The sequence below is a fragment of the Desulfatitalea tepidiphila genome (assembly GCF_001293685.1).
Taxonomy (GTDB): domain Bacteria; phylum Desulfobacterota; class Desulfobacteria; order Desulfobacterales; family Desulfosarcinaceae; genus Desulfatitalea; species Desulfatitalea tepidiphila.
The window spans coordinates 978,584-1,036,254 of record NZ_BCAG01000001.1 but is presented as its reverse complement, the minus strand read 5'-3'; the positions used below and the strand labels follow the sequence as shown (position 1 = coordinate 1,036,254).

Below are 57,671 nucleotides of genomic sequence, written 5' to 3'. Positions count from 1 at the left end.
GTCAGCGCGTCCTTGACCCGCAGTTCGAAGGCGCGGTCGGCCTCTGTCTGGGCCAGACGCTCCTGGCTGAGGCCATAGCGCGACAGCGGCGGCAAACCCGCCTTCTTGGCGAGATAGTCCCGGGCCTGGCGGTGGCTGTCCGGCATCGGACCGGATTGCCCGGCGGTGACAGAGCCCGTCTGAATGAACTCCACGAGCTGCAGCACGTCACCGCCAACCCCGCAGCCGAAGCAGTACCAGCCCTGCTTGTCGAGCATCACATGCAACGACAGGCGCGACTGGCTCTGATGGTTGGGACAGTCGCACATCAGGCGCTGGCCGGTCTCCTGGGTGATCCGTCTCGGCAGGAGTTCCCGGGCCACCTCACCGATGTCCATCTCGGTGACGAGCCGGTAATACTCCCTGACGTTATCCGTTCCGCCCATACTCATTCGGCCTCCGCGACACGGGCGAAGTCGTCTTCCGCGTGCTGGGCGGCGTCCAGGAACAGGGGCATGAAGGTCCGGCGGTCATCCACCTGGCACCGCTTGGCGCAGTTCTGGATGCCCCAATGGTCGCCCAGGACAATGGCTGTGCGCCGGGCGCGGGTCACCCCGGTGTAGAGCAGATTGCGGTGGTGCATGAAGGAATGCGCCTTGTGGACCACCACCACGGCGCAGGGGAACTCGGAACCCTGGGTTTTGTGAATGGTGAGCGCATAGGCGAGCTGCAGATCCTGCAGGTCGGGCGAACCCTTTTCCAGCTCCACCGGCATGCCGTCGAAATCGATGACCAGAGTGCCGTTCGCGAGAACATCGACCACATAGCCGATGGCACCGTTCATCACGTTCAGGTCGTAATTGTTCCGGGTCTGGATGACCTTGTCGTGCTTGAGAAACGGGGCGCGGCGTCCCATGGCGACCGGCGGCACCTCGGTGTTCCAGAGTTTGCGCTGGATGAGCCGCTGCAGTTCCTCGTTCAATTCCTTGGTGCCGAGCGGCCCCTTGTGGGTCGGCGTCAGCACCTGCACGTCCTTGATGATGTCGAAACCCAGGGCGTCAAGCCGCTCCTGAAACAGCTCCAGCAGGAACGAGCGTGCAGCCATCGGGTCGGTGAACTGATCCACCAGATACCAATCCCGACATCCGCCCACCGACGCCTCGCTGGTCTTGCGCACCTCGCCCTTGAGAACGGAGGTGCAGTTCTCTTTGAGGACGCCAGCCTGGCGCACGACCTTGTCGAGGATGACCGTGGGAATGGCACGTGTCTGAATCAGATCGCGCAGGATGTTTCCGGGTCCCACCGGCGGAAGTTGGTTGTGATCGCCGACCAGCAGCACCGTGGTCCGCGACAAATCGACCGCCTCGAACAGGTGCCAGGCCAGCGGCACGTCGACCATCGAACACTCGTCGACCACCAAGACGTCGGCATCGATGGGATTCTCCTTGCTGCGCGAGAAACCCTTGCCGTCATAGCCGAGCAGGCGGTGAATGGTGGTGCCGCTGCGACCGCTGACTTCCTCCAGGCGCTTGGCGGCCTTACCGGTCGGCGCGGCGAGCACGACCTCCAGATCGCTCTCCTCGCAGATGGTGTTGATGACCGAGATGGTGTAGCTCTTGCCCGAACCGGCTCCACCCGAGATCAGGCTGATGCTGTGATTGAGTGCCGAGCGCACTGCGTCGAGCTGCTTCTCGTTCAGCGTCGCCGCGCAGCGCCGAATCAGAGCATCGAGTTTCTTGACGGACTGAAAATGAGGGTTGGGTGTTTCGGCCTGGCCGAACAGCGCGGCCAGCTCCCGCTCCATGCGGACGATCTCCGGCAGAGCGACCACGAAACGCCCGCCGTGGGAATCGCAGGAAAGCGCCTGTTCTTCGATGAGCGCGTCGAGGGCGCTCTCGATACGAACCCGGCTATCCAGGGCATCCATGACCAGCAGTAGATTGGCCTGGTCGACCAGATCCTCGTATTCGATCCAGCAGTGGCCATTGTCCAGGGCTTCACGGACGCAGAAATTCAACCCGGCCCGGATACGAGGGGTATGGTCCTTGGGGGTTCCCAGCTTGCGGGCAATCTTGTCGACCTTCTTGAAGCCGAATCCCCGGATCTCCCGAATGAGGATGTACGGGTCTTCCTTCAGGATATCGAGGCAGTTGCCGCCGAGTCTTTCGACCAGGGTGGTGACCTGATGATGGGTCAGGCCGAATGCCGACAGCCAGGCCATGATGGTGTTGACGCTACGGTTCTTCAACCATTCGTCACGCAGCCGCTTGGCCGCGTCCAGCGGCAGTCGGGCCTTGAGCGCAATGCGCTCGGGGTCGTTCAGAAGGGTTTCTTCAAAGGCGTCTCCGAAACTCTCGACGATCAATCTGGCCTTGGCCGGACCAATGCCCTTGATCTCCGGATGGTTGGCCAGATAGTGGATCAGCCCCTCCGGATCGAGTTCGAGGTCGTGCTCCATCCCGTCGACCTTGAACTGACGGCCGTATTTGGGATGGGTGGCCCACGACCCGAGCAGGACCACAGGCTGATTTTCCCGGGCGAACAAATTGCCCGCGAACTGGACTTCCTCACCGGTCGGGGTGAGCAGTCGGCCTGCGGAGAACTTGGGTCCGGCATAGTAAACGCGCTCTATTCTTCCCCGGAGTCGCGCCGGGTTACTCTCATTTCTTTTTGGCATCTCGCGATCCTCCGGTGAAAACGTGTCAGGTACTCCTCGACAAAACGGCAGGCGGCCTGCCGGTCCGAGCAGAAGTAGACGGGGACACCGAAGTCGACGACGATGGAGGCGACCGTTCCAATCAGCGCATGCGGGTGGGCATCGCTGCGGTAGCGGCCATCGACCAGATCGCGAAAGTTGCACTCGACAACCACGCAGGCGGATTCGTAGGCGGAGAGCTTTTCCAGCTCGCGGTGAAACCGCTTTCGCCCCCGGATGACGGTGGAGACGAAATCCGTCAGAGATTTGCGCTCCACCGCCACCCGTTCCTCAAGGCCGACCAGTGAGTAATCACCGGCGGGCAGCGCCTTGCGAACCGCCGAAACCTTGTCACTATCGAAGCTGTAGGGCTCCTGTTCGCGGGTGTCGACGACAACGGTGATCCGGTCCATCATCAGAACGGGATCATGTCGTCCATCGCCGCGCCGGGAGCCCCGGCATCGTCGGCCATGACAATGCGACGGTTGAAGTAGATGTTCTCGTTTTCACCGCGAGTGCGCTTGGTCACCTCCAGCTTGATGTTGAGAAGCTGCTCGAGGTGGCCCGGCAGGTCGGAGAGCTTCTGGAGCTGCAGCCCGCAGGTGTAGAGGTCCTGCTTGAGCCACTTGATGTTCTCGTTGCTGGCCATGACGTTGTTGCGCCAGAGCAGACGACCCTTGTGGGTCGGCGCGAGAATGCGCAGGGTCCACTTGAGCATGGGGTTGCCCGAGGTCTGGGCGCGGGTCAGTTCGACCCGGTCGACGTTGACCTGGTACTTGCCGTCGGGGACGGCCTCGAACTCGCGTTCCTCGACTTCGGCGGTTTCAAAGGCGTCGTCGAACTGCGCCAGGTCGAGGTTGCTGCTGGATTGGTTTTCGTAGTGTTCCATGGTCGGATCTCCTTACTGTTGGGGTTTCGCCGCCGCACTCGCGGTCGGCTCCGGCTTCGGCCGGGCGGCACTCGCCGCAGCTCCGGCTGCCGTGTTGTTGAACGCTTTCATGAAGCTCGAAAAATCGAGGGGGATGACTTCGGGGAGTCGGCCGGTGCGGTCACCGGCGTCGTAGTTGGGACTGGGCTTGGTGCGCATCACGCGCTGCCAGACCGGCTTGCCGTCCTCGCCGGTTTTCATGTCCAGGTCGCAGAACAGAATCAGGTCCACCAGACCGGTGACCAGCTTCCGCGCCTTTTCCGGCAGCGTCGGCACGATGCGGGTGTGTTTGCCGGTCCGGGTCTCGATGTCCCGTTCCTGGGAGTGGGAGATCAGGATCAACCCATAGGGCAGGAAGGCGAGCTTGTTGATGACGCGCTGGAACTCGTTGTTGATCAGCGCGTAGCCCTTGCCGTAGCCCAGGTCGGACTCGTGCTCGATCTTGAATTTCTTGCAGACGTAGTCCGAGCACATCTTGTAGGCGTTATCCACCGTGTCGACGACGATGGTCTTGAACTCGTGCTTGCCCTCGGCGATTTCCGCGCAGGCCTGCAGAAGATCGTCCCAGCAGGTGATCGGGGTCTGAAACACCTCCAGGGCGTTCAGGCCCGGCTCGGTCGCCAGGAACAGTGCATCATCGGCCTTGGAGCACCAGGTGCTCTTGCCGATCTTGCTCGGGCCGTACACCAGAGCGGTGAGGTCCGAGAGCGTGTGTTTGGGTTTGCTTTTGGTCTTGGGAAGCATGGCTTCGTCTCCTTATGGTTGGGATTTCAAAACACCGGAGCGGCGTCTTCACCGGCTCCGTCCCGCAGCTCTTCGTGCGGGGCGATCCGTTGGAAATGGTTTTCGATGACGTTGGGGTTGCCGCCCGAGCGGCAGAGCTGGAAGTAGGCGCAGGGCCTTCCGTACTGGAAGCAGTAGCTGGTGTTGCGGTAGAAGGTGTCGCGCCGACGGGCGTCGAGCATGGCCTTGGAGAGTTCCCACAGCTCCGCCCGCAGTTCCTCGAACTGGTCGCGGGAGATGTAGAGCACCTCGCGGTGGAACATGCCCGGCTCGAGGTATTTCTCCTGGAGCCGCTGCTGAAAGGTGTCGTCGTCCTCGGGCAGCTTGCGCTTGGCGCTGCTCTTGCCGGTTTTCGACTTGGCGATCAGCTCCGCCCGGCGGGCCTCGAATTCGACTTCGGTCTCACCCTTGCCCTGGCGCAGCTTGGCCTTGACCAGGACGTTGTAGATGATGCCGCTGACCGTGATGCCGTGGGTCTGCTCCAGGTACCAGGCGTAGAGGATGATCTGGAAGTCGGTCCACAGCCGTTCCAGGTAACTGGCGTCGATCTGTGAAGCGGTTTTGTGTTCCAGCAGGAAATACTGACCATCTTGACGGACGATGCCGTCCACCTTTCCGGCGAGAATGAAACTGCGCGAGGTCGCGCCTGTCGCCGGGTTGACGATGGGACCTTCGAAGGTCTTTTCGAGCGCGACGACCTCGAATTCTTCGGCCGGGTAGTGTTCCGCATAGGCGCTCATCATGGCTCGGGCGAGATGCCAGTCGGCCTGTTGATGATCGTCCTGCGCCCGGTTCGGATATGTCCGGTCGATGTGGTCGAGGACCTTGGCCAGATCCCGCTCGCCGTGCCAGCACTCCAGGCAGTCGTGAATGACCGAGCCGAAGGCCAGATTGGGGTCGCGCTCGAGCGGCACCAGCTCGTCGATGTAGCGCCACTTGCAGGCCATGCGGCAGTTGCGGAACAGACGCCACATGGAATAGGTGGTGGTCATCAGCTCGCTCATACCGCCACCCCCGCTTCGGCGGCGGGCGCTGCGCGATGCTTGGAGGCACAGGCGCAACCCGACGGCTGGGTACGTTCGATCAGGACCGAGCGTTCGCCGTATTCCTTGGTGGCGAAGCCGGTGAAAATGCGGGCGAGGTCGCTGCCGACATCGGTGGAGGCGTCGATCACGCAGGTGCGTCGGGCCTTGTCCAGATTGAACCGGCTCTCCATCCGCACACGGGAACGGCCATGCAGGCTTTCGACGGCCAGCATCGCCAGCATGAAAGTGTCTTCCAGTTCCTGGGCCGGGACCGACTCGTCAAAACGGTACTTGTAAGTGTCGTGAGTCATGGTTGAACTCCTCTTTTGTTCAGGTTCTGATTTCCGAGGCCCCGGATAGCCGCACCATGCGGCACGGTGCTTACTTACCGGAGGCGGAGCCGATGCGTCGGAGATCACAGGTAGTCCTCGAGCCCGGCCTCGCGGAACGCGTCCCGGAGCTTGCTCAGCCGGTCGTAGAGGGTGGTTCTGGGAATGCCCATCTCCCGGGCGACTTCGGCCATGGTGCTGTCGTGCAGGCGCACGCACAGATCCCGGAGCTCTTCCGGCAGCGAGGCGATGGCCTGGCCGAGATCCATGCGGATCTCATGGGCGAGGCGCTCCCTTGTCTCGCGGGTGCCGCCTCCCAGAGAACCTTCGCTGTCCAGGAACTCGATCCGCTCGGTGGTGTCGCCTTCGCCGTTGTCGAGGGGTTCGTTGAGTGAGGTTTGGCAGAGCCGCCAGTCCCGGCATTGGGCGAACCGGGCCTCCAGGATGGTGGAGATGTGACGTTCGACGATCCGGGCCATGAAGGTGGTCTTCTTGGCCTTGGCGGGATTGAAATGCCGCATCCGCTGCAGCAGATCGATCATCAGTTCCTGTTCGAGGTCGGGTCTGTCGTCCTCGGTGAATCCGGCCTTGCCTACGAGTTGACGTGCTTTGTGCCGAATGAGGTCGGCGGCATACTTGTCGATGCCGTCGTAAGAATTTTGTGAAACCATCGGGGCCTCCTCGGAGCGAGGAGGAGGTCCGCGTGGGTGTCGGCACGGGCCAGATCACAGGACAAAGCTGTCGCGTGGGCGAAGGGGTCGCAGGTACGCCGCCAATTGCCGTATTCGGCTCGGCGACACCCACAACAGCCTCCGCCATGCGTCCAGCTTGTTGTCCAGTGTCTAAGGGTTCAGGTCGTTACGTGTTCAGGCTGCCCGTTCCTCGATGCGCAGCAGGAACGGGAGACCGTGTTTGATCTCGAGCAGGCAGACTTTTCCGCTGCCCATCTGCGCGAGGTGCTCCAGCAGCGCCACGACCTCTTGCTTGAGGATGAAGTCATCTTGGTCGCGCTCGGGCCGGGGACCGCTTTGTCCGCCCAGCTTGATCTCGCGCTCGATGACTGTGTCAGGGGTGAGTTCCGGCTCGCCGTCGCGGACCGGAATGTTGGTGATGCGGCCGAAGTTGATGTCCTGCATCAGCTCGATGAGTCGCCGCTTCGGTGGGGTGAGATGTGCTTTACTTGTCTGGTTCATGCCGAACCTCCTTCATTTCTGGACCGACCGGGAGACAGGTCCGGCATGAATTTCCCGGGTGGCGGTCGTGAGCTCTTTGTGTTCACCAGACCTGTCACCCTGCTTTGGCGAATTTTCGTTGCGACCCCGAAAAACGCCCTGGCTCAAGGAGGAGGAAAGCCCGTAAGGCTCTGATTGGTGGTGGGTTTACAGAGGAAAAATTTTTTAACTTTTTTTGCCCGGCCCCAGTGAAATTTCACCGGGCGGGCCTCCAAGACGCAAAAAGCCCCGATCCAGAATCCTGAATCGGGGCTTTAATTTCGCTTGGATATTAAGGGTGGTCAGTAGACCTCGGCACCTTCCGGGAAGATGCGGAACTTGCATCGGTAGGTTTTTGTATCCTTGACCCATTCGATGGGATCATCATCGAGCCGGAAGAATTCACGCAGATGCTTCGACAACTCTTGCTTTTGTTTCTTTAGTTTGTCCGAGGCGTATCGGCTGTGCCAGTCGATCTCGCCACTGGAGTTGGCAAACCCCTCAAGCAATTTCCATTGCTCGGTTGGATTGCCATTCTTCCTGCTCGCCATTCCCATTTGCGTATAGGTGTATCGACCGCTCTGGTCTCCCGCCCATATTGTGACGGTATGGCCATCGCGGAACTGAATCTTGATTTGTGGCCATGTGGTGCCCGGCGGTGTCATGAAAAACACTGTGCCGCCTGAATCCGGCCCAGGCACCTGATCGATAAGGGGAGCGAATATCTCAGTCTTGTCCCGACAGGTCAGGAGTCGTGGCGCATCACCCAGGTACAGATCTTCGTTCAGCGCGACGAAAAGGCTGTCTTTCTGCGCCAGCAGTGTTTCAACTGCAGGACTCAGATGAAGGCGCGTGGGCGCTATTACAACAAAGGGTTTGGGGGTCGAAAGGCATAATGATCGGACGACCTCTACCAGCGTGTCCTTGCTGTCCTGCATTGTCAGCACAACAGGGAAGTCCATCCCGGCCGTGGGTATGAAATCGCCCAGTCTCCATGTGTGGGGCAGGCCATCGAGTTTTGCCTCTCGGTGTTCAATTCCCATGGCCGTGCAGATAGCGCCATTGATGGCTGACTGCTTGAGCCGGTAGATCAGCGTCTGCCGTGGAGAGAGTTGGATGGCCGCGTGTTCTTTTTCGATGCAGACGGCTCGGATGTCGGTCTTCGCATGGGTGATCACACTACGTGGGCATCCCAGGCCACATTCCGTCGGGCAATCCACAGCGGTCGCGTGATTCTTGGTCAGTTGAAGAAAATTGTCCCGAAACAATGGATACCGGTCCCAACCGGAGAGCGCCTTATCCCAATCGAACAGCGCCGCCGACTTTCCAGGCAATGTCTCCAGGTATGCCCAGAAGGGGTCACTCATCCGAGGCCCCTCCGGCTCCGACAATAAAGCCCCTGAGTCCGAGCCAGCGCTCGATAACCTCGGCATCACCATCCCGCTTGAATTGCGCTCGGTTACCTGAACTCAAGGTGACCGACCTGGGCGTCTTGGAACCGTCGAATTTGATCTGGAAGCTCGCCTTGACGATCTTGCCTCCAGCGGGAAGGGTCTTATCCCGATCTCGGAGAGAAGCGAACATGTCCTCGGATCGCCGGATTTCTATATCCTTGTGTGCGCCACCCCAAAAAAACTGAACCTCTTTCAGTCTGACGTATTCAATGCCTTCCACGTCGTCACAAAGAAGCGCTTCTTCCCCGATCTGCCGTAGTGGCTCGAGGTCGAATCGGCTACGCTCGCTAAAGAACTCTTCGTTGCCGAACAGATGCAGCCCGAATTTCTTCCGGTAGAGCTCCTTCTCGCCCTTGGTTTCGGCGTTCATGCGGATCTCCCCAATGACGGGGTTGTAGGCAAGCACGTCGAATTTTTCAGGGCGGAAGTACTGACTGGTGGACTCACCGGCCTCAATGACCGCCTCACGAGCATAGGGCTTCCCGTGGCGCACGAGGAACCATGTGTGGCCTTCTTTCGGATAAACGAACACCTTGGAATACTTGCCCCGACGCTTCTTAGAAAACCATTCGTCAAGATCGGCTTCAAGGGCCGCGAGGGTTTCCTCCGATGGCAGCACGAAATCTGGCAGCGGGTTTTTCTTGGTCTTGAAATACTCGAAGGACCTGACGTTCATGAAGAACTGTTCGGCGTGTACCTTCTCGATGATTTCCCGATCAGCCATCCAGACCTGTATAGCCAAGTCTGCCGGTGCGGCGTTCTCCCCTATTTCCACGTCGATGTCCGTTCCAGCGATCTCATCCTGAATGGAGTCGAATCCTTCAGGAGTCGAAACTTCATTTACATAGAACAAGGCCTCTGCAAGGTCGTCTGGAGTTGAGCCGTCCGGGGTCAGCAAAATGTGACTGAGCGCGTTGTAGTCCAGGCCATTTTCCTGCTGGACTGGTGGCAACTCTACGCCGCGAGCTGAAAAATAGGCGGCATGAGGCTCCAGAAAGGCAATGAGATGCTTCCTGTCGATTCGCCGGAGCATTTCCGGCTTCGAAAAGCGGCGTAGGTTGAAAGTTGCCATTAGTTACTCCTCTCGTTTTGTCGTTACTTTTCCATATCTGTCTCGATCAATTCCGTTTCCACCCAACGACCTTGCCCAACACGCGAAGGTCATCCTCCGGCCTGATTCGGATCTTCCGTACCTCCGGGTTCTCGGGCACCAATTCGATGAGCTCGTCTTTGATTCTCAACCGCTTAACGGTCGCTTCGTCGTTGAACAGCGCCACAACGATGTCACCGTCCTCGGCGATGGGCTGCTGCCGCACAATGATCAAATCGCCATCGTTGATACCGGCACCGACCATGCTGTCCCCCACCGCACGGAGTGCGAAGTGCTGTCCGGAACGAACGACGTCCGACTCGACCAGCACCTGGCCTGTGATGTTCTCTTCGGCCAGGATGGGGCGGCCAGCGGCCACCATACCCACAACAGGAACTGAAACCAGAGAGGCAGCCATCTCACTGGGGCGGCGGGCAACAGCTATGCCTCGCGACTTTCCGTCCTCTCGCTTCAGGTATCCCTTGCGCACCAGTTGATTGATTCGGTCGTGGGCGCTGGCCGGGCTGATTTCAAAGATCTCACTCAGTTCTTTCACCGTTGGAGGAAAACCCTTGGCATCGACGAAACGACATATCTCTTCGAGCGTTTTTCGCTGCAACGGCGTTATCTCATCCGTTTTCGCTTTGCCCATGGAGTCTCCATTTCTGTTGAAAGACAAAAAGGCGCAATGCGCCAACAAACCCTAATAATATAAACCTGATGCACATCAGGTCAAGAAATAATCTCACACCTGATTTCCGACACTTCCATGAGCCCCTCGGTAGGTAATGCCTGAAGAAAGCCGGTTTGAAACCGGACGAACAGTTAGAAACCAGATAACCGACCAGAGGCGGAGCTGAGGCGGTTGTGGGTGCCATCGAACGCGCATCCCGACCGCCGCCGTTTTCTGGCATCCACGCCATCCAGCCCCCCGGTCCAACCGGAGGTGTTCGATGTTGGATGTACAGGAAATGAATGATGTGCCGGGGACGGATGACCTTGGCGAAAACGGCAAACCCGGCCGCCTGTCAGGTGAGGCGAGGCTCCAGTCAGCCGCCTCCATTCTGGCCACGGCGGTCCTACGCCGAAAGGCAAAAAACGCATGTGTGGGCAATGAGTTAGAGGTTTTCGAAGATTCTTCCCCTGTGCTCGGAGAAGGACTTGATTCATTGCCGGAACAGAGCATTCATTCATGACAACTCGTCCGGAAACCAAAATAAGGAGTTGAAAATGAATGAGTTACACAACGCCGCCACGGGCGGCAAGAATCAGGACCGAACCCGAAACTCGGTCCTTCGGCAGATGGCTCTGCTGCAATCCATGTCCCTGGAGCAGCTCCGGGAAAAATGGCTCGATCTCTACGGAGAAGAGCCGCCCCAGTACAAAAAGCAATTCCTCATCAAGCGGCTGGCTTATCGCATCCAGGAGCTTTTCTACGGCGGGCTGTCCGAGCAGGCCAAGGTCCATCTTCAGCAGGCCGCCAAGGAGGACCCGGTCGCCACTGTCAATCGACGCATCCCAGAAGAGCGGAAATCGAACGAGGCCATCCTGCCCGGGACCAGACTGGTGCGGGTATGGAACGACCGGCGCTATGAGGTGATCGTCCTTGCCGATGGCTACGAGTTTGAAGGCCGCACCTTCCGGTCGCTCAGCGCGGTGGCCAGAGAGATCACCGGGACGCGCTGGAACGGGAAAGTCTTTTTCGGACTGAAGAAGGTTTACGGCAGAAAAGCCGAGGGAGGTTCGGATGCTTGATAACAGCAATGTCGCGCCGGGCAAAAACAAGACCCTGCGCTGCGCCATTTACACCCGCAAGAGTCATGAGGAAGGGCTCGAACAGGAGTTCAACTCGTTGGATGCGCAACGGGAGTCGGCGGAACACTATATCGAAGCTCAGAGGATGCGGGGCTGGACGGCTCTGCCGGATCGCTATGACGATGGTGGTTTCTCGGGCGGGAACATGGAGCGTCCGGGGCTGCGCCGCCTGCTGGCAGACATCGACGCCGGGAAGATCGATGTGATCGTCGTCTACAAGGTCGACCGGCTGTCCCGCTCGCTGCTGGACTTCATGAAGATGATCGACCTCTTCAACGAGAAGGGTGTCAGCTTCGTCTCGGTCACCCAGCACTTCAGCACCACCGATCCCACCGGCCGGATGTTTCTCGGCATCCTGATCACATTCGCCCAGTACGAGCGGGAAGTCATCGCCGAGCGCATCCGGGACAAGGTGGCGGCAGCAAAGCGCCGGGGGAAATACTGCGGCGGCGTACCCATCCTCGGATACGACGTCGACCGGGAGAACAAGAAACTGATGGTCAACCCGGATGAAGCCAGGACGGTGCAGTACATCTTCCGCCGCTTCATCCAGATCGGCTCGGCCAAGAAGCTAGGCCAGGAATTGAACGAACAGGGATACCACACCAAGGCCTGGACCACCAAGAAAGGCAAGGTTCGCGAGGGCTCCGAATGGAACACCGCCCATATCTACCGGCTTCTCAACAATCGGATCTATATCGGTGAGATCGCCCACAAGGACCGCAGCTACCCCGGCGAGCACGAAGGAATCATCGACCGGACAACCTGGGACAAGGTGCAGGCCATCCTGGAGGACAACAAGCCGGTCAAGGTTTCCATGGCCAGAACCAAAATGGTTGCCCCGCTGAAGGGCGTTATCCGCTGCGGCCACTGCGGATGCGCGATGGGACCGACCTACGCCCGCAAGAACGGCCGCCACTACACCTATTACATCTGCCAGAAGGACAGCAAGCGGACCGTGAGCCGGTGTCCGCTCAAACGGATTCCCGCCGGGGACATCGAGCAGGCCGTGATTGAGCAGTTGAGCGCGGTGTTTCGCACGCCGACGCTGGTGGCCAAAACCTTCTTCGCGGCCCGGGACATCGAGCAGGCGGAGCGGGAGCGGCTGTTCAAGCAGAAAGCCCAGCTCGAGATGGAGCTGTCGCAGGCGAGGGAGCAGGCACTCGAACTGATGAAACCCGGCAGCGATCAGCCGGGCAAGGCCGAGATGCTCACGACCGTCAACCGCCAGGCGGTCGAGCTCTCGAAACAACTGACGCACGTGAGCGAGCGATGCAGAGCCTACCGGGGGAACAGCATCACGGAGCAGGATGTCTCGGAGGCCTTCCAGAATGTCGAGGGCTTCTGGGAAGACCTTTTCCCGGTGGAGCGAAACAGGCTCATCCGCCTCCTGGTGGATAAGGTGGAGATCCGGGAGACCGGAATCGATATGGAGCTGCGCACCAACGGGCTGACAACACTCATCGCCGAGCTGGCTGGTCTGGCATGCGAAGTCACCGAACGGAGGGTAAGCCGATGAAAATGAAGCCGACCATTACCGTAGCCGACAACGGCAACCTGCAGATCCACATCCCGATGCTGATCCGGCGCATGCGCGGCCGCAAGACGGTCATCGCTCCCCAGGCCCTGGATGGAGATATCCCCGGAGCGCAGGAACCGGTGCAGTCCGCCGTCCTTCAGGCGCTGGGAAGGGCCTTTTCCTGGGCCGACATCCTCGAATCCGGCCAGATCAAGTCCATCAGCGAGCTTGCCCGTACCCTCGACGTCGATGGCTCGTATGTGGCCCGCATCCTCAAACTGACGACCCTGGCCCCCGACATCGTGGAAGCCCTGATCAACGGCGAGGAACCCAACGGGCTCTCGCTGGCCAAACTGACCCAGACCTTCCCGGAGGACTGGGCCGAGCAGCGCCGCCAGTTCGGCTTTGCCACCGACTGACGACCGGACCGGAGACCGCCCCAGAGAGCCGACCATCAGCGTCGGCTTTTCTTCTTTAGGGGGCAGGAAACCGGAGTTGACCGCGCTTCTTTTCATGGCCGAGGCGGGCGATTTCGAAAAAAACGTCCGGTTGCGACATCGAACGATGACATAAGACAACCGCCCAAAATGGCAACCAGCCGCAAACCCATATCAATCAAGGATGTAGCTTTCCGGACGAGCTTCGGACTTGGTCCGGAGAAAACAGAGAATCAGGGGCCAAACAGAGAAAAAAAGGCGGGAGGATGGGGAAAATCGATGGTGCGGAGAGGTGCTTTGGAAAGATGTGAAACGGGCGCAAACCCTTTAGAAACAAGGGGAAAAAGAAAACCCGTCACCCCGGAGAATAACCCCAGAGAGACGGGTTTGTCTTTTCTAAATGGTGGAGGTGGCGCGAGTCTAACCCGAGTCCTGATTAATAATATCCCATTCAAACGTAGCACCCATTTTCGCATAGTGGTAGAGACCCTTCAAAGGAATGTTGGCCATATTCGCCATTGTTCATCCAATTGCGGCCGTCGAGGAATGATATAAACATTCAGCACCCCGGCCTCTGTCTGGACCATACCATATATTGTGGTTGCTTTAGATAATGGATTGAGAATTCCCGGGAACCTTAAGGCTATCGAATCCTGTTGTTAAATACCAGTACCTGCAGAATTGCCCAAGTTGTGATTATAAACGGCTATACGTAACAATCAACGTACCCTAAATCCGAGTGATTACCAAACGGTACAGCTATAAATCTTGGCGACAGGTTACTACCATGAATTTCAGGTATGTTCGAGCCTATGATGCGAGAATAATAATCCAACAGCCGAAATCGCCCTAAACACCTTAACACCTAAATAATCGAATCAAATCTTCATAAATAAAACAATGCAATAGCCCACTTATTAGGTGTTAACCCTCCAGCTAAACACCTCAAAACACCCTAAACACCTAATTGGTTGTCGTTTCTGTCAACATTCTGCGAATTGCCTGAGGATTCCAAACGTTTGCAATCCCTGTTGAGCAGATATTTTTATGGTTGCCAAGTACAATCAACAATAAAAAATCATTGGGTGTGGCGGATGCCGTCTGTTTTGATAAACTCGATGGTATTTGCAATGAGCTGGATCGATGTGCGGGTGGCGCCTTCATCGGTTTCCCATTTATTCTGGTCCAGGATGCCGACTACAGTGATGCGGGCGCCTTTATGCAAAAGCAGGTGATCTTGATCCAGCCGGTCTTTTTCTTGGATGACCGGAAGGCCAGGTTAAATGTGGCTACCGGGTCGCCCTCGCTGGAATAGAAAATCTCGGGGTCGGCGCCCAGGTTGCCGGTTAAAATGCAGGAATTGAGCATGGATTTGCCTCCTTGGTTGGGTTGATGGATTTAGGTGGGATGGGTTTGGTGGTCTATTGGGGATTAATATATATAGATGGGGAAGCGGTACGGGATCCACATTAGGAACCGGTAGGGAGATGGCAGTCCAAGGAGAAGACCCAAGAAAACCAGCAAGGCGATCCAGGTCACGATGGATGCCTTGATCATGAAGGCTCTTTCGAGTGGGCCTTGGGCGTTCCTGATGCTACAATAGGTGCCGAAAGCGCCCCCTGCAAAACCGAGTACGGAGAACGAGGCTTTGCTTGACCATTCAGGCACTTCCGAGTATGTTGCTGCTATCATCTCCTTTAAGTAGTGGATAGGACTGGGGATACAGAATCATGCTATCGAGCGTATGCCTTTGTCCTGAAAATGACGGTGCTGGGATGCCAGATGAATAATGAGGTGCTCAAGTTTTATATAGGACATCGAATCAGCCTTCCTGGACATTTTGATGACTTGGTAACCTTGGAGGGTGCTCGATCTCTCGGTGCTGATGATTCAGCGGGATATGAGTGTCGGGTGCGTCTTACTGACGGATCGTTGGAAGAGGCTGTTATCTCCGCCGAAGAGGTTGTAGCCGTGCTTGCAAGGGGGCTTGGCGAAGCGAAAACAGAAAAGCCCGTGGACGCCGAGAAACTTCGGCTTCTGGTTGAATCCGCCCGAGTGCGATTGGCCTATGCGCACGATCAGCAGTTTGCTGTAAGCCTTTCTGGAATACGAACCCTGCCGCACCAGATCGAAGCAGTCTACAAGGCAATGCTCCCTCAGCCCAGGTTGCGCTTCCTTCTGGCAGATGATCCGGGAGCCGGCAAGACGATCATGGCAGGTCTCCTGGTAAAGGAACTGAAGCTTCGGGAGGCAATTGAGCGAATTCTTATATTATGCCCCGCCCCACTCACCATACAATGGCAAGACGAGATGCTCCGCTGGTTCGGTGAGCCTTTCGACATTATCTTTGCGGCTGTGGACCAGCAGCAATTGACCAATCCATGGCAGAGATCTTCACAAATTATCGCTTCCATTGACTATGCCAAGCAGGAAGACGTTCGTGAGCGTGTCTGGCAACAGAGATGGGACTTGGTCATCATCGACGAGGCCCACAAGTGTTCGGCCCGGACAGCATCAGGTGGACAGAATCGCGAATCCAAGGTTACGACAACAAAGCGCTACGACCTGGCATCGCGTCTCACCTCCCAGGCCGATCATGTCCTCTTGCTGACCGCCACCCCTCATCACGGGGATGAAGATAAGTTCGCTCATTTCCTCCGGCTTATTGATCCTGACCTGTTCCCGGAACCGCACCGTCTCGGTAAACAGGCCGCCGCAATCCGCAAAGACGTTTTCCGTCTCGGAAAAGATTCCCCATGGTCTCTCCGGCGGCTTAAAGAAGACCTCAAGGACGCCAATGGGAAACGGCTCTTCCCTGACCGTCACACCAACACAGTCACATTCTGTCTGAACAGTGACGAGTACGCCCTTTACAAGAGTGTCACTGCTTACATCAACGAATTCATCCCGCAACAGACAGGCCAGCGGCGTTCGTCCGCGGCATTGACCCGAACCGTCCTGCAGCGCCGATTGGTAAGCTCTACCTGCGCCATTCACGAATCGATCAAGCGGCGGCAAAAAAAACAGGAAGATCTACTGGAGGAGCTCGAGGGGCTTACTCCGGCCCAGCGCGCCAAGCGGCTTGCCGTTCTGCAGGGCCGCCTGCCTGATGCCGAGCAGGAAGAAGACGATCTCGACGATACGGTCCGCGATCAGTTGGTAGATGAATATACGGCTGCGCTGGAACTCGAGCAGTTACGCTCCGAAATCTCCTCCCTAAAGGAACTGGTGGAGCAAGCCCGACGGGTTCGCGAAAACGCAAACGATTCCAAGCTGGCCGCATTAAGACAGTGCCTCGGCGAGGCGCAGTTTCTTGAACTGAAGGACGGCCGGGGAAAGCTCCTTATTTTTACCGAGCATCGGGATACCCTGGGATACGTCCGCGATTACCTTGAAAGATGGGGGTTTAGTACATGCGAAATCCACGGCGGCATGAACCCTCATGAGCGCAAACGCGCGCAGGAGGTTTTCAGGACCGGGGCACAGGTGTGTATCGCAACGGAAGCCGCCGGCGAAGGTATCAATCTCCAATTTTGCCACCTAATGATCAACTATGACATGCCCTGGAACCCGACTCGGCTGGAACAACGACTGGGCCGTATCCACCGCATCGGCCAAGACCGGGATGTTTATGCTTTCAACTTCGTGGCTACGGAATCCGAGGATGGCCAGCCTATCGTTGAAGGCCGGATTCTTCATCGCCTACTGGAAAAGCTCGATCAGATGAACGAGGCACTTGAAGGCCGCGTGTTCGATGTGATCGGTGAGGTGCTGTCTCTGAACGACGTGAACCTCCCGGACATGCTCCGAGATGCGGCCTACGATCCCAGACGTCTCGATGAGTACCTCGACCAGATTGACCGGATTGATCCGGCCAAGCTCAAGGAATACGAGGAAGCCACGGGCATTGCGCTTGCGCGCAGCCACGTTGATTTTTCTGCATTTCAACACCGCAACCTTGAGGTCGAAGAGCGTCGGCTTATGCCTCGATATGTTGAAGCGCAGTTCGTTGCCGCAGCGAAGGAGGTTGGCCTCCGGGTCGAACCAAGGGCCGACGGGCTGTGGCGCGTCGAACACGTTCTTGCGAATCTGCGCTCGGAAAGGCTCCGCTCTGTACAGAGGATCGGCAAACCGGAATCGAGCTATCGCAAGATCACCTTCCACAAGCACCATCTCGAACAAGACGCCCATCTGGACGCAGTGTTGATGGGACCGGGGCATCCTCTTTACGCAGCGGTGGACGAGAAACTTAATGAGCGGTTGACAGGGTTGATCGGAGGCATCGGGTTCTTAGTTGATCCCCTATGCAGTGCGACCTATAGTATCCACCTTTTCGAGATATCCATCCGTGGCAAGGATTCAAAGGGAAACGATGTGCCGCTTTATGGCGAGCTTGTGGCCGTTCGCGAAGAACAAGGGCATTATGAGGTGATACCGAGCGACATCCTTCTTAACTTGGCAGCGCATCCGCATCCACCGCAGGAAATCGATCCTAAACCCACGCAGGGGGCTACCGATTTCCTGAAACGGACCTATCAGCTCGAATGCCGCGCCCGTTGTCAGAGTGAGCGGCAGCATTTCGCACGGGTATGCCGGGAATACCTGGAAAAATCTTTTAAGGCCCGGATCGACCGGGCTCAAGAGCGGGCCATGCTGCTTGCCGCCGAGGTCTTCTCGAAACCGGAATACAAGTTGCCTGCGGATGAGGCCAGGAAGTATGTGGATGAACTCCAGCGCGCACGACAGGAGCGTCTCGACGGCTTAAAACGACTTGAGATTGCCAGGACCGGGCCGGTCAAACATGTTGGAACAGCCTTTGTCATCCCCCCTGATGCCGATATCCAGGCCCAGCTTGCCGACCTGGCCGATGAACTTGATCCAAATGTTCGCCGGCAGAGCGAGATCGCCGCAGAGAACAAGGTGATTGAGGCTTTGATCGCCGAGGGCTTTTCCAAGGAGTGCATCGAACGCGTTGGCCATCTGAAGTTGGGTTTCGACATTCGCGCGCACAGAATCGCTGACGAAGCCACCGGTGAAGTGTTCGTCAAGAGAATCGAGGTCAAGGGACGTCTACGAGGGCAACCAGTTAGACTAACCACCAACGAGTGGTATAAGGCCCAACAGTTGGCCGGGACTTACTGGTTGTATGTGGTTTGGAACCCATTGGGCGATTCCACTGAGCTTGTGCGTATCCATAATCCTGCTGCCAAGCTCGACCACGCCAAAAAAGAGATCGTGGCGGCAAGGTTCTATGAAATTTCTGCAGAGGCAATTGATCTATCAGGTAATGAGGAATGAATATGAGCTATTCCGATAAAGAGCTTGAAACCTTTCTTGACGATATAGAATCCGATCTTGCCGAGCGAAAGGAGTCATGGAAAGGAGACGCCCCAGACAAAGGGCGGCAGGCGGTGTGCGCTTTCGCTAACGATTTGCCCGATCATCAAAAAGCCGGGATTTTATTTGTAGGGGCTAAAGATGATGGAACCCCATCGGCATTGCCAATAACCGACGAACTGCTCCTTGCGCTCTCCGATATGAAGACCGATGGCAATATCCTTCCACTGCCTTCCATTATTGTGGAAAAGCGCATCCTAAAGGGTGTTGAGATGGCGGTGGTCAAGGTGCAACCATCCGATACGCCTCCGGTCCGTTATAAAGGAAGGATATGGGTCAGGACCGGTCCCCGCGGCGCAATCGCAACCCCGCAAGAAGAACGGATTCTAAACGAGAAACGTCGTTATAGAGATCTCCCATTCGATGTCCAACCCTTACCGACCTGCGATTTGTCCGCGCTCAGCCGTCTTTTGTTTGAACAGACTTACCTGCCGAACGCCTTTGCTGCTGACGTCATTGCATCCAACGAACGATCCTATGAGCAGAAGCTGGCTTCATGTCGCATGATAGCTTCGGTTGGCGATCCGGCGCCAACAATATTGGGAATCTTGACAATCGGAGTAACTCCAAGAGACTGGATACCCGGTGCATATATTCAGTTCCTGCGAATTGAAGGTACGGATTTGAGCGATCCCATTCAAGATGAAGCCCTCATCGACGGCGATTTGGCACAAGTACTGCGAAGAATCGACGAAAAGATGGATTCCCATAACCGCATACATGTCGATATCACTTCAGAGGATCGAGAATCCAGGATGATGCCCTATCCTCGGGCAGCATTACAGCAATTGATCCGCAATGCCGTCATGCACCGGGTGTATGAAAATACCAATACACCGGTGCGTGCCACATGGTTTGACGACCGTATCGAGATCAGCAATCCCGGCGGTCCCTTCGGCATTGTAAACCGAGAAAATTTTGGTCGGCCAGGCATCACGGATTACCGCAATCCAAACCTGGCCGATGCTATGAAAGTTTTGGGATTTGTACAGCGGTTCGGCATTGGCATTCAGACAGCCAGAGCAGAATTGAAAAAGAACGGCAACCCGGATCTTGAATTCCAAATCGAACCGATGACCGTGCTGGCCACGGTCAGGAGGCGACCATGAGTGTTCCAGTCCTCACGTTTTTCAACAACAAGGGCGGAGTTGGCAAAACCTCGCTCGTCTATCATCTGGGCTGGATGTTTTCCGAGCTTGGCCATACGGTTGTTGCCGTTGATCTTGATGCCCAAGCCAATCTGACCGCAGCGTTTCTCGATGAAGATGAACTCGAAAGCATATGGGAGGAGGAAGGAAAAAAGCCCTCAACGATTTATCAGGCCATCAAACCACTTACCCAGGTAGGGGATATCATCAAGCCAAGTATAGAAAAAATAACGCAAGGGCTGTATTTGATCCCCGGAGATGTGGCTTTGGCATCATTTGAAGATCTGTTATCCGAATCTTGGCCGAAGAGTATGGGCGACCCCAATTTGTATCGCTACTTTCGCATTCTGACAGCGTTTTGGCAAGTTGCACAAATGGCGGCCCAACAAGTGAGTGCCGATATTGTCCTTGTGGATGTCGGCCCCAATCTTGGTGCAATCAATCGTTCGGCTCTTATTGGTTCCGATTTTGTTGCCATTCCATTGGGCGCTGACCTTTTTTCTCTTCAGGGTTTGAAGAATTTAGGCCCGACACTTCGCTCATGGCGAGAGGGTTGGAAAAAGCGCGTAGATAATTGGCAATCACCCCAATTTGAAATTCCTGAAGGACGAATGAAACCATTGGGCTACATCGTTCAGCAACACAGCGTTCGACTCAGCCGTCCGGTCAAAGCCTATGATAAATGGGTCAATCGGATGCCGAGGGTCTATCACGAAGCCGTGCTTCAACAATCTACTTCCGCCACGAAACCGTCACAGGATGAAGAATGTCTGGCCACATTGAAACATTATCGAAGTTTGATACCCATGGGGCAAGAGGCACGTAAACCGATCTTTCATCTTACCTCTGCCGACGGTGCAATCGGTAGCCACGCCCAGGCAGCTCATGAGGCATACGGCGATTTCAAAGCTCTTGCTGAAAAACTGATGGAACGGATGAAAAAAATGAGCATCCGCCGGAGAAATGCATGACCAACGACCGTAGATTGATTGAAGACTTCCTGCCGATAAAGGCCATCAGCGCCGAAGCGTCGAGGGAGAAATCCATTCGCAAGGGGCACATCTCGACTCTCCACCTTTGGTGGGCAAGACGACCGTTGGTGGCTTGCCGGGCTGCAGTATATGGCGCGTTGGTGCCGGCATTGAAGTTCGTTCCGGAAAACGGGCCAGACAACAAGAAGCAGAGCCTTGGCCGGGCCAGTGCGTCCAAGTTTATTCAACGCCTATGCCGCTATCCGTCAGACTCTAAAAAGCAGCAAAAAGCAGACATAGAACGTGCAATAAGGGAAGCCCAGAAACACATTCTCGAAGCCCACGCCGAGCGGTTGACCAAAGAGACCGGCAAGAAAGTCACAGTCGAGGATATCGAAGAAGGCCGGGCCCCACGTCCCAAGGTGCTGGACATGTTCGCAGGCGGCGGCGCCATCCCCTTGGAAGCCCTGCGTCTCGGCTGCGAGGCCTACGCTCTCGATCTCAACCCGGTGGCGCACATCATTGAGCTTTGTACCCTGGTCTATCCACAGAAATACGGAAAACCCGACCCGAATACCCATGGCATGACTGGCCCAAAAAACACGAAGGGTGAAACTACCTGGGGCGGATTGGCCAATGAGGTCCGTTACTGGGGTGAGTGGGTACTCAAGAAGGTCAAGGTCCAAATCGGCGACCTTTACCCGCTCATACCCGATCCCTACTACAAAGTGAACAAACCTGCTATACAGCCCGAAATGTGGCAGTCATCTCAAAAGGAAACAGTCCCGCCGGGCTACCTTGTGCCAGTTGCCTATATCTGGACGCGGACTGTTCGCTGCAAAAACCCTTTGTGCGGGGCTGCTGTTCCGCTGGTAAGGCAGACTTGGCTGTGCAAGAAAAGTGGCGGAAAAAGAAGTGACCCCAAGTACGTAGCCGTGAAAATCTGCGTTGATCCCAAAAACAAGGACAGTCGTTTCGAGGTTGTTGAAGCAAGGTCTGAGGCCGGGTTGGGATTCAACCCTTCAGCAGGTTCAAAGAGAGGTGACGCAACCTGTTCGCTTTGTGGGACTGTTGCTGACAGCGACTATGTGAAGGCCGAAGGTTGTGCAAAGCGGTATGGGCACCGTCTCATGGCCGTCGTCGCTACCAGCACAAGATCTGCCGGAAAGAAATATCTCCCAACGTCAGACGCTCCCAATCAAGCCTTGGATGAAAGCAGCCTCGATAAGCGTGCAGAAGAAGCTGCTGCGGCATACGGGGTGACCATACCCAACGAACCTCTTGAACCGAATCCCCGATCTTTCGATGTTCAGCATTACGGCTTCACTCACTGGCGCGACATCCTTACACCACGTCAGCTTCTTGCGATGACTTGTTTCGCCGGGCAAATCCGAAAAGCCTATGACGAATTGGTCAAAGCGATGGGGGACCCTGATGTTGCTAAGGCTATGGCAACCTGCCTCAGCATGGCGCTCGGTCGGCTGGCAGACTATTGTACTTCTTTCTGTACTTGGCAGCCTGAATTCGTAGCTCACACATTCGACAGCCCTGGCCTGCCTATGATTATGGATTTCGCCGAAGCCAATCCCATTGTCGACACCTCTGGAAGTTGGCCAAGCGCTATTGATTATGTTGCTGCGGCACTCGAGGAATTCACCGTGGCTGGTTACCCCGGTATCATTGCACGTGGCTCAGCTCTGAAATCGCCTTGGCAACAGAACACTTTTGACGCAATTATCACTGACCCGCCCTATTACGACAGCCGGTCCTACTCCAACTTGGCGGACCATTTCTTTGTATGGCACAAACGATCCCTTGGACACATCCACTCGGAACATTTCGCTTCTGAACTGACGCCGAAAAAGAACGAAGCCATTGCGGCGAAGTACCGGCACCAAGGATCGAAAGACACCGCCGACCGAGCATACGAAAAGATGATGGAGGAAGCATTTATCGAATGCAACCGTGTCCTTCGTCCTGGTATGCCGCTGATTTGCGTGTACGCTCACAAGACAACTGCAGGTTGGTCTACACTGATCAATGCCTTGATGAAAGCTGGGTTTTTGGTTGTGGAGGCTTGGCCGGTCGATATGGAACGAAAAGTGCGTCAGAATGCGCAAAAAACAGCGGCGCTTGCGTCCAGCATCTTTTTGGTTGCCCGCAAACGTGAAGGTGCATTAACCGGGTCATATGAGGACGAAATACGCTCCGAACTTGACAAAATCGTCCGTGAGCGCGTGGATTCACTCTGGAAAATGGGCATCACAGGAGCGGATCTGGTCATTGCTGCCGTGGGTGCAGGTCTTCGCGCCTTCACCCGGTTTTCAAAGGTGGAGTACGCAAACGGCGAGGAGGTCCCGGCCGAGAAGTTTCTGGCCGAGGTGGAAGGAGTCGTGCTGGAGACACTTCTCGAGAAGATCTTCGGGGTCCCCGGAAGCGGGGTAGCCGGAGTGGACGGGCCAAGCCGGTTTTACGTGCTCTGGCGGTACACATATAAAGCAGCCGAGATAGACGCGGGCGAGGCTATTGTCTTTACCTATGGCCAGAACGTTGAGCTGGACGGCCCGAACGGTCTCGCATCAGGTAGCCGCGTGCTGGTCGAAAAGAAGAAAGGTAAATACCGGTTGCGCGATTTCACCGAACGTGGTGATGACGAAAAGCTGGGGATGCCAAAGGATGACGGTAAGTCCGCCACTCTGATCGACACCCTGCACCGCATCCTCTGGCTGCTGGAAAACGAGCCCCGCAAGCTGAATGATTTCCTCGGCGAGGCGAGGCCGGACAGGGAGCGATTGCGTCTGGTAGCCCAAACCCTGGCTGGAACGGCGTTGGCCGGCAGGAAGGACGACGGACCGGAACACACACTGGCGACTACCCCGGCGGAAGTGGCTGCGCTAAAGAAACTCGTTGCCAACTGGCGGCAATTGGTTGAGGCCGGCCTTTCTAATGTAGATCCGAAATCTAAACAACTGAGAATGCCATTTTCGGAGGCCAAAAAGTGAACACACACGCACTTCGTCCTTGGACCGACTTGGTCAAACTTCATCCAGACGTAGAAGCAGGTGCGCTGACCGAGGCAGTGTTCGCCATTGATCTCGGAGCCATTGCTGCCGGTGATCCCAACGTGCCCGTGGTCAACCGCGATCCCGGGGCCTTTTTTCAGGCAACCTACCTGACCTCGGATCTGCGAAAGCTCCTTGAAGAAGTGCTGGCGTCCCTTTCCGGCAAATCTGGATACAATCGGGTTCTGAAGCTACGGGTACCCTTCGGCGGAGGAAAGTCTCACACGTTGGCGTCGCTTTTCCATGCCGCACGAAACCGAGAAGCGCTGGACGGAATGCCGGAGGCTAAGGAATTCACCCGACCCGGCAATGTGGCCGTGGCCGTTTTCGACGGCGAGAAATTCGACGCCCGTAATGGCAAGACGCTGGATGACGGACGGACCATTCAAACCATGTGGGGTTGGATTGCCTGGCAAATCGATCCTGAAAATGCCTATCCCATCGTTGCCAATCACGACAAGGACCGCGTGGCCCCAGGAGGGGATGTAATTCGTGATCTGCTTACCAAGGGGTCAAAAGGTCGTCCGGTTCTGATCCTCCTTGATGAGGTACTCAAATACATGGAGCGGTCCGCTGCGGTCAGTGTCCTGGATTCCACCCTGCAGCGCCAGGCAAAAGATTTCTTTCAGAACCTGACCGTCGAGGTGGCCGGCAGTGAGAAGGCGGCGCTCGTCTATTCCCTTACCTGGAGTGCCAGGGAGGCCCTGGGCAATGTCGGGTTGCTTGCCGAGATCGACAAGCTCGCTTCAAGGGTGGACCAGCTCAGAGAACCAGTCTCGGGGGACGAGGTCCTGCCAATTCTTCAGCGGCGTCTTCTTGGCGAAGCTCCCGACGCTTCCTCTGCCACCGAGGTATCCATGGCATATCAGGACGTTATAACCGGCATGCAACGTGCCTATGCCGAAACGCCGTCGGAGCGTCGGCAGGCTGATGAGGAAGGCCAGCTGTTGAGGAATCGGATGCGGGGGGCGTATCCATTCCATCCAGCGCTCATCGATATCATGAGGGAACGCTGGACGGCTGTGGATGCCTTTCAGCGGACACGGGGTGCCCTCCGTTTTCTCGCCTCATGCATGCATTCCCTGAAGAAGAACGGCGGGGCCAAGGCGCTTCTTGGGCCCGGAGACGTGCCTGTGAAGGACGTGAATGTCAGGGTGAAGATGCTCAAAGAGCTTGGGGTCCAGAACGACTACGACCCTGTCATCACGGCAGATATCGATGGGCCGAACGCGCGGGCGAAACGCATTGATGAAAGGATGGCGCGTGAGACGCCTGCGCTTGCCAGCGTGAAACCCGCCACGCGCATTGCCACGTCCATCCTTCTATACTCGTTTGGTGGATTGCGACGCGAGGGCTCGGGCAGCGAGGAGACGCTGCCACCTGGCGTAACGGAGAACGAACTGCTTGCGGCAAGCGTCGGTCCCGAGCTGGACAACATCACGGCCACCGCCGTCTTGTCCGAGCTTCGCAACACATGCTTGTACCTCCATTATGACGGGGTCCGGTACTGCTTTAAGAAGGACCCGAATGTCACCAAGCTGATCGAGGACGCGGAACAGACCGTTGCCCGTGAGGATTCCCAGGCGCGCGGCCACGGCCCGGTCCGAAGTCAAATCATGGAAATGCTGGACGCCCAGCTGGCCGGCCATCACACGACCATCGTCTGGCCAGCTAAGAGCCAGGACATCCCCGACGAGGACCCCCGTTTTCTCGTTGCCTACCTGCCCCTTGAGTTCGCCGCCGAGGGCAAGTCGGAGCAGGAACGCCAGGCCAAGGAGTACCTGACCAAATACGGAGATCGTCCCCGACGATTCCGGAACGGGCTGGGACTCGCCATTCCGCAAAAAAAACAGATCGAAGCCTTACGGCGCGCCGTCCGGTATCTTTTGGCCATCGACCGTGTTGAAGGCAAGAAGCAGCAACTTCGGCTTACCAAGGACCAGCTTGAACAGCTTCGGGAACGGAAGCGTACGGAGCAGTCTGCCGTTGAGTCGTGCTTCCGGGAGCTTTACACAGCCGTCTGGTTGCCTCGGGTTCAGGGTGGCGAATTGGAGATCGAAAAAGTGGAACGAGGTGGACGGCCGCTTCAGGCGACCGGCGTCCACGAGCGCATTATGGAACTGCTTACCAGTATTGGGACGCCGCGCATTCACGGAAAGGTAAACCCGCAGAAAATCGTCGAGCGAGTGCGGCTTGGCAAATCCTTAGTCGAGGGAGAACTGCTGCTCATGGGCATCAAGGCATCCGATGTCCTCGAGTCGTTTTTCCGGGATATTGTGCCTCCCAGGTTGGAGTCCGGATTGGTCCTGCGCAAGGGGATCGCTCGCGGGGTATTGGAAAACGTCTTCGCCTACGCAATGGGAGGCAACCTTGTTCTCGGTTCTGACGGAAAATACAAGGTGAACCGCGACAAGGTGATCATCGGTTGCTCTATTGCTGATGACGAGATCGATTTCGATTCTGGCTTCATCATGATGCCGGAGGCAGTCCCAGAGGTCCCGGCAGCACAACCCTTCGGAGCGTTTCCGGTCGATACAGGCACAGTTCTTCCCACACCAAGTGTGGATGAAGACCCAACCAGCACCGGTATTGGAAGCACTACGGGACCATTAACTACAGGTGCGGAGTCTGCCGGTCGAAGGAAAACGATCGCCATGACATTCGAAGCCACCAGGGAACAGGTCTTCAAAGCGTTCCCGGCTATTGCGAACCTCGCCGACAAGTCCGACGGCGCCAAGGTGCGAATCCGCATCGAGGGTTCATCTGCTGACGGTTTCGATCCATCTTGGCTGCGTAATGCTGTGGACGAGCCTCTTGATGAGGCCGATATTTTATGGACCGAAGAATAGTAGAAGGGAGGGACAACAAACGAATCCCGCGTTGAGCCCTCGTTTTCCTGAGTGAGTAGCGTTTTTTTGAACGATCTCCCGAAACCCATACCTTACCCTTGGCCCGCCGTTTTGTCGAAAAAATCGGGAGCCAGCTCGGTGTTTTTGGCACTGGAGGGGAATTCTGGTGGCAGGGCACCGGCACATACCAGGCGCTTACCTTAATATAGGCAGGGTCGGCCGGTACATATCCGACTCCGGGATGATGGTGATGAACTGGGCACCACCCCTGTGACTGTGCTGTTTCAACACAGTCATTTTTTGTGCGTGCTTACAGTGCCTTGCAATGGCATCACGGGAATTCAAATACCCCAGCACGTCACACACGTCCTTGGCGAGGAGCACTTTGGGTGCAACTCACTCTGTGGGCCTTTGAACAAGGGGGTGGTGAGTTTTTTCTTGAGTAAGTCGCTGGTTAGGATCTATGGTGACGATAGTGATCCTTCCTCATGCTCAGGGTGAGCATACCATGATACGACTTGATTCATCGCAGGTCGCGGAAGCCAAGCGGCAACTTGAGAGCCGGCGAAGCATTCTGGTGAGGCTGGCAAATGATCCGTCCGTGGAGATGGATGATCTTGATCGCACAGAAATCATAAAGTATCTGGCCAACGGCCTGCGGCCAGAGCAGCCCAGCGACATCCCCTCACTCATGAGATCCTTCATTAAAAGCTGCTACACTTACTCGGTCCTGCGAAAGTATGGCACTCGGGTCCTCGGCCAAATCCCTACACCAGGTACTATTGGCCTGCTCCTTGAGATGGTGTTTGCCGAGAGCTCATTTCTGGATGATGAGACGTGGTATCCCAAAAACTTGTACGCCGTTGCCATGAACATCCAGCGACAAATGCAGTTCGATTTGACGTCCAACCAACCTATGCCCCGCATGCTACGAGTGATGTTGGACGGCTCAAAAGAGATGGCAAAGCGCCTTGCGAGTGGGCTGCAGCCTTTCTATGAATTAATCGAGCAGGTATCGGCCTCCAGCCCTGAGGCAATGTGGAAATTTGTCGTTAACTTTGCCAAGCCCATCTACAATGTGGGTCCGGCGTTGATCTGCGATTTCATAAAGGAGATCGGATTCGTCCGCTTCGTCAAGGTCGATCACCATTTTCTTGGGCAGTTCAAGGGGCTGTTCGGAGGGTATGAGGACTGCAGGCACCTGAGCAACAAGAGGCATTTCCTGCTATCGCAGTGGCTGGCAGATGCCGTCGAGATCGAACCGTACTACCTCGACAGGATTCTATACGAGTGGGGCAGGTACGGTTTTCAGTTATCAAATTACGGCCGTTCATCCCGCCAACAACTCGCACTCACATGTCAACCGGCGGCCGATCTTTTCCTCGATTAGATCCTGTGCCTCCATGTCGTCGTAGCCCCAACTACGACAATATTGCTCGAGATACTGAAATGGCCGCCAGTTTGGATTTCGAGAGTTGTGTTCCTGACCGCATGAATATCGGATCTCTTTCAATACGCAATTTTCGTCCATCACCTTATATGATTGGAGATTTTCCCGAAGTAGCTGGAAATATCCCTCTATAAAACGCTTGTAAATTTCTGGCTGGTCAAGCTCGATGTACGTTTGGCTGGGCAACTTGAATGTGTTACGCATACATAAGGTCCTCCTTGGAAAAACGCAGCAACTGCGTATTATGTGTATTTTGTTCTCGAGACTAAAATTTGGAACAGTGAGACGCGCGCCTAAAATCTGCAGATCACAGAACGGAACCGGGATGTTTTTTATATCTGAGGGGTTTTGGTGTGACACCGGCCGACCAACCGCAAAGATCGGCCAGTGCCCTGTGCCCGCCATAAACCTCATTGTATCCATTAATTAGGGCCTGCTGAATAACGATTTTTACTCCATCATATCCGGCGCCATAAAGGAACGATTGAAACGGGGACCCCTCGAGATGTTAAGTTCTACACATCCAGAAACTAAATAAATTATGGCAGGTTTTTTCTTTAGACGTTTATCAAAATACAAAGGAAATGGAGGCAGTTTAAAATGGATGCTGATCCTACATATGGTATACCCATATCTGATATTAAACGGGACAAAAATAAAATTCTTTCATTTCATGCCAGTAGAGAACCAGCAAGACAACTCATGAAGTCTAAAGAAAGAATTGATGCTCTTAATATGATTACTAACTTAATTGATAAGTGGAAGGTCCAACCTAATGAAATATATAAATGTATCCCTATAGACGAGAGTTGGTCTATTGAGATGGAACAACCTTATGGACCTGACATTTCTGAAGCAGCATTGGAATATTCTATTTTAATTCATGATATATTTGGTTTTGATTATAAATGCAAAGGATGTGTTGTAAGGGCTACTTGTTGTAGATTCAGTAATTTTGATAGGTTTGAAAATAGTGGTGAATGTGATGGAATATCTCAACTTTTAAATGCTGCTATAATCAAAGATATTGAAGACTATTATTTAACTTAAGGAGTTAAGTTTTGGTGTGAAACTGGCCGATCAAACATTAAGATCGGCCAGTGTCCCATTGTATCCATCAATTCCTATCCAGCACCTCTTCCAGTAACTCGACCGTATACCAGCTGTGACCGCAACCACCATCTTCCTCCAGATGAATGATTTTTCGTCTCTTTCCTGGAACTCCATTGATGACTACCTGTGAATAGTTTTGAAGCGCCTTGGTCAATACGACTGCTCGGCACTGTGGACAATATTTCATACCCATAACCTGTTTCTCCTTTAAAATGGATGCCCCCCATCACAGAATGCATCCCAATATGAATTAGAACGTTATCAACCCATCGAAATTAAAAGCTCTACAAAATTTTCTGGGCAAACCCTCACCCAAAAATTCATCAAAATCATCGCTTTTCTGATTCTTTAGCGATTCATCTGTCATTTTTAATACCTGATCGTGCGATTTAATGCTTAACACCTTAACAGCTTCCCCCTGCTTGATCGGAATATCATCACCACAAAACGGGATTTCGATATGGCTTTCAATCCCAGCTGACGCCTGATCATCATCATGACCGGCGTCTAACTGCAGATCATATGCAGCATAAAACTCACCGCCTCGATTCCATCTTGGATCGCCGGTTAGCTGATATGGGGATGGCAAACTCTTATTTCCAGTGACACACAAATATGCTTTCCCCGAACGTTTTGCTTTTTCCAGCATGTTTTCATCTTCAAACATTTCACCGAGCTCATCGCACCAGCGCAACACACCTTTATCAACTTGCTGTCTGGTCCACTGGGATATTGCGGCAACCGACACTCCAGTTTTTTCAGACAGCGCCCGAGGCGTGATCATGCCCTCGCTTTCAATGATACGAATCCTGCCGTCGGTATGACGCTTTACCTCCCCGAGACTTTCTGCAAATGATTCTTCGAGCAGCTGATACACAATGGCATAGTCCAAATAGTCGGCAATAAACCGTCCCTGCTCGTCTCTGTGGCGTTGTTTCTGATAAAGCAATGTCATGGTCCTGATCCCGGACATCACCCGCTTAAACGACCGTCTTGCCGATAGGGGCAATGATCCATTTCGACTGACAAATGATGCGATATCGGATGCAAAAGGGATCACCACGTCCGCCGAAACCAAACTGTCATGAAAGTGCTGGTATGCCCGCAGGATCTTATCGTCCACTCTGGTCTGGGTCCCGCTTACCGTCTGTGCTGTTTTCTCGATGATGTCTCTGGTCTGCATGGTCGATGTGTTGGGATGGACGGTGATCATGCGATCATCGAGCTGATCTTCAAGTTTTCCCCTGATGGTGGTGGTCACCAAAGATGTTGGTCCGGCAATCTGTTTGATCACGGCAACCGGTCTTTTGTTCTTGTATCCCGTGGTTTGATATTTCAAGCATCCTTCCGATACGAGTGTGCGAATGGCATAGGCAAGTTCATTGTCTTTGCGACCATTGGACTCCAGTGTGAGCGCCTCTGCCAGGATCAACGCCTTATGCTTTAATCCGCCTTCTATCGAATACAGGCTCTTTTCCGAACCGCTTGAAATCAGGTGGTGGGCCCGCTCTGAATACAGCTTCAAGCAACTGAACAGGGGAAATGATTTGCCAGCGCCGTAATGACCGCTGTTTTTTATGGCCAGGGCATCCGATCCCGCACTTCCCAGGGGTAAGACTCTGCTGTCGATCACCAATTGATACAGACCGATGTTCTTTCGTTCATTGATGACGCCCAGTTGGTTGACGATATCGATCTTGTTTTTGAATAACAGGGGATCATTTGCAATTTGATCCGCGGCATCGATGATTTCAGGGTCCTCGGGTGCGCTTTCAATTGCATTTTCATTATCACCGGAACCACTCCCATTGATCTCTTTAATCGCCTCATCGATCAACATGGCCACCGACTTGATGGATGCCGCATGGGTTCGCTTTTTGATCAGTTTGATAAAATGATCTCGCAAACCGGGATTGCACTCGATCAAATGCGGTGCGATATCGTGTTTGATCGATTCTACGGCGGCCGGGAATTGCTCTGGCAATTGATCGATCAGGATATCGAGCTCAGATGTTTCAGGTTGTTGATTATCGTTCATTGGCCAACTCCTTTTCCGCATCGCTCAATTTTTCCTCGATCAACTTGCGAATATACGCTGATACCGTGACTTCCAGATCGTCGGTGATGTCGACCAACCGCTGATAGTTTTCATCCGAGAGCATCACTCCGACATTGCGCGTGTAGATTTTCTTTCTCATGTTACGTCCTCCTGTGAATTTGATTTGTATTCAATTTATATTTTGTTCCGAAAAATTTTAAAGTCGTCCCGAATTTTTTGCCGGTTGGAAACTCAAATCCACAGCAGGTATCTGCACGGGTCACATGCGAGATCAGTTGATGTCCTTATGAAAATTCCGGAAGTTGCCGATACAACTCGAGAACAAACTTCAAAGGCGGGGACGCACCGTCTTGAGGACCCTGCGCAAGGTTCTCGGAAATGCCCATTTCACTGTGGTTGCAAGTCAGGATCAGGTTTTCCCCAACCATAACGACCTGATCCTGACTTGGCATCCTTGGGGAATGTAATCGTTATGGGGGATGCAGCAATGCCAATAAAATCCAAACGCAGTATCATCACCAATCGCCAGTTGAATTTCACACTGTCGCCTGTGGATATGCACAATCCAGCACAGAAACAGATGCCCCACAGTCTGCCAAACTATGCCATCGATGGGACGTGGAACCATCACCAGTCAATTGTTCTGGACATCATTTTACACACGATTTTTAAGGGATATTATTCAAAATACTCAAATATTCCCAAATCCTGGCGGTCAAATGACGCTATCGAAGTAAACCAAAGGTTCAGCGGTAAGATTTTCACTCCAATCGTGATGGCATATCTGAGCAAAAATCCAATCAAAGCATTTTCCATCCAAGAAGGTCATGATGTCGAGAAAATCGAGAGAGATGCGTATGCAAAGCAATCTGATGACGAATATAAAAAACCGACCTTTGAAGAGCATTTTCAGGATTTTTTGAATAGGAATTACAAATATCAGCAATTTTTAGGAAATATGGCCCAAACGGAATCCGCCTTTAACAGCGACATCCAATATTCCTTTAGCAAATTGGATCTTTTTAAAAACTATCCCGTGCTTGAACGTTATAAGGATAAATTCTTTGAGCATGCTCAAAGAATTGCCGAAACGAAATTTAAGATGAACTACATTGTCAAATGTATAACCAAGGCACCCCAATTTAATAAAAAGGGAATAAGGATTGATAAGGGCGAAATGGTGGACGCAGTGTATGTGATGGACCATTTTGAGCAGATTTTTTTCATGGATTTGAAAGATGATCATTTGGTGGTAAACTTTAAATCGCCGCTGGGGAAAATGATCATTCACAACACTTTGGTATTCGATACCGACTGGCCCCCCGATGAAGTGCTTGATTTGGGGAAAAACGCCTATTTCCTTTACAAACGTTTTATATTGAATAAGGTGGCCGGGAAAAACGCCTCTGCTCAAATAAATTTATGGTTCGAAGAGATCAAGACCTTCCTGGATTTGAGCTGGAGCAACAACAGCGGGGTCTATTCTATTATCAAGCTGGCATTTGAAGAGATGAAAAAAAAGGGGTTGATCCAGGATTTCACCTCGACTAAATATGCCAAGCAACGACTCTACAGGGTGATCTTAGAGACGCCCCAAAAAAAGCGCGGGAAAAGCAAAGCTCCGGCGCCGGAAGCAGTTGAAACCACTTGAATTATCAGCGTCATGACAGAAAATAACGCGTAGGATTTATGAAAATTCGCATATAAAATTGAAAATAACGCGTATGATTTTACAAATAACGCGTATGTTTTATTCTGAAAGATATTGATATTGTTGAATTATTTTTTCTATAAATATGTAAATATTTAAAAAGAGTTTGTCAACTCTCTTCTTCCAAAAATCCTTTCCAAGGACTGCCCCCTTCGGGGCGTCCTTTGCAAGGATCGCTGAGGCAGTCGTCTAAGCAATTATTCTCATAATTTCAAAAAAAATTTCAGCAAGATAAATATCCATAAACATCAAAAATCTTGTCCTGGACAAGCATCGATACAAATCCTCACGACATCAAAGGCGAACGTCGAGAAATGTCCTCTATTTCAAATGCAGCTAACAGCATAGCCAATCTCCTCTCATACGTCCTACATTCAACTGCCCACTTCAGGGCCTCCCGACAAATAGCTAATCTACGTATTCCCCACATCCTTGGTCGATGGCAAAAATTCAGACGCGACTTCATTTTTCGGCAAATCCTCCATTTCAGCTGTCAATACATGATAGTCGCTAAGCTCAGTGTTCATGACAGTGTCCATGATCGCGTCAAACTTAGACAGTATGCGGCATCAGTATACTAAGGCGCGGGCGCCCCGTCAGGGCTGGCAGGTGCTTGACAGCTGACCATAGCGGTAGTATTAATACGCGCATGAAGTAAAGGGCGCATTTGCAGCGCCGAGCGACATCAATCAGACACAGGGTCCCGAACCCCGATCATGTTACGGCCGCCGCCATAGTGCACCGGCCAACCCACCCCAATTACCCGCATCACCGATTTAGTTACAGGTCATAACTGACCGAATTTATAAGATGTTACCTCTGGACCCGGGAAGGACAGAGGTCATCATGACAGATTCCATTGACAATCCCGGCGGTCACGATATTTTGACACCCGAGGAGGTCGCCCTATACCTGCGCAAAAGCCCCAGCTGGGTCTATAAGCACTGGCAGGCGTTGGGCGGCAGGAAACTCGGAGGTTCTCTGCTCTTCCCCAGAAAGGAGGACCTCTATGAGCGTTTATTCGGTAAAGGCAAAGGGATGGAGATACGACTTCACCCTGAACGGGACCAGGCACACCAGGGGCTGGTTCAAGACAAAAGGCGCCGCTCGAAAGGCGGAAAACGAACGAAGGGAGGAGATTGTAAATCCGGCGCCGCCGCCGACACAGTCCGAGACAATCCAGATCGACATGGCCTTCTTGGACTTGGTCAATAGGCGGCTGGATCATGTGAGGGCATACAATTCGGAGGAACATTATCGCTGCTACACTTATCTGGCGCGAGGATGGATGAAAAAATGGCGGCACAAAATGTGCTGCGAAATAACCCAGCAAATGATTGAGGAACACCTTTCGCAGCGCCGCCGGATTTCGGCCTTCACAGCAAACAAGGACCTGAGGTATTTGCGAGCAACCATGAATTACGGCATCCGCAAAAAACTGATAGTCAGCGACCCGACAGAGGGCATAGACTTTTTTCCGGTTGAAAAGAGAGTAAAGTTTGTGCCCAACAATGAGGAAATCGATAAGGTGATATCGGCCGCAGACCCTGAAACGCAGGATTACTTATGGACCATTCGAGAAACTATGGCCAGGGTAAGTGAAATTAACCGCCTGCGTTGGGAAGACGTGAATCTGGATGCGCGTTTCGTCATTTTGTATACTCGAAAAAAACAAGGCGGCCACCTGACACCTCGCAAGATCCCTATGACCCAGAAACTTTACGAGGTCTTGAAAAGTCGCTATGACAATCGGGATGCAAGCAAGCCTTGGGTGTTCTGGCATCGCTATTGGAGCCGCAAAAACGGTTGCTTCGTGGAAGGACCATTTGACGATCGTAAAAAACTTATGAAACGACTATGTGAAAAAGCTGGCGTGCGATATTTCAGGTTTCATCCGCTGAGACATGCCGGCGCTTCACTAATGGATGGCAGCAATGTGCCACTCGGCGCCATTCAAAGAATCCTGGGACATGAGAATCGCAAGACCACTGAAATCTATCTGCACAGCATTGGGGATATGGAACGCGATGCCATCGCAGTTTTCGAGCGGGCGAGAAAAAAGTCTCACACGGATTCTCACACAGAAAAAAACAGGGGCAACAGCTAACGCTGTAACCCCTTGATTTTTATGGTGCCGAGGGACAGAATCGAACTGCCGACACGGGGATTTTCAGTCCCCTGCTCTACCGACTGAGCTACCTCGGCACAAACCGTGGTCCACCTTGATGGAAAGCGCCTTTTTAGTAGACCCCTCTATGGATTGTCAAGCACATTTTGTCCTAAGTCGCCGAAAAGGTACTGGGCCAGGACGCTGACGGCCAGGGCTGCGGTTTCGGCCCTCAAGATGCGGGGTCCTAAATGCACGGTCCTAAAGCCATGAATTTCGGCGGCGTCATGCTCAACCGCGTCAAATCCACCCTCAGGGCCGACCATGAGAAAGATACGCATAGGCTTTGCAGGCGTTTTTATGAGAGCAGCCAGATCTTCGCCTCCGGTTTCCCAGAAAAAAAGCCTTAGATCGGAAGATTGGGCCTGTTGGAGGGCTTGTTCGAAAGAAAGCGGGGATTCGATAACAAGGGGTTTGCTTCGGCGGCACTGCTTGACCGCCTCCAACGAAATCTTGTGCCACCGCTCGTAACGGGCACTGCTCCGCCGGGCATCGGGTTGGGCCACGCATCGCCGGGCAATAAAAGGTACCCAACGGGTCACACCCAACTCGGTGAGTCGGCGGACCAACTCGTCCATCTTTTTGTCTTTCAAATAGCCCTGGGCCAGGGTGATTTCCACCGGGGATTCCGTGTGAGGGACGAGGCGTTCCAAGAGTCGAATACGCACCTGATGGTCGCCGAGCGATAGGATTTGTGCCTTGTATTCGTTGCCGGTGCCATCGAAAACCACCAAGGTATCACCCGGCACCAACCGAAGCACAGTGCCAATATGCCGCGCATCCTGCCCCTCGATGACGGGTGGATCGCTGGACATGCTCTCGGGCGGCAAAAAGAAACGACGCATCGGGTGTATCCGGATCTTTTTTTGTGGGCATTCAACGGGCACCTGCCAAAACGGTCTACGGAGGCACCCGTTCAAAGCCGAAATCGTGAAATTTCTAATTGAATGAATATCTTAAGCACCAAACTGCTTGACACCATCTTATCCATATGGTAGTTTTCGAAAGCCAAGTGACCGATAAAAATTAAACTTTTTGCCATTGCCGTCCGATAGCATCACATGGCAAGGATCAAGCAGCGTCGGCGGTACTCTATTTTAGTATCGATCTCTTATTCGGCCTCTTGTTCGGCCGTTTTATCGGACCGACGGTCTTGGGCAAGGCCGGGCTGGCGCGTTTCAACATCAGGCGCGGTCTGTATATCAGAGCCGGGAGATTTATGAAAGATATGAAAGAACCTACTACTAAGCCCGCAGGTTCGGCGGACAAAAAAGGACGTATCGTCGAATTGACGCCTGATATGGAACTGCGGGACGGTAACAAAAACAGAATTATCGATCTGGCGAATATGCGCCCGGTGCCATCGGCCCCTGATGAATCAGTCCGGCCCGAGCCCATATCGAAAACGCCCACGCCAGAAACGCCGGAACCCATGCCCGCCGAAAGTGCCGTAACATCTTCCGGACTTCCGGCAATTGGAAATGCCGCCGGCATCGAAGCCGATATCGACGCTGCCTTTGATGCGATGCAGGCAGAAGAACTTCCCCCTCAGCCACGACCCGAAGCAACAGACGCGCCCGCCTCGGAGGCCTTGGATCTTCAAGCAGAATTGGCCGATCGAAGTGCACCTTTAACCGCATCACCACCGTCCCTGGATGAAGTCGCTGGTTCTGAAAGTGAGTTGGCCGGCATGTCTGAGGAGGTCGGAATCGATCCAAAGGCCACCGCCTTGGAGGCACCGGACGAGCAGATCGACCTGCCCGAAGAGGAGGAAGATGACCTGATCGAGTTGACCGACGCCATCGATATCTCTGAACCGGAAGCGATGCTGGGCGGGTCAACTATCGAGGAACCGGATAACGAAGAAGACCTCATCGAACTGACCGATCTGGTCGAGCCGGCCATGTTGGTTGAAGCAGCATCGAGCGGTGCATCCACAGCTGAGCAATCCCCGGATGACGAGGATATCATCGAGCTCGTCGATATCGTCGACCCACAAACGTTGGCCATGCCGCTTGCCGCTGCAGGGGCCATCTCTCTGTCTTCGGAAGGAGAAGATGACGACATCATCGAGTTGACCGATCGCGTTGACCCGGAGGAATTGGAGGCCGCCGGGACGTCACTCTCGGAGCCTGAAGAAGAGGATATCATCGAGCTGACGGATGTTCAGCCGAGCGATGATGGCGCCTCCGGTTCAACTATACAGGAGGGCGATCAGGTCATTCGCCTGGACCGTGTTCTGGCCCATGTCCGCAGGAACGAGACAAAAATTGAAGAGGAGCTGTCGCAAGAATTGGAGTCCATGTTTGCCGACGGCCCAGACGCATCCGCCGGCCGGGGGGATGACGTGATCGACCTGAATGAAGTCCGTGAGGCAATGGGGGGGGCGACCGAGTTGACCGACAAAGAACTTGAAGACGTCATTGAGAGAATCATCCGCACCAAATACGCCGAAACCATTGAAAGACACATTGCCTCAGTCGTAGAAAAAGTGGTCACTCGCGAAATGGAAAGCCTTAAACGCAGTATGATGGAAGACCAGGGCGAGGACGAGTAGCAGGCCCGTCATCATCAGCCTGCGGCGGCGATGATCACTTGAATCTCCGCTGCTGACCGGCAATTGCGGAGCGCAAAACAATCATCCCGCTCATCAAGTCAAGGGGATTACACGACTAATCCCCTTTTCGTTTACATTTAAACGAGCTGATCCTTGCCGCCGCCGGGGACTTGACCGACGCCAGGCCGGGAACCGATGATGGCAGCGAGCAACATCGATTTTTTTATTCACCCTCCGGCTCCGGCCGGATTGACATAGCGGATCGACCATGGACGAGTTTATCTTTACGGCAGCCGTTTATCGTTTGATCGACGCGGCCCTGGAAGAAGATATCGGCAGCGGAGATATCACCACCAACTTCCTTATCCCCCCGCATGCCATGTCCGAAGCAAGCATCGTAGCCAAGGAAGACCTCGTGGTAGCGGGCTTGGCGGTCGCCAAAACGGTTTTCCAGCGCCTGGATCCAGACGTCGAATTCGTGGCGAATGCCGCAGACGGCCAAGACGTAGAGAAAGGCAGTACCGTCGTGAAATTGATCGGACGCCTGTCCGCCCTGTTGACCGGAGAGCGCACGGCCCTCAACTTCATGCAGCGCCTGTCGGGCATCGCCACAAATGTTCGGGGTTACATGCGGCTGATCGAAAATCATCCGGTACGCCTGGTGGATACCCGCAAAACCACGCCGGGGTGGCGGGTGCTGGAAAAATACGCCGTCCGCATCGGGGGAGCGGCCAACCATCGCATGGGGTTGTATGACGCGGTATTGATCAAAGACAATCACATTGCGGGATGCGGCGGCATCGGCCCGGCGGTGGCGCGCATCCGAAGCCGCGTTTCCCATTTGACCAAGATTGAAGTCGAGGCGGCCACGCTGGCGGAAGTCGACGATGCCATCGCTGCCGGGGCCGACGTGATCATGCTCGACAACATGGATTTGGAGATGATCCGCCAGGCGGTTCGCAAAATCGACAAACAGGCGCTGGTGGAAGTCTCCGGCGGTGTGACACAGAAAGACCTGAAGGCCCTGGCCGCCACCGGCGTGGACTTGATTTCGGTCGGCGCCTTGACCCACTCGGCCCGGGCAGTGGATCTGAGCATGAGGATAAAATAAAATTTAAGTGTTAAGTTTTAAGTGAAGGAAGTCTTTGATTAAACACTTCATCTCCTAAACGTCAGCCGTTGTCCCCATGATTCCGATTCGCGACACCACCCCATCCAAAAACGTCCCCATGGTGAACAACTTGTTGATCGCCGTGAACGTCGTGGTGTTTGTGATTCAATTCATGCAGGGCCCGGCAATCAATCGCTTTATCTTCACCTACGGGCTTGTTCCGGCCCGCTACATGGTCGAAGGATATGCCGAGTATTACCAGATCTCTTTTTTTCAGCAGATTTTTTCCTGGCTCAGCTTCATGTTCCTGCACGGCGGGTTTCTTCACATTCTGGGCAATATGTGGTCTCTCTACATCTTTGGAGACAATGTGGAGGATCATCTGGGACCGGTGCGCTATCTTGCGTTCTACCTACTGTGCGGCGTCGCCTCCGGACTGTCTCACCTGATCCTCAATGCCCAATCCACGGCACCGACCATCGGGGCCAGCGGTGCCATCGCCGGCGTCATGGGGGCCTATTTTCTACTGCACCCCAAGTCCAGGATCCTGACGTTGATTCCCATCATTTTCATTCCCTGGTTTGTAGAGATACCGGCCTTCTTTTTTCTCGGAGTGTGGTTCCTGATGCAGTTTCTCAGTGCCACCGCCAGTGGGGGAACGGCCGGCGGCATCGCCTGGTGGGCCCACATCGGTGGATTCATTTTCGGCATGATCTTCTTAAAGATCTTCGATGTCCTTCCCGGAACCGGGGTGACCTCCCAGATCCGGCGGGTGACGGCAAAAAAGCATACCCATCGCCTGCAGGTGGCGCGCCCCGATGCCGCCGAACCCAGTGCCGACATACATGCCACCATCTCGGTCTCGCCCTATGAAGCTCTGGTGGGGGCTCGTAAACTGGTCAACGTACCGAGCGGCCTGCAGCGCAAAATTTACCGGGTCAACGTGCCACCCGGCATCACCGCCAATCAGATCCTGAGACTCAAGGGGGCTGGCCGCCAGCTCAGGGACGGCGGGCGCGGCGACTTGCTGTTGCGCGTTGTCATACAATAGTCGACGATATTAAAAAAAGCTGCACGTAGCGCGGGTCCAGATCCTCGACCGCCACCGTACCCAATTCATTTTCCACCAGCCGAAAAAGATCTTCCAGGGCCGCCCCCATGCGCCCCGAAATCTCGTGGGCGGCCAATCCGCTCTGCTCCGCCAGCCAATTCAAGAATCGCTCGCGCCTATCTTCTTTGATACGACGCGGCATTTGGCCCGCTTCCCAAAGCCGGGAATAGAAGGCCTTCAATTGAGGCAGGGAAAGAGGCTGCAGCACCCGGGGATCCTTGCTGACCTGCAACTCGTGTCCAGCCCACAGGGTCAGCAGCAAATTCTGATAGGTCATGAACGTATTGGCCTTGATTCGAGGCAGCTCGATGCCCATCAGGGCAATCAGATCGTCGAAGGCGATGATGCGTTCAAGCCGGCCTTCGGTGCGGTGGATATCGGACAGCGTACCGAATTCCCTGTAGAGCACGCCGCTGGCATAATGATCGAAGTAAAGAGGCTTTTTGATCAGCAAGCCGCCCAGCACGCCGAGCCAGGCCTCTCCCCAGAACGAGAGGGGCAGGCCCACGCGACCGAACCAGCTCGCCTGACGCCACCGTTCGGCCTGCCATTTCAGCCGCAGGGCACAGCCGTAACCCACCCGGAAAATGTCCGCCAGCAAATAGGTCAGCACCAGGTTGGCACCGCGATAGGGATCGGCCTTTTCGGAGACATGGTCCACCTGCTCCAAGCCGATACTAATGAATCCAGCCACCTTATCCACGATCTGCGAAAGCACTTCCTTGTCGGTGATCTTCTTCTGATCGGCGGCGATCACCTGGTTGCACAGACCGGCGAACTCCATTTGAAGATGCTGCAAGGCCCCTTCATCCTGGAGGGTGGAAACGATCCGGGCAAAACGATTCTCTTGCGCCCGCCCACCCGCTTTTTCCATGGGCAAGGGATAGGTATCCACCGCGCGGCCTCCCGGCACAGCTGGCTTGGGATCTCTCTGAAAAAGCTGCTCGACGGTGAGCGGCTGATAGACGCCCACGGCCTCCTCAAAGGGCAGAAAGCCTTTCTCGGCCAACCTGACATTACGCAAGCGCAGCAGCTCCTCTTCGGATTCGGCGGCAAGGACCACGCTCGATTCCAGGAGAAATGCCTGATAGATCGGATAGTCGTAAACGGCGATGCGCTTGAGAAGATCCTTTAAAAAGATGTCCCGCACCTCATGCTCGTTGGCGTTGTCCGCGTCCGAATCGGGTCCTGAATCCACAAGGGGGCGCAGGCGGACATAGTGCACGTTGTCCTCTGTGAAGAAGTCATCCCCGATGTCCGAAGCTTCCTGATCGTGTTCTCGCACGAGCACCTGGATATGCCGGTTGAGGTAGTACCGAAACAGGTCGGTCTGCTCACTGACGATCCAATGGGTGAAACGATCGGCGTCGGCCCGCATGAGACGATCTAACCACTGGGTGATTGCCCGGGGATCGATGCGGTCGCGGCTCCAGGTCTCCATGTCGAGCGCATATTCCCACTGGGAGTTGGAGGCCATTCCAAGGATCGGCAAGGCATCATCCGGGCCGATGTTGTGGACCAGGATCAGGAAATCCTCCTCGGCCATGGATTGCACCAGGGTGACAGGATAAGGGTGATCCAAAATGGCTTCCAGTGCATTTTCCGGCGGCAAGGCCAGGATTTCACGGCGCTTGGCGGCCAATTCCAAAGCTTTGTCTCTCTTCATATCAGACATCCTGTCGATTTCTTTGGGGTGATCTTCTTGACGGGGAATTTGAAACTGCGCGCGCCGAATGAGCACAACACATCCGGCAACCCCAATAAAAACCAATATATGACAACACCAAAGAATTTCAAACGCTCGTCGCCGTCTTCTTTCCATTCGAGGACCATGGCGCGAATTTGAGCAGCAGCAAGAGCCCTGGAATGGCGACAAGCGTACAGCACAGAAAAAAGAGGTGCCAACCCATGGACTTGGCCATATATCCGGTGCCCGAGGAGGCGATCACCCGGGGGATCCCCATGAGACTGGTGAGCAGCGCATACTGGGTGGCGGTGAATTTCTTGTTCGTGATGCTGGCCATGAAAGCCGCGTAAGCCGAGGTACCCATGCCGGCGCTTAAATTTTCGAAGGCGATGACTGCGGTCAGGGCCGACACGCTCGGGCCGATCTGTGCCAACACCATGAATCCGGCCGTGGAGACGGCCTGCAGCGCACCGAACACCCACAGGCTTCGATTGATGCCCAGTCGGATCATCAACACGCCGCCGATCAATCCCCCTGCGATAATCGCACCGGCCCCGAATGTCTTCACGATCGTGCCGATCTGGGTCATCGAGAAACCCAGGTCGAGATAAAAGGGGGTGGTCATGGCGCTGGCCATGGTATCGCCGATCTTGTATAGAAGGATGAAGGCCAGCACCCACACGGCCCCTTTGCGGCTGAAGTATTCGACAAACGGATCGACGACCGCCTCCTTGATACTTCGAGGAATGCCGTGGGGCGTCGTGGGTTCGGGTGAAACCAGGGTGGTCAGGATGCCGGGGAGCATGCAGCAGGCCATGATGAGATAGACCATCGAGAACGGCATGAGGTCGGCGAGGATGAAGCCCCCGCCCCCGGCGACCCACATCCCCACCCGGTAGCCGGTGACATAGAGAGAAGACCCCAATCCCAGTTCGGTATCGGCGAGGTCCTCACGCCGGTAGGCATCGATGACGATGTCCTGGGAGGCGCTGAAATAGGTCACCCACAGGGCCGCCAAAGCCACCATCCAGGGATTCCGGGCCGGGTCGACCGCTCCCAGCCCGATGATGGCAAGCATCAAGAACGATTGACTGGCGAGCAACCAGCCTCTTCGTCGTCCGAAATAGGGGACGTTGAACCGGTCGAGGATCGGTGCCCACAAGAACTTCAAGGTATAGGGCAGCCCCACGAGCGCCATCAAGCCGATGACGGTAAGATCGATGCCTTCCTTGGTCATCCAGGCCTGAAGCAGCGACAGGGTGAGCAGCAGCGGCAATCCGCTGCTGAATCCCATGATCGCGGCCGTGAACATGCGGCGGCTGAAGACGACCTTGAGGATGCTGCTTTCGGGCATTTGCTTTTCTTTCTCGAGCCTGTTGCACCATCCGACACCACAATACCCGATGCCGATGATCGCGCAGCTTCTTTATAACGGCAAAACGGGCGCCGAACTTTGTCCGGCGCCCGTTCGCACAATTTTCTCAATTGCCGTCGGCCAGGTGCAATCGTCGATCAGTTTCCAGATGCGGCTTCCAGCTGCGCCGGGGTGACGATGGACCCGTATGTTTCCTTGAGCGCCATTAACCCTTCGCGCTGCACCTTGAGTACTTCGAAAAGCCGCGCCGGCAGGTTGTCTTCTTTACCATAGGCGTCCAACTGCAGATCGATGCGCTTGACGATATTGTCGATGTAAAGTGAAAACTGCTTGTCGTAGAGGTCGCGCGGGTAGTCTTTGTCGATGCGGGCCTTGAAAAGGCGCTTCAAGTCTTCATACTTGGGAATAAAGCCGATGGGCGTCTCGATGGCCTGCACCTCGTCGTGGGCGCGTCTTTCCAGCCAGGAGAGCCACACCTTGACGTCGCGTTTTTCGCCGAGCAACTTTTTGCCTGTGCCCCCGCGGGCTTCGTGGGTCAAAAAGTAGTTCAACCCCGCCATGACCGGTCGCTTGCCTTTGCCGATCTGACCACTGCCGAAGAACTTGAACTGCGCGTCCATGTAGTCGCCCAGGGGGCCGGGAATAAACGGGGCATTGGCCCATGGAGCGCGCTTGACCCCGGTGGCGCCGACTTCCGTGGCCGTGGCCGCCGAAACGATACAGGCGCCGATGACCACGCCCTCATCCGAATTGCGGGCCGTCCAGACCGGCGGCATGGTGTCGCTGTCGCGACCGCTGTAGGTCACGACACGTGTTTCGACGCCCGTCGGGTCCTCGGCCAGGGTGGAATAGTTGCTCAGGGCGCTCGACGCCAGCGTGCACCGCGCATTGGGATGCGAGATGGGGATCTCTTTCCCCTTGGCATCCTTCATCCCTTTTTCCCAGTCGCCCTGGAAATTGCGGCCTTTGAGCGGGGTGGGCTCGCCGTTGCCGACCCATTGGGGCACGCCGTTTTCATCGATGAGCACATTGGACCAGATCACTTCGGTCCCCGGATGACGCAGGCACCGCATCAGCACCGGGTCGCCCTCTTCGTTGACATCTTCCACGATGCCGAAGATGCCGCATTCCGGGTTGACCGAACGAATGGTGCCGTCTTCGGCGATCCACATCTGGGCCAGATCATCGCCGACGAATTCGTCGCCGGCCATGGCCGTGGTCGTCTTGCCGCAACCGCTGGGCGCAGCGCCGGTAATGCCGGTGATGCGACCATTCTGGCCTCGCATGCAGGTGATGAACATATGCTCGGCCAGCTCGTAACCGCGCTTTTCATAGACCGAACGATCGACGGAAAAACGATGGTTGCCCTTTTTCAATAGCAGCGTATTGCCGGCGTAGGTGCAGTTATAGGCATAGGTGGTGCGATAGGCACGATCCATGAAGACCCGGGCATTGGGCAGATCTTCCGGTCGATTGAGCCCCTCGCTGTGGATATTGGTATAAAAGTGCCCGAGCTTGCGGGCTTCCCTTTCAAAATCGTTGTAGGCATTCCGGTAGAGGATTTCGGCGCTGTGGGACACATACGCGGAGCTGGTCATTTCAATGGCCGGATTGGATACCGGCGACCCCACCGGCCCTCTGGAGTAGAACCCCACCACCATGGTTTTGCCGCGCATGATGCCGACCATGCCCTTTCGGACGGTTTCGATGGCCTCGGCGCGCGGCATGCGATTGGCCAGCGAACTCACCGACTCCCCGGGATTGGAGATATAATAGGTTCGATCGATGATTCGTCCCTGCTCCTCCTTGAGGTCATAATGGATGGTGTGGCCCTTCATCGGCAATATATCTTCTTCCCCTTTTTGCAGGGCCATGTCCCGGATGAATTGTTTGTCGGCTTCGGTTCCGGTATTGATGAAGATCTGGTCCGGCTCGCACATCACGGCGGCATTGGCGATTTTCAATATGATCTCTGGATCCTCAAAACCCGCGATGCGTGCATACTGCTCGGCCGACATGCGCTCTTCGAGCAGTGTACGAGCTGCTTCGGCAGTTTTTACTCCACCGATTTCCTTAACAATATCTATGCCTTCGTAGAATTTGAGCATGTACCACTCCTTTACTGAATGTATCGGTCAGAAAAATTTCCAAATCGGCCCAAAAGCCATATACCGCCCCGTTTGCAGATCGAATCAACCTTGCCTGTCGAGTTGGGGCATCTGCTGCCGAAGCCAAACGATCACTTTGTCGAATTCCTCACGCAACTCCCGCAATGCCTTTCCACGATGACTGACATGGCTTTTTTCGGCCATGGTGAGCTGGGCGAAGGTCTTACCCAGCGGCGGATAAAAGAATATGGGATCATATCCAAAGCCATTCTCTCCTGAAGGAGATCGGGCGATCAACCCCTCGCAGCGGCCTTCGTAAGTCAAAGCGGGTCCGGTGGGTACGGCCAAAGAGAGGACGCACTCGAAAGCGGCCCGGCGATCCTCATGATCCAACATTTCAGCAAGCAATTTTTGACACCGATCCATGTCCGTGGCATTTTCACCGCCGTAGCGCGCCGAATAGACGCCGGGCGCGCCATTCAAGGCCGCCACCGTGAGACCGGAGTCATCCGCAAGGGCGGGAAGACCTAAATAGCGAGCGGTTAAGCTGGCCTTTTTGTAAGCATTTTCATCGAAGGTGGCCCCGTCTTCCTCGATGGGTGGGATCGGTCCGAAATCATTCAGGTTTTTTATTCGAACGGGATAGTCTTCCAGAAGGTCAATAATCTCTTTGGTTTTTCCGGCGTTGCGGGTCGCCAAAACGATTTGAACAAGGGGTTGCACAACCACCTCTTCAATGCTGCCTTGGGGGACAAGGCAAATATTTTCAATCAACTACCAGGAAAGATTCAATGCTTGATACGGGCTACCTCTATAGACCATGAACGTAGGCGTGTAAAGTCAAAACCCGTCGGTGCCATCGCTGTTCGGGCCTTTGTAGAGTGGACATGAAGCGGTCGCAAAAATCACCGGCAATGCCTCCGTCAACGTCTCAATGGAGATCGTGAGCCAGGCTTTTCGAACAAAGTCGTTGCCATTGTGTGATCTTGGCAGCGCAACCGATCCGGTCCAAATAGGCCCAGTCCAAGCCAGTGGGGATCGCCCCGGCCCGGTCGCGAGCGCCGCCGATCACTTGATCGAATCCATCGGCAACATGCACGATACCGGTGATCCCCAGCGTGTCGCCTGACTTAGCGCCGGGTTGATGATGGTAGGCGACGGCATCGATGATGGCATCGGGCAGCCCCCATAAACCCAGTAAATAAGCCCCAATGGCGGCATGCGTGGTCCCGAGGAGATGCTTTTCGGCCAATGCCATGCCACAGTCACGCACACGCATCTGTTCGATAATGGCACGAAATTCCTCGGGCAAATTGGACGCAATCAACAACTTACCAATATCATGAAGCAAACCAGCCATGAAAGCGGTATCCACATCCGCCCGTGGCATATCCGCCTCCTGGGCGATGGCTTTGGCCAGGGCAGCCGTTTGAATGGCGTGGTCCCATAGCTGGGCAACCGAAAACCCCTGCAGTGCCAAGTGGTTAAATTTTTCAAAAGCGCTCGACGCCAGCACGATGGATTGGACCAGATCCAACCCCAGCAGACTGACGGCCTTGGCGGGGTGAGCAACCCTTTGGGGCAAGCCGAAGAACGAAGAGTTGACCAGCTTAAGGAGCTTAGCCGTGAGTTCAAGATCCCTGGAAACGATATCGGCGACCTGCTGCACCGAGCTGTTTTCGGCTTTGAGCGCTTCGACCAATTCGACATACAGGGAAGGCAGACTGGGAAGCGCATCGATGCGGGTCACCACCTTTTTCAGCGAGTCCTGCGCCAAAAGATCCCACATCAAAAAGGCCTTGGCAATCGTGGCTTTCAGATCACTGTCGTCGCACGGCTTGGAGAGGAATTGGTGGGCCAGATCGACGGTTTTCAATGTAATGTCGCGGTCTACGTATCCGGAGAGGATGATCCTGACGGTTTGGGGATGACTGTTGCGGACGGTCTCGAGGAAATCCAGGCCGCTCGGACCGCTTGCAAACACCATCTCGGTCACCAGGACATCCACCTCTGCCTGCGCCATGACTTGCAACGCTTCGGCCGGGTCGTTGGCAAAACGCAGCTCCCATTCATCGCTCACATCCCGGAAGCTGCGCTGCAGCGCCTTGCGCACATAGAGCTCCTCGTCGACGAACAGGATGGATTTGGCAGAGAATGGTGTCGGCATTGTCCGATGTGTCCCGGGCGTTCAACTTTTATATTGCATCTAAATTCCAAGTCCTTAAAATGCCGTTGGTTGTTTCTCAAGCATACATCGGCCTTAGCGACCGTTATCTTTAACGAATGTACAAGGGAGAGGGTATTTTGATAGTTGCAGGACTGACAGGCAACATTGCATCGGGGAAATCGACGGTTGCGACGTTTTTACGCCGATCAGGGGCATTGATCATCGACGCCGATCAGATTGCGCATGACGTGGTCGCTCCCGGCCAGCCCGCTTTGGAGGAGATCCGCCGCCATTTCGGCGATGATATGCTGACACCTGAAGGATTGCTCAACCGTGAAAAATTGGGCCGAATGGTTTTTGAGGATCCAGATGCGCGTCGTCGACTCGAGGCCATCGTTCATCCCCGGGTGAGCGCGGAAATCGATCGCCAGATGGCGCGTATTGCCGAGAATCACCCGGACGCTGTCGTGATCATGGATATTCCGTTGTTGTTCGAAACCGGCCGTACCGAAGGCTTGACCGATATCATCGTGGTCTATACCCCCGAACCGATTCAACTCGAACGCCTGACCCGGCGCAACGGGCTGAGTCCTGCAGAAGCCAAGGCGCGCATGGCATCGCAAATGCCCTTGAAAGAAAAGGTCGCCCGGGCCACCATGGTTATCGACAACAGTGGCACCCTGGCCGAAACGGAAAGGCAGACCCTCGCTGTTTATCGCAGGCTAGCCCGCAAGGCACGGCAATGATGCGTTCCTGCCGACAACTTGCTTTGGGACCCGATTTGAACCCACCGCCGCGTCCGAAGCGAACCCCGGCACACCATAGAGTTTCGTTGACACCATAATAAAAATTGGCTAAAGAAAATAATCAGTTCGCTTGAGTCGCCGTTCCGCTCGATCTCGTGAGAGGATCCACGCATGATCGGCTCCTGTGCAGGATATGATTTTGGGTATTGCCGTAAAAAAACCGATTGTCGCTGACAGACAAGAAACAAACGACACCCGCACGCTCTTTATGATGGCCTCTGCCTTGGGTCGAAGAGACAGCTATACCCACGCGCATGCTCAAAGGGTGGCTGCCTATAGCCGGCGCTTGGCTATCAAGGCCAAACTGAGCGTGGATATGTCACGCGACATTACGATGGGCGGTATGCTTCACGATTTGGGCAAGCTGGCCTTGAGCGACACAATCTTCAGCAACAAACAGGCCGCCCTCTCAACGGAAATGATCGGCGAGGTTCGCAGCCACCCCCTGATCGGCGCAGCTTTGCTGCAACATATCCATTGCAATGCCAATATTTACCATGCCGTATTATTTCACCATGAGCGCATTGACGGCAGTGGATATCCGTTTGGATTGCACGGAAACGAGATCCCCCTTGCCGCCAAAATCGTCAGCATCGCCGATTGCTTCGATGCCATTACAACGGACCGTCCCTACCAACGGCGAAAATCACGACGACATGCATTTGCCCTTCTGGATGAAATGGCCGGCAGATGCCTCGACGAAGCGCTGGTGAGGTTGATGATCGAGGATGTTCGGATCCACGGGATGGAACCGATCATGCCCAGATTGACGGTTCCGCATGTCTCATCAGACCCAAGATAGATCCACCATTCCAGATTAAACTTTGATGCGGATATTGTCGATCAGACGCGTACGCCCCAGCTTCACGGCCACGGCGATCAGGACATCGCCCTTCAAGATATCGAGATCTGACAGAGATCGGGAGTCGGCAATCGAGACATAGTCGATTTCCGCACCGTCGATCCGCTGGATATTGGTTTTCAGGTAATCCACCACGACCGCCGAATGCCTTTCCCCTTTTTCGACCAGATCCCTTGCACCGAACAGTGCCTGGGAAATCAAAGGGGCCTGGGCCCGATGCGTTTGGCTCAGGTAGGTGTTGCGCGAGCTCATCGCCAGGCCATCCGGTTCACGCACCGTGGGACAGGCCACGATCTCGATGTCAAAATTCAGATCCCGAACCATCTGCTCGATCACCGCCACCTGCTGGGCGTCCTTTTGACCGAAATAGGCACGATCCGGTCCGACCATATTGAAAAGCTTGGAAACCACGGTCGCCACGCCGCGGAAATGTGTGGGACGCGACCGACCGCAAAGCGTTTGGGTCATTGGGCCTTCGACGGTGATATAAGTGGTGAAGCCTGGGGGGTAAAGCTCATCGACGGCGGGGAAGAAGGCGATGTCCGTTCCGCCGGCGCGAAGCAGGCTCAGGTCTCGTTCGGCGTCGCGGGGATAGGCATCCAGATCTTCGTTGGGGCCGAATTGGGTGGGGTTGACGAACACGCTCACCACAACGATGTCGTTTTCCTGGCGGGCCTTTTGAACCAGCGAGAGGTGGCCGTCGTGAAGATATCCCATGGTGGGCACGAAGCCCACCGTCTTTCCTCCGGCGCGCATGGTTTTCAACTCGGCGCGCAGCTGCGCAATGGTCTGTACGATCTGCATGATACCCATGTGATAAAATTGAGTTGTTCTTTGATGGCGCCGGTGACGCCGCTGCCGGCGTTAAACCGGCCGATTACAATTTTTCAACCAGACTCGGTTCCATTTGAAAGCTGTGCTCTTTCGCCGGGAAACGCTTCTGCTGCACATCTTCGATATAATTTTTAACGGCATTCACGGTGCTGTCCCCCATTTCGGCGTAAGTCTTAACGAACTTGGGACGCATCCTACGGAAAGTCCCGAGAAGGTCCTGAATGACCAGCACCTGGCCATCGCAGTGAGGACCTGCGCCGATACCGATCGTGGGAATCTCCAGTTTCTCGCTGATCACCCGCGCCAGCTGGTCGGGGACACATTCGAGGACGATACCGAAAACCCCGGCGTCCTGGAGCAGCAATGCATCGTCGATCAGGCGTCGCGCCGCTTCCAGATCCTTGCCCTGGACCTTGAATCCTCCGAAGACATTCAACGACTGGGGGGTCAACCCCAAATGACCGAGCACCGGGATCTGGGCCTTGACGATGCCGCGAACTTTTTCGATGACGTCCTGGCCGCCTTCCAACTTCACCCCCTCCGCATGGCCTTCCTGAATGAAGCGACCTGCATTGCGAATGGCATCCTCCACGCTCACGTGATAGGAGAGAAAGGGCATATCGGCGATCAGCAGCGCCCTGCGGGTCCCCCTGGCCACGGCTTTGGTATGGTGGATCATCTCGTCCATCGTAACCCGCAGAGTGTTTTCATACCCCAGCATCACCATGCCCAGCGAATCTCCCACCAGTAGGGTGTCGACGCCCGCTTCGTCGAGCAGCGTGGCGGTCGCGTAATCGTAGGCGGTCAACATGCTGATGGGCCGCTTCTCGATTTTCGCGGATTTGAACGATTGAATCGTGAATTTCTCTGTTGCCATGATTCGCTCCTTTTCTGATGAGGGCCCCTACCCCATTTCCAATACTTTTTTCAATGCATTGGCTTTAAGGGGGTCCTGTAACACGTCTTCGATTGCCAAATCCAGAGTTTTCAATCCCATAAAGGCGTAGAACTGCCGCAGCGATGCCAGAGACGGATCCGCCATGGCAGTGAGATGGGCTTCGATGGTGGTCACATCGCCACGGGCAATGGGTCCGGTGAGGGATTTGGGCGGCCCCAGGCGGGCGATGTTGTCTATGGTGCCCTGGATCAGGGGCATCATGGCGGGAAATCCATCTTCGGGATGAATACCGCTGTGGGAAAGCGCCTCCAGGCCGCACGCCATCAGGGTGACCAGATAATTTGAAAAAATGCATGCCGACAGGTGATACAGGCGCTTGTGCTCCGGAAGCAGTCGAAAGAAACGGTTGCCGGTCTTCGCCATGATCTCTTCGACCGACGCCAGGCGTGGATCCGTCCCTTCGATGCTGAAATAGGTGCCAGGCAGATCGGCCAGCGCCTTTTCTTCCTCGGCAAACGCCTGGAGCGGATGCAGGCTGAATATGGCTGCACCCTGCCTGGCCGCATCATGTAAGATCAACGAGGGGTGCGCGCCGCTCATGTGCCCCACCAAATGATCCTTTCGGATAACCCCATGATCCGCAAGATCCCGACAGACCCCCTCGATTTGATCATCACGGGTGGTGATCAACACCATATCGCTCATCTTCGCGACCTCTGCGGCGCTTTGACACGGATGTGCCCCGGTCAATCGGCAGGCATGGGATAGTTTGTCTTCGTGCCGATCATAATAATTTGAGACAGCCAATCCGTGCGCATGCAAGTACCGGCCAAAAGCCGTGGCCACCTTGCCTCCGCCGACAAAACCGATCCGCATGCCGACCTCCTTTTACTGATTGTCGAAAGGATTCAGTCCAACAGTGCATCGTGTGGGTATTCATGGGCGCCGCGGTCCATCTGCCGTCATTGTGGCGCAAGTTTCTGCATCCTTGTTTATGATAAAATCAAACGCGATACAACCCGGCATCACACCACAGAACGGCGGCCTTCAACAAACGAACCGACGGTCGACTGCATCGCATCGAACGCGTGTTCACATGGATGGCACCCCATGCCATCCTGTCGACCCGATACCATTACCATATAGGTTTCGGTCAATTTAATAATGTAAATTTTTGGACATTGACATATTGACATGGTTCAATTCGTTTCTAATTTTTTGTCACACAAATCGATACAACAACACCCTGCATGAGGCAATCGCAACTGATGAATGTAAAAAATCTTATAAGAGGAGGTCGCTATGTTTTACCCGAGATTTTTTGGCATGCCCACATTACGCAACCTTACCCCGTTCGATGAACTGACCCGTATGCGTCAGCAAATGGATCGCATCATGGATGCATTCGGGGGCCGGGCTCCAGGTGCAATGGGTGCCGGTGTGTTTCCGGCCATCAACTTTACCGAGGAGGATGACCATTATAACCTGCGTGCCGAACTGCCCGGCGTCAAGACCGAAGACTTGGACATTCAAGCCACCGCAAGCAATTTGACCATTTCCGGCGAACGGAAACTGGCAGCCGTGGATGAATCGGCCAAATATCATCGCCGGGAGCGCGAAGGTGGCCGCTTTTCAAGAGCTTTCGCTCTTCCCAAGGAGATCGACCCCAACAGGATCGAGGCCAGATTGTCCAACGGGATCCTCACCGTCCGGTTACCCAAGGCCGAATCGGCAAAACCCAAGCGCATTTCCATCGGCAATTAAACTGCACGCATGAGAAGGAGGAAAACGCCATGACCGATACCGCCCAAAAAGAATTGAAAGTAAAAGAGAAGCAGGAGGTCGCCACGCCGGCCGAACAAACCCGGCCGGGGATCGTCTTTTCACCCAACGTGGATATTTACGAAACCGATCAGAAACTGATGCTGTTAGCAGATCTTCCGGGAGTAAGGCCGGAAGATCTAACGGTTGACCTCAGGGACGACGTCCTGACCATCAGCGGCGAAGTACAACCTTTTGAAGGACCGAACGAAAAGGATATCCTTATCGAGTACGAAATCGGAAAGTACTATCGTCAATTCACCCTGAGTGAAGTCATCGACCAGGGACGTATCGATGCGCAACTTAAAGATGGTGTGCTCCAGCTGACCCTGCCCAAGGTTGAGAAGGCCGCGCCGCGGACCATCAAGGTCGCGGCAGGTTGATGATGACCGCTTCATTCATTGCTCGCCAAATTGGGAGAGGCCGCTGAACGATAGCACCGGTTATCGGGCCTCTCCCCCTTGCCTGCATGCGCTTCAGGGTGGTGTTCAAAAAAAATGACCAAAGCCGAACGCTTTTTTGCACATTTTTGACGCACCGGCCGATTTTTGTCACCTCCCGACGTCTAACCACGAGATCTTTTCAGATATGCCTCCCCCACTGCGGCGAGGATGGCTGTCACAATCTTTTCCTTGATTTTTCATTAAGTTAAATTATTATAAAAACAACTTTGCAGGTAGATATGTCCCCTATACCAGAGGCGGGCAATCAAACGGCACACTCTTTGCTGTTCTTCTCGGTCAGAGTGTGAATCGAGATGTGGGTCGAAATATCCAGAAATCATAAGGATTGGAATCTGACCAGATGCTTACCTGCCATCGAAGAAAATTCATCCAGATGGGAATCGGCGCCCTGGCCGGCAGCATGCTTCCGCTCGAGGCTTTCGCCAACACAGTAAACGCCCTCGAGGCACCGCGATACCTGGCCTTTTACAATACCCACACGCAGGAGCAGGTCAAGGTCTGTTACCGTACTCGCGACGGGTACTGCGCCGATGGACTGGATGAGATCAACCATATTTTGCGGGACCATCGCAGCGGAGAGATCACGGCCATCGACACCGACCTGCTGGATATGCTGTATGCTGTCAGATGCAGAATCCGACCGAAAACACCCTTTGAGGTCATATCGGGCTACCGCAGCCCTTCCACCAATGAAATGCTGCGCCGCAATACACGAGGCGTCGCCAAAACCAGTTTCCACACCAAAGGCCAAGCCATCGACATCCGGCTGCCTGGCTACAACACCAGAAGATTGCGCGATCTATGCGTCCAGATGAAAACCGGGGGCGTGGGGTACTACGCCAGTTCTGATTTCGTCCATCTGGATACCGGCCCCGTCCGCAAGTGGTAATGGGGCCGACATCATGACAGCAGCCTGAAGAATTTCCCCACAACCCTATATTCTCAATTCACATTTCCGGAGACGCGGCCGAATCTGCCGGCTATGCCGCCGTACACTGCATGGGTCCGCCTCCTGCCGAGGGCCTTGGCCAATTCGGCATCCAGGTCGTAGATATCCTTACGAAACTGAAGCGTGCCGTCTGAATCCACCCAAGTGGTTAAATAGAGCAGGTGAACCCATATGGGTTTGGCGATATGGATCACTTCGGTCTTGCGTTGATCAAGGATCTTCCGCAACTTCCGGGACGACCAGGATGGGTCTTCTCTGATCAGATATTCGGCCAGCGCGACTGGATCTGAAATCCTGATACAACCCGAACTGAAATCCCTTTCGATCCGGCCGAACAGACCCCGATGGGGGGTGTCGTGCAAATAGACCGCAAACTGGTTGGGAAACATGAACTTAAAGCGCCCCAGGGCATTGCTCGGACCCGGTGCCTGCACGAAGCGGAAAGGAAAGTTGTTCGACCCGTATGCGCGCCAGTCGATGTAACTCGGATCGATCGGAGGGGCTTTTTCGTCCCAGCCAAAATAGACGCGGATGCCCAGGCGATCGAAGAATTCGGGATCGCCGACCGCTTGCGGCAGCATGTCCTCCACGGCAATGGTAAAAGGGACGGTCCATTCCGGATTGACGACCATGTAAGTCATCTGCGAGCTGAAGACCGGGGTGCGGCGGGCCGGTTTACCCACGATCACAGGCATTTCCAGCGACACGTGATTGTGCTCCACCACCTCCAGCCTGAAATCGGCCGTATTGACATAAATATAACGATCCCCCAGGTCGCCTGGGACCCAACGCCAACGTTCGAGATTCAATTCGATCTGCCGGATGCGCTGGGCCACCGTCGTGTTCAGGGCCTCCAGGGTCCGACGCCCCACTCGGCCGTCCGCCTTGAGCCCATGGCGCATCTGAAACCGCTTGACCGCGGCCACGAGTTCCTCATCGAAATGATCGGGCGCCTCCGGAAACTCGGTGACAGGAAGGTCGCCATCGGCCAATAAGCGATGCCGCAGCGGCAACACCCGCGCATCGCGAATGTCGGGCTCCAAGGTGTCTCCGTCCGGAACCTGCGGCCATCCGCCTTGAACCTGGATTTCACGAAGCTTGATAAGCCGGGCACGCAATTCGGCATAGCCCCGGTGAGACGGCCGCAATCGGTCGATGGCACGATCGAGCTGGGTCTCGGTGACCACCTCGTTCAGGACCTCCATCATGTCGATGGCAGGTACGGATATCACCCAGTCGTTATGCAGCGTTTGGGGGTTTATTCTGCCGCCGGAAAGGTGGGAACAATACAATAGAAACGCATCGGTGAACACGATGTCAAACTCGGCCCATTGTTCCGGCGAATGGTCGGTCAGGGAGACGCGGCCCGAACCGACGGCTTCCTGGGCGGCGATCATTGTGTCGAGATGGTAATCGGACGGATCGAGCCCGTCATCGGTGGCACTGAAGACGGCGCGGATCAAGGATAGCGCGGTGGGGCGGAGCCCCTGTTCATCGAGCCACAAGGGTTGATATTGGCGTTGGGCATAAAAGGCCGGAAGCAGCTGGATCGCACAAATCGGCTCTCCCCGACAAACAAACGCCGATGCGCCGGTTTTTTGGGTAAGCAGAACTTCTATTTGCCCGGCAATCAGCCTCATGGTTTCCGTCAGCCCGATCCGCTCTTCCTGCAGGAAACCATCTGACCAGGTAGCGTCTTCTTCAAATCGATCGGCACGGGCCGCCCGTCCGGCAGACAGGGCGGCCGCGAGAACAAACAGGACGCCGAGGGCCGTCATCTTGAATTGAAAATCGGTTCGACACATCACGGTGCGCAACAATCCTTGGTTGCGGCTACCACACTTCGGGGTAGCCAATATCCACGAAGGCGTTTTCCATCCTGGCCTTGTGTCCGCGCTCCATGGCGGCCAGTTCGAGAAACACCTTCTGCTGGGCCTCGTCATCACAGGCCTCGGCCAGCTGGGTATAGTGCCGCATGGCCCTCTCTTCCTTTTTCATGGCCAGGGCAATGGCATCGGCCGGTTTCATCTCCATGGACAAGGTTTCCGATACCTCCACGGTTTCGGACACGTGGTAGTCGGGCACCTGCGCAAAATGGATGGCCATATCCGACCGTTCTCGAAACCCCTCCAGAATCTGCCGATGTTTCTGTTCTTCCCTGGCAAATTCGAGGAACATCTCCTTGAGGAAACGGTCGGCGACTTTTTCGGCCACCTGCTGATAGAACCGGTTGGCCTCGATCTCCCCCTGGATGGCCGCGTCGAGGATTTGCTGATATGCACTTTTATCCATCGCTGGAACCCTCCTTTGCTGTTATTGGCTCATTCGATGGTTTCCCATCTCGAATCCGTTCAAGACGTCGCGTCGCGCCCCACGGCTGCGGCCGTCATATGAACCGCCAACCACACACTCTCTTCCTGGTTGTCGGTCCAGGACACGCGATGCCGCACGCCCGCTGGAATCAGCACCGCATCCCCAGGTGCCAGCACCCTTTCCACCGGGTCATGCTCAAAACACAATCCGGCACCGCCTTTGAGCAACACCACCCATTCGTCCCAATGCTGATCATACCAGAACCCGGGCGGTGAACGGTGCCCTTTGGAGACGATGCGCTCGATCTTAACCTGTGCGCCGCGAAACAGGGTCTGAGACCACTCGTCGGGCAAAACGGCCGGTATGTCCTCAAACACATTAATTTTAGATATTGTTTCCATGTAAAGCAACCTTCCTTGCATCACATCAGGCGACAATGCCCACCTGCAGCCATATCGTCAAGCCGCCATGTGATAATCGGGTGGCATGGGAACCCAACGGCAGGGTGCCGATCAGCGCCGCCTCAGGTAAAATGACTGCCGCCCGCCACCCTCGGAAATCGTCATGCAGCTTTTCGCCGATGTGCTTGTAATACCGAGGCGGCCGGCGGTCCGAAACGAGCCGTCGTCCATAGGGAGGATTGAGCACCACCAGGCCCGGCCGCCCATCGCCCAGCCAGTCGAGGGGCGGTGTGATGGAAAAAAAATCTCGGCACGCCACACGAACCGCATCGTCGAGCGCGAACCGGTCCACCGTCTCTTCCAATCCCCGGCAGGCATCGGCGTCCGTGTCGGAGGCATGGATCATGGGACGCGCCAGGGACCGCGCCTCCTCTCTGGCCGATACGGTCAAGTGGCGCCAGCGCGGCTGGCGAAACGCCGGCCATTGCATGAAAGCGAATTCCCGAAAAAGGCCCGGCGCTATCCGCTTGGCGATCAGGGCCGCCTCCAGGGAAAAGGTGCCTCCCCCGCACATGGGGTCGAACAGGGGGCGGTCCGGGTCGTATCCGGCAAGATGCAGAATGCCGGCTGCCAACGTCTCGCGCAACGGTGCCCGCGCGCCATGACGCTTTATCCCGCGCAAGTAGAGATTGGCGCCGCTGCTGTCCAAAGAGACGGTGGCCGTATCCTCTTCCAGCCGCAGATAAAGCACCTGGCCCGGGTCGGTGCGGTAGGAGGCATGACGTTGCCGCCAGAAGTCGGCGATGACTGCGGTCAACTGATCGGACACGGCCCCGGAATGGTACAACCGCGAGCGATGGGCACTCACCTTGCACAACGGCAAGCACCCCTCGGGCAAGTAACGATCCCAGGCGATGGCCGCCGCCCTTTTCCGCAGTTGTCTGAAATTGGCGGCATTAAAAGTGGCCAACCGCATCAGCACCCGGCCCGCCGTGCGCAGATGCAGGTTGGCGCG

At 55.1% G+C, this 57,671-nt stretch carries 50 protein-coding genes, 1 tRNA gene and 1 pseudogene (2 of these 52 running past the window's edge); 21 read left to right on the top strand and 31 right to left on the bottom strand.

The annotated features are described in order from the left end of the window. The 12 genes from DFT_RS04505 to lexA all read right to left on the bottom strand — a co-directional run. A protein-coding gene (locus DFT_RS04505; RefSeq protein WP_200907011.1) for a CHC2 zinc finger domain-containing protein crosses the window boundary here: on the bottom strand, positions 1 to 425 show its 5' portion. Its footprint begins 2,881 nt before the window's first position; only the first 425 of its 3,306 coding nucleotides appear in the window; the start codon lies at positions 423 to 425; the stop codon falls past the left edge of the window. A gap of 2 nt (positions 426 to 427) precedes the next feature. After that, complete coding sequence (recD2, locus tag DFT_RS04500; protein WP_054030013.1) at positions 428 to 2,656, bottom strand: SF1B family DNA helicase RecD2; 2,229 nt, start codon at positions 2,654 to 2,656, stop codon at positions 428 to 430. Further along, positions 2,608 to 3,090: an ERCC4 domain-containing protein gene (locus DFT_RS04495; protein WP_013258639.1), complete on the bottom strand. Its 483-nt coding sequence runs from the start codon at positions 3,088 to 3,090 to the stop codon at positions 2,608 to 2,610. Before DFT_RS04495 ends, recD2 begins: the two co-directional genes overlap by 49 nt. Next, positions 3,090 to 3,563 (bottom strand): DUF669 domain-containing protein, encoded by a 474-nt coding sequence (locus DFT_RS04490; RefSeq protein WP_013219083.1) that lies wholly within the window; start codon positions 3,561 to 3,563, stop codon positions 3,090 to 3,092. The genes DFT_RS04495 and DFT_RS04490 overlap by 1 nt, the downstream gene beginning before the upstream one ends. A gap of 12 nt (positions 3,564 to 3,575) precedes the next feature. Beyond that, on the bottom strand, positions 3,576 to 4,346 hold the full coding sequence (locus DFT_RS04485; protein ID WP_022661692.1) for an ATP-binding protein: 771 nt from the start codon (positions 4,344 to 4,346) through the stop codon (positions 3,576 to 3,578). Positions 4,347 to 4,372: 26 nt separating this feature from the next. Next, positions 4,373 to 5,389 (bottom strand): PD-(D/E)XK nuclease family protein, encoded by a 1,017-nt coding sequence (locus tag DFT_RS04480; RefSeq protein WP_054030012.1) that lies wholly within the window; start codon positions 5,387 to 5,389, stop codon positions 4,373 to 4,375. Beyond that, positions 5,386 to 5,721 (bottom strand): hypothetical protein, encoded by a 336-nt coding sequence (locus DFT_RS04475; RefSeq protein ID WP_011367847.1) that lies wholly within the window; start codon positions 5,719 to 5,721, stop codon positions 5,386 to 5,388. The genes DFT_RS04480 and DFT_RS04475 overlap by 4 nt, the downstream gene beginning before the upstream one ends. A 104-nt stretch (positions 5,722 to 5,825) precedes the next feature. Beyond that, entirely contained in the window at positions 5,826 to 6,410 is a 585-nt protein-coding gene (locus DFT_RS04470) for a sigma-70 family RNA polymerase sigma factor (RefSeq protein WP_020886696.1), read from the bottom strand. A gap of 195 nt (positions 6,411 to 6,605) precedes the next feature. Continuing rightward, the gene (locus tag DFT_RS04465; protein ID WP_054030011.1) at positions 6,606 to 6,932 is read right to left on the bottom strand and encodes a hypothetical protein; all 327 of its coding nucleotides are present in this window, start codon (positions 6,930 to 6,932) and stop codon (positions 6,606 to 6,608) included. Positions 6,933 to 7,252: 320 nt separating this feature from the next. Continuing rightward, complete coding sequence (locus tag DFT_RS04460) at positions 7,253 to 8,317, bottom strand: hypothetical protein (RefSeq protein ID WP_054030010.1); 1,065 nt, start codon at positions 8,315 to 8,317, stop codon at positions 7,253 to 7,255. After that, the gene (locus DFT_RS04455; RefSeq protein WP_054030009.1) at positions 8,310 to 9,476 is read right to left on the bottom strand and encodes a hypothetical protein; all 1,167 of its coding nucleotides are present in this window, start codon (positions 9,474 to 9,476) and stop codon (positions 8,310 to 8,312) included. The genes DFT_RS04460 and DFT_RS04455 overlap by 8 nt, the downstream gene beginning before the upstream one ends. A gap of 46 nt (positions 9,477 to 9,522) precedes the next feature. Further along, a complete protein-coding gene (gene lexA, locus DFT_RS04450) occupies positions 9,523 to 10,146 on the bottom strand; it encodes a transcriptional repressor LexA (RefSeq protein ID WP_054030008.1) in 624 nt (207 codons plus the stop codon). 301 nt (positions 10,147 to 10,447) lie between these two features. Here lexA and DFT_RS04445 point away from each other — a divergent pair, with 301 nt between their 5' ends. From DFT_RS04445 to DFT_RS04430, 4 genes are read left to right on the top strand one after another with little or no spacing between them, the layout of a single operon-like run. Continuing rightward, entirely contained in the window at positions 10,448 to 10,690 is a 243-nt protein-coding gene (locus DFT_RS04445; protein ID WP_054030007.1) for a hypothetical protein, read from the top strand. Between the two features lie 34 nt (positions 10,691 to 10,724). After that, positions 10,725 to 11,249 carry a DUF2924 domain-containing protein gene (locus DFT_RS04440; protein WP_054030006.1) on the top strand — a complete coding sequence of 175 codons (525 nt, stop codon included), beginning with the start codon at positions 10,725 to 10,727 and terminating at the stop codon, positions 11,247 to 11,249. Further along, the gene (locus DFT_RS04435; protein ID WP_054030005.1) at positions 11,242 to 12,828 is read left to right on the top strand and encodes a recombinase family protein; all 1,587 of its coding nucleotides are present in this window, start codon (positions 11,242 to 11,244) and stop codon (positions 12,826 to 12,828) included. The genes DFT_RS04440 and DFT_RS04435 overlap by 8 nt, the downstream gene beginning before the upstream one ends. Continuing rightward, positions 12,825 to 13,247 (top strand): hypothetical protein, encoded by a 423-nt coding sequence (locus tag DFT_RS04430; protein ID WP_013258651.1) that lies wholly within the window; start codon positions 12,825 to 12,827, stop codon positions 13,245 to 13,247. Before DFT_RS04435 ends, DFT_RS04430 begins: the two co-directional genes overlap by 4 nt. A gap of 1,096 nt (positions 13,248 to 14,343) precedes the next feature. Here the strand turns inward: DFT_RS04430 and DFT_RS27195 are convergent. Further along, positions 14,344 to 14,633 (bottom strand): annotated as a pseudogene (locus DFT_RS27195) (single-stranded DNA-binding protein). A gap of 414 nt (positions 14,634 to 15,047) precedes the next feature. Here DFT_RS27195 and DFT_RS04420 point away from each other — a divergent pair. Genes DFT_RS04420 through DFT_RS04400 form a run of 5 tightly spaced genes read left to right on the top strand, consistent with a single transcriptional unit; the run spans position 15,048 to position 26,692 of the window. After that, positions 15,048 to 18,563 (top strand): helicase-related protein, encoded by a 3,516-nt coding sequence (locus DFT_RS04420; RefSeq protein ID WP_054030003.1) that lies wholly within the window; start codon positions 15,048 to 15,050, stop codon positions 18,561 to 18,563. Between the two features lie 2 nt (positions 18,564 to 18,565). Then, the gene (locus DFT_RS04415) at positions 18,566 to 19,771 is read left to right on the top strand and encodes an ATP-binding protein (protein ID WP_083453313.1); all 1,206 of its coding nucleotides are present in this window, start codon (positions 18,566 to 18,568) and stop codon (positions 19,769 to 19,771) included. Further along, complete coding sequence (locus DFT_RS04410) at positions 19,768 to 20,781, top strand: ParA family protein (RefSeq protein ID WP_054030001.1); 1,014 nt, start codon at positions 19,768 to 19,770, stop codon at positions 20,779 to 20,781. Before DFT_RS04415 ends, DFT_RS04410 begins: the two co-directional genes overlap by 4 nt. Then, positions 20,778 to 23,783, top strand: a complete 3,006-nt coding sequence (locus DFT_RS04405; RefSeq protein WP_054030000.1) for a DUF1156 domain-containing protein — start codon at positions 20,778 to 20,780, stop codon at positions 23,781 to 23,783. Before DFT_RS04410 ends, DFT_RS04405 begins: the two co-directional genes overlap by 4 nt. Then, positions 23,780 to 26,692, top strand: a complete 2,913-nt coding sequence (locus tag DFT_RS04400; RefSeq protein WP_054029999.1) for an ATP-binding protein — start codon at positions 23,780 to 23,782, stop codon at positions 26,690 to 26,692. Before DFT_RS04405 ends, DFT_RS04400 begins: the two co-directional genes overlap by 4 nt. A gap of 195 nt (positions 26,693 to 26,887) precedes the next feature. On the opposite strand, the gene DFT_RS27190 is transcribed toward DFT_RS04400, so the two are convergent. Further along, positions 26,888 to 27,058 carry a BRO-N domain-containing protein gene (locus tag DFT_RS27190; protein WP_369688301.1) on the bottom strand — a complete coding sequence of 57 codons (171 nt, stop codon included), beginning with the start codon at positions 27,056 to 27,058 and terminating at the stop codon, positions 26,888 to 26,890. Positions 27,059 to 27,155: 97 nt separating this feature from the next. On the opposite strand from DFT_RS27190, the gene DFT_RS04395 reads away from it, so the two are divergent. Both DFT_RS04395 and DFT_RS25680 read left to right on the top strand, forming a co-directional pair. Beyond that, the gene (locus tag DFT_RS04395; RefSeq protein ID WP_054029998.1) at positions 27,156 to 28,082 is read left to right on the top strand and encodes a hypothetical protein; all 927 of its coding nucleotides are present in this window, start codon (positions 27,156 to 27,158) and stop codon (positions 28,080 to 28,082) included. A 660-nt stretch (positions 28,083 to 28,742) separates the two neighbouring features. Then, positions 28,743 to 29,192, top strand: coding sequence for a hypothetical protein (locus tag DFT_RS25680; RefSeq protein ID WP_152971852.1), 450 nt, complete (start codon positions 28,743 to 28,745; stop codon positions 29,190 to 29,192). Positions 29,193 to 29,259: 67 nt separating this feature from the next. Here the strand turns inward: DFT_RS25680 and DFT_RS04390 are convergent, their stop codons facing one another. Genes DFT_RS04390 through DFT_RS26120 form a run of 3 tightly spaced genes read right to left on the bottom strand, consistent with a single transcriptional unit; the run spans position 29,260 to position 31,453 of the window. Continuing rightward, positions 29,260 to 29,448 carry a hypothetical protein gene (locus DFT_RS04390; RefSeq protein WP_054029997.1) on the bottom strand — a complete coding sequence of 63 codons (189 nt, stop codon included), beginning with the start codon at positions 29,446 to 29,448 and terminating at the stop codon, positions 29,260 to 29,262. A gap of 57 nt (positions 29,449 to 29,505) precedes the next feature. Next, positions 29,506 to 31,293 (bottom strand): hypothetical protein, encoded by a 1,788-nt coding sequence (locus tag DFT_RS04385; protein WP_054029996.1) that lies wholly within the window; start codon positions 31,291 to 31,293, stop codon positions 29,506 to 29,508. After that, positions 31,283 to 31,453, bottom strand: a complete 171-nt coding sequence (locus DFT_RS26120) for a hypothetical protein (RefSeq protein ID WP_161807075.1) — start codon at positions 31,451 to 31,453, stop codon at positions 31,283 to 31,285. The genes DFT_RS04385 and DFT_RS26120 overlap by 11 nt, the downstream gene beginning before the upstream one ends. A gap of 333 nt (positions 31,454 to 31,786) precedes the next feature. On the opposite strand from DFT_RS26120, the gene DFT_RS04380 reads away from it, so the two are divergent. Then, complete coding sequence (locus DFT_RS04380; RefSeq protein WP_152971851.1) at positions 31,787 to 32,965, top strand: hypothetical protein; 1,179 nt, start codon at positions 31,787 to 31,789, stop codon at positions 32,963 to 32,965. Between the two features lie 1,069 nt (positions 32,966 to 34,034). Further along, positions 34,035 to 35,132, top strand: a complete 1,098-nt coding sequence (locus DFT_RS04375; RefSeq protein WP_054029994.1) for a tyrosine-type recombinase/integrase — start codon at positions 34,035 to 34,037, stop codon at positions 35,130 to 35,132. A 22-nt stretch (positions 35,133 to 35,154) separates the two neighbouring features. Here DFT_RS04375 and DFT_RS04370 read toward each other — a convergent pair. Together DFT_RS04370 and DFT_RS04365 are read right to left on the bottom strand one after the other, a co-directional pair. Continuing rightward, positions 35,155 to 35,230, bottom strand: a tRNA-Phe gene (locus DFT_RS04370). A gap of 48 nt (positions 35,231 to 35,278) precedes the next feature. Continuing rightward, positions 35,279 to 36,037: a 16S rRNA (uracil(1498)-N(3))-methyltransferase gene (locus DFT_RS04365; protein WP_054029993.1), complete on the bottom strand. Its 759-nt coding sequence runs from the start codon at positions 36,035 to 36,037 to the stop codon at positions 35,279 to 35,281. Between the two features lie 374 nt (positions 36,038 to 36,411). Between DFT_RS04365 and DFT_RS04360 the strand changes: the two genes are divergently transcribed. The 3 genes from DFT_RS04360 (at position 36,412) to DFT_RS04350 (ending at position 39,911) form a co-directional block, all read left to right on the top strand. Beyond that, positions 36,412 to 37,749 carry a hypothetical protein gene (locus tag DFT_RS04360; protein WP_152971850.1) on the top strand — a complete coding sequence of 446 codons (1,338 nt, stop codon included), beginning with the start codon at positions 36,412 to 36,414 and terminating at the stop codon, positions 37,747 to 37,749. A 268-nt stretch (positions 37,750 to 38,017) separates the two neighbouring features. Next, the gene (gene nadC / locus DFT_RS04355) at positions 38,018 to 38,860 is read left to right on the top strand and encodes a carboxylating nicotinate-nucleotide diphosphorylase (protein WP_054029991.1); all 843 of its coding nucleotides are present in this window, start codon (positions 38,018 to 38,020) and stop codon (positions 38,858 to 38,860) included. A 76-nt stretch (positions 38,861 to 38,936) separates the two neighbouring features. Beyond that, positions 38,937 to 39,911: a rhomboid family intramembrane serine protease gene (locus DFT_RS04350; protein ID WP_054029990.1), complete on the top strand. Its 975-nt coding sequence runs from the start codon at positions 38,937 to 38,939 to the stop codon at positions 39,909 to 39,911. Here DFT_RS04350 and DFT_RS04345 read toward each other — a convergent pair. The 5 genes from DFT_RS04345 to DFT_RS04325 all read right to left on the bottom strand — a co-directional run bounded on the left by DFT_RS04345 (position 39,901) and on the right by DFT_RS04325 (position 47,308). Beyond that, positions 39,901 to 41,637: a DUF6178 family protein gene (locus tag DFT_RS04345; RefSeq protein WP_054029989.1), complete on the bottom strand. Its 1,737-nt coding sequence runs from the start codon at positions 41,635 to 41,637 to the stop codon at positions 39,901 to 39,903. The two genes, DFT_RS04350 and DFT_RS04345, sit on opposite strands and share 11 nt — an antisense overlap. 127 nt (positions 41,638 to 41,764) lie before the next feature. Then, a complete protein-coding gene (locus tag DFT_RS04340) occupies positions 41,765 to 43,012 on the bottom strand; it encodes an AmpG family muropeptide MFS transporter (protein ID WP_054029988.1) in 1,248 nt (415 codons plus the stop codon). Between the two features lie 158 nt (positions 43,013 to 43,170). Next, complete coding sequence (locus DFT_RS04335) at positions 43,171 to 45,141, bottom strand: phosphoenolpyruvate carboxykinase (GTP) (RefSeq protein ID WP_054029987.1); 1,971 nt, start codon at positions 45,139 to 45,141, stop codon at positions 43,171 to 43,173. An 84-nt stretch (positions 45,142 to 45,225) separates the two neighbouring features. Further along, positions 45,226 to 45,864: an XTP/dITP diphosphatase gene (locus DFT_RS04330; protein WP_054030085.1), complete on the bottom strand. Its 639-nt coding sequence runs from the start codon at positions 45,862 to 45,864 to the stop codon at positions 45,226 to 45,228. A gap of 208 nt (positions 45,865 to 46,072) precedes the next feature. Next, positions 46,073 to 47,308, bottom strand: a complete 1,236-nt coding sequence (locus DFT_RS04325) for a response regulator (protein WP_054029986.1) — start codon at positions 47,306 to 47,308, stop codon at positions 46,073 to 46,075. A gap of 137 nt (positions 47,309 to 47,445) precedes the next feature. Between DFT_RS04325 and coaE the strand changes: the two genes are divergently transcribed. Together coaE and DFT_RS04315 are read left to right on the top strand one after the other, a co-directional pair. Continuing rightward, positions 47,446 to 48,054 carry a dephospho-CoA kinase gene (gene coaE / locus DFT_RS04320; RefSeq protein WP_200907010.1) on the top strand — a complete coding sequence of 203 codons (609 nt, stop codon included), beginning with the start codon at positions 47,446 to 47,448 and terminating at the stop codon, positions 48,052 to 48,054. 283 nt (positions 48,055 to 48,337) lie between these two features. Next, positions 48,338 to 48,916 (top strand): HD-GYP domain-containing protein, encoded by a 579-nt coding sequence (locus DFT_RS04315; RefSeq protein ID WP_161807074.1) that lies wholly within the window; start codon positions 48,338 to 48,340, stop codon positions 48,914 to 48,916. A gap of 15 nt (positions 48,917 to 48,931) precedes the next feature. Here DFT_RS04315 and panC read toward each other — a convergent pair whose 3' ends face one another. The 3 genes from panC to DFT_RS04300 all read right to left on the bottom strand — a co-directional run bounded on the left by panC (position 48,932) and on the right by DFT_RS04300 (position 51,584). Next, positions 48,932 to 49,780 (bottom strand): pantoate--beta-alanine ligase, encoded by an 849-nt coding sequence (gene panC, locus DFT_RS04310; RefSeq protein WP_054030084.1) that lies wholly within the window; start codon positions 49,778 to 49,780, stop codon positions 48,932 to 48,934. A 73-nt stretch (positions 49,781 to 49,853) separates the two neighbouring features. After that, complete coding sequence (gene panB, locus DFT_RS04305; protein ID WP_054029983.1) at positions 49,854 to 50,687, bottom strand: 3-methyl-2-oxobutanoate hydroxymethyltransferase; 834 nt, start codon at positions 50,685 to 50,687, stop codon at positions 49,854 to 49,856. A gap of 27 nt (positions 50,688 to 50,714) precedes the next feature. Beyond that, entirely contained in the window at positions 50,715 to 51,584 is an 870-nt protein-coding gene (locus DFT_RS04300) for a Rossmann-like and DUF2520 domain-containing protein (protein WP_054029982.1), read from the bottom strand. A 426-nt stretch (positions 51,585 to 52,010) separates the two neighbouring features. Between DFT_RS04300 and DFT_RS04295 the strand changes: the two genes are divergently transcribed. The 3 genes from DFT_RS04295 (at position 52,011) to mepK (ending at position 53,882) form a co-directional block, all read left to right on the top strand. Then, on the top strand, positions 52,011 to 52,472 hold the full coding sequence (locus tag DFT_RS04295) for an Hsp20/alpha crystallin family protein (RefSeq protein ID WP_054029981.1): 462 nt from the start codon (positions 52,011 to 52,013) through the stop codon (positions 52,470 to 52,472). Positions 52,473 to 52,501: 29 nt separating this feature from the next. Further along, a complete protein-coding gene (locus DFT_RS04290) occupies positions 52,502 to 52,912 on the top strand; it encodes an Hsp20/alpha crystallin family protein (protein WP_054029980.1) in 411 nt (136 codons plus the stop codon). A 421-nt stretch (positions 52,913 to 53,333) separates the two neighbouring features. Then, a complete protein-coding gene (gene mepK / locus DFT_RS04285) occupies positions 53,334 to 53,882 on the top strand; it encodes a peptidoglycan L,D-endopeptidase MepK (protein ID WP_054029979.1) in 549 nt (182 codons plus the stop codon). Positions 53,883 to 53,935: 53 nt separating this feature from the next. Here the strand turns inward: mepK and DFT_RS04280 are convergent, their stop codons facing one another. The 4 genes in view from DFT_RS04280 to DFT_RS04265 are tightly spaced (at most 59 nt apart) and all read right to left on the bottom strand, a layout consistent with a single transcriptional unit that may run on beyond the window. After that, on the bottom strand, positions 53,936 to 55,747 hold the full coding sequence (locus DFT_RS04280) for a L,D-transpeptidase family protein (protein WP_054029978.1): 1,812 nt from the start codon (positions 55,745 to 55,747) through the stop codon (positions 53,936 to 53,938). A gap of 28 nt (positions 55,748 to 55,775) precedes the next feature. Then, positions 55,776 to 56,234 carry a ferritin-like domain-containing protein gene (locus DFT_RS04275; RefSeq protein WP_054029977.1) on the bottom strand — a complete coding sequence of 153 codons (459 nt, stop codon included), beginning with the start codon at positions 56,232 to 56,234 and terminating at the stop codon, positions 55,776 to 55,778. A 59-nt stretch (positions 56,235 to 56,293) separates the two neighbouring features. Then, positions 56,294 to 56,656 carry a cupin domain-containing protein gene (locus DFT_RS04270; protein WP_054029976.1) on the bottom strand — a complete coding sequence of 121 codons (363 nt, stop codon included), beginning with the start codon at positions 56,654 to 56,656 and terminating at the stop codon, positions 56,294 to 56,296. A 25-nt stretch (positions 56,657 to 56,681) separates the two neighbouring features. Continuing rightward, positions 56,682 to 57,671, bottom strand: partial view of a THUMP domain-containing class I SAM-dependent RNA methyltransferase gene (locus tag DFT_RS04265; protein ID WP_054029975.1) — the 3' portion only. Its footprint extends 201 nt past the window's final position; 990 of the gene's 1,191 nt are visible here — the last part of the coding sequence; the start codon falls outside the window, past its right edge; it ends in the stop codon at positions 56,682 to 56,684.

Bases quoted from the DNA above. Each gene is read 5' to 3' on its own strand.
- recD2 (WP_054030013.1), bottom strand. From the start codon at position 2,656: ATGCCAAAAAGAAATGAGAGTAACCCGGCGCGACTCCGGGGAAGAATA.
- DFT_RS04495 (WP_013258639.1), bottom strand. From the start codon at position 3,090: ATGATGGACCGGATCACCGTTGTCGTCGACACCCGCGAACAGGAGCCC.
- DFT_RS04490 (WP_013219083.1), bottom strand. From the start codon at position 3,563: ATGGAACACTACGAAAACCAATCCAGCAGCAACCTCGACCTGGCGCAG.
- DFT_RS04485 (WP_022661692.1), bottom strand. From the start codon at position 4,346: ATGCTTCCCAAGACCAAAAGCAAACCCAAACACACGCTCTCGGACCTC.
- DFT_RS04480 (WP_054030012.1), bottom strand. From the start codon at position 5,389: ATGAGCGAGCTGATGACCACCACCTATTCCATGTGGCGTCTGTTCCGC.
- DFT_RS04475 (WP_011367847.1), bottom strand. From the start codon at position 5,721: ATGACTCACGACACTTACAAGTACCGTTTTGACGAGTCGGTCCCGGCC.
- DFT_RS04470 (WP_020886696.1), bottom strand. From the start codon at position 6,410: ATGGTTTCACAAAATTCTTACGACGGCATCGACAAGTATGCCGCCGAC.
- DFT_RS04465 (WP_054030011.1), bottom strand. From the start codon at position 6,932: ATGAACCAGACAAGTAAAGCACATCTCACCCCACCGAAGCGGCGACTC.
- DFT_RS04460 (WP_054030010.1), bottom strand. From the start codon at position 8,317: ATGAGTGACCCCTTCTGGGCATACCTGGAGACATTGCCTGGAAAGTCG.
- DFT_RS04455 (WP_054030009.1), bottom strand. From the start codon at position 9,476: ATGGCAACTTTCAACCTACGCCGCTTTTCGAAGCCGGAAATGCTCCGG.
- lexA (WP_054030008.1), bottom strand. From the start codon at position 10,146: ATGGGCAAAGCGAAAACGGATGAGATAACGCCGTTGCAGCGAAAAACG.
- DFT_RS04445 (WP_054030007.1), top strand. From the start codon at position 10,448: ATGTTGGATGTACAGGAAATGAATGATGTGCCGGGGACGGATGACCTT.
- DFT_RS04440 (WP_054030006.1), top strand. From the start codon at position 10,725: ATGAATGAGTTACACAACGCCGCCACGGGCGGCAAGAATCAGGACCGA.
- DFT_RS04435 (WP_054030005.1), top strand. From the start codon at position 11,242: ATGCTTGATAACAGCAATGTCGCGCCGGGCAAAAACAAGACCCTGCGC.
- DFT_RS04430 (WP_013258651.1), top strand. From the start codon at position 12,825: ATGAAAATGAAGCCGACCATTACCGTAGCCGACAACGGCAACCTGCAG.
- DFT_RS04420 (WP_054030003.1), top strand. From the start codon at position 15,048: ATGAATAATGAGGTGCTCAAGTTTTATATAGGACATCGAATCAGCCTT.
- DFT_RS04415 (WP_083453313.1), top strand. From the start codon at position 18,566: ATGAGCTATTCCGATAAAGAGCTTGAAACCTTTCTTGACGATATAGAA.
- DFT_RS04410 (WP_054030001.1), top strand. From the start codon at position 19,768: ATGAGTGTTCCAGTCCTCACGTTTTTCAACAACAAGGGCGGAGTTGGC.
- DFT_RS04405 (WP_054030000.1), top strand. From the start codon at position 20,778: ATGACCAACGACCGTAGATTGATTGAAGACTTCCTGCCGATAAAGGCC.
- DFT_RS04395 (WP_054029998.1), top strand. From the start codon at position 27,156: ATGGTGACGATAGTGATCCTTCCTCATGCTCAGGGTGAGCATACCATG.
- DFT_RS25680 (WP_152971852.1), top strand. From the start codon at position 28,743: ATGGATGCTGATCCTACATATGGTATACCCATATCTGATATTAAACGG.
- DFT_RS04390 (WP_054029997.1), bottom strand. From the start codon at position 29,448: ATGGGTATGAAATATTGTCCACAGTGCCGAGCAGTCGTATTGACCAAG.
- DFT_RS04385 (WP_054029996.1), bottom strand. From the start codon at position 31,293: ATGAACGATAATCAACAACCTGAAACATCTGAGCTCGATATCCTGATC.
- DFT_RS26120 (WP_161807075.1), bottom strand. From the start codon at position 31,453: ATGAGAAAGAAAATCTACACGCGCAATGTCGGAGTGATGCTCTCGGAT.
- DFT_RS04380 (WP_152971851.1), top strand. From the start codon at position 31,787: ATGGGGGATGCAGCAATGCCAATAAAATCCAAACGCAGTATCATCACC.
- DFT_RS04375 (WP_054029994.1), top strand. From the start codon at position 34,035: ATGAGCGTTTATTCGGTAAAGGCAAAGGGATGGAGATACGACTTCACC.
- DFT_RS04365 (WP_054029993.1), bottom strand. From the start codon at position 36,037: ATGCGTCGTTTCTTTTTGCCGCCCGAGAGCATGTCCAGCGATCCACCC.
- DFT_RS04360 (WP_152971850.1), top strand. From the start codon at position 36,412: ATGAAAGATATGAAAGAACCTACTACTAAGCCCGCAGGTTCGGCGGAC.
- nadC (WP_054029991.1), top strand. From the start codon at position 38,018: ATGGACGAGTTTATCTTTACGGCAGCCGTTTATCGTTTGATCGACGCG.
- DFT_RS04350 (WP_054029990.1), top strand. From the start codon at position 38,937: ATGATTCCGATTCGCGACACCACCCCATCCAAAAACGTCCCCATGGTG.
- DFT_RS04345 (WP_054029989.1), bottom strand. From the start codon at position 41,637: ATGAAGAGAGACAAAGCTTTGGAATTGGCCGCCAAGCGCCGTGAAATC.
- DFT_RS04340 (WP_054029988.1), bottom strand. From the start codon at position 43,012: ATGCCCGAAAGCAGCATCCTCAAGGTCGTCTTCAGCCGCCGCATGTTC.
- DFT_RS04335 (WP_054029987.1), bottom strand. From the start codon at position 45,141: ATGCTCAAATTCTACGAAGGCATAGATATTGTTAAGGAAATCGGTGGA.
- DFT_RS04325 (WP_054029986.1), bottom strand. From the start codon at position 47,308: ATGCCGACACCATTCTCTGCCAAATCCATCCTGTTCGTCGACGAGGAG.
- panC (WP_054030084.1), bottom strand. From the start codon at position 49,780: ATGCAGATCGTACAGACCATTGCGCAGCTGCGCGCCGAGTTGAAAACC.
- panB (WP_054029983.1), bottom strand. From the start codon at position 50,687: ATGGCAACAGAGAAATTCACGATTCAATCGTTCAAATCCGCGAAAATC.
- DFT_RS04300 (WP_054029982.1), bottom strand. From the start codon at position 51,584: ATGCGGATCGGTTTTGTCGGCGGAGGCAAGGTGGCCACGGCTTTTGGC.
- DFT_RS04295 (WP_054029981.1), top strand. From the start codon at position 52,011: ATGTTTTACCCGAGATTTTTTGGCATGCCCACATTACGCAACCTTACC.
- DFT_RS04290 (WP_054029980.1), top strand. From the start codon at position 52,502: ATGACCGATACCGCCCAAAAAGAATTGAAAGTAAAAGAGAAGCAGGAG.
- mepK (WP_054029979.1), top strand. From the start codon at position 53,334: ATGCTTACCTGCCATCGAAGAAAATTCATCCAGATGGGAATCGGCGCC.
- DFT_RS04280 (WP_054029978.1), bottom strand. From the start codon at position 55,747: ATGTGTCGAACCGATTTTCAATTCAAGATGACGGCCCTCGGCGTCCTG.
- DFT_RS04275 (WP_054029977.1), bottom strand. From the start codon at position 56,234: ATGGATAAAAGTGCATATCAGCAAATCCTCGACGCGGCCATCCAGGGG.
- DFT_RS04270 (WP_054029976.1), bottom strand. From the start codon at position 56,656: ATGGAAACAATATCTAAAATTAATGTGTTTGAGGACATACCGGCCGTT.